This is a genomic window from Micromonospora sp. M61, assembly GCF_018070245.1.
GTDB classification, from domain to species: domain Bacteria; phylum Actinomycetota; class Actinomycetes; order Mycobacteriales; family Micromonosporaceae; genus Micromonospora; species Micromonospora zamorensis.
Genome location: NZ_JAGPYA010000020.1, coordinates 1 through 57,671, shown reverse-complemented (window position 1 = coordinate 57,671; position 57,671 = coordinate 1). Strand labels below are relative to the sequence as shown.

At 71.1% G+C, this 57,671-nt stretch carries 49 protein-coding genes (1 of these 49 running past the window's edge); 36 read left to right on the top strand and 13 right to left on the bottom strand.

Annotated elements, in window-relative coordinates:
* The 6 genes from KBX34_RS14015 to KBX34_RS13990 all read left to right on the top strand — a co-directional run.
* Positions 1 to 2,090: the 3' portion of an efflux RND transporter permease subunit gene (locus KBX34_RS14015; RefSeq protein WP_210925300.1), read on the top strand. 1,186 nt of this gene lie to the left of the window's left edge; the window shows 2,090 of its 3,276 coding nt (coding positions 1,187-3,276); the start codon falls outside the window, past its left edge; its stop codon occupies positions 2,088 to 2,090.
* Between the two features lie 157 nt (positions 2,091 to 2,247).
* Complete coding sequence (locus KBX34_RS14010) at positions 2,248 to 3,066, top strand: polysaccharide deacetylase family protein (RefSeq protein WP_210925298.1); 819 nt, start codon at positions 2,248 to 2,250, stop codon at positions 3,064 to 3,066.
* A gap of 11 nt (positions 3,067 to 3,077) precedes the next feature.
* Entirely contained in the window at positions 3,078 to 4,310 is a 1,233-nt protein-coding gene (locus tag KBX34_RS14005) for an MFS transporter (RefSeq protein ID WP_088949931.1), read from the top strand.
* A 230-nt stretch (positions 4,311 to 4,540) separates the two neighbouring features.
* A complete protein-coding gene (gene thrB / locus KBX34_RS14000; RefSeq protein WP_210925296.1) occupies positions 4,541 to 5,485 on the top strand; it encodes a homoserine kinase in 945 nt (314 codons plus the stop codon).
* Between the two features lie 295 nt (positions 5,486 to 5,780).
* On the top strand, positions 5,781 to 7,991 hold the full coding sequence (gene rho, locus KBX34_RS13995; RefSeq protein ID WP_210925294.1) for a transcription termination factor Rho: 2,211 nt from the start codon (positions 5,781 to 5,783) through the stop codon (positions 7,989 to 7,991).
* 142 nt (positions 7,992 to 8,133) lie between these two features.
* On the top strand, positions 8,134 to 11,628 hold the full coding sequence (locus KBX34_RS13990) for a phosphodiester glycosidase family protein (protein WP_210925292.1): 3,495 nt from the start codon (positions 8,134 to 8,136) through the stop codon (positions 11,626 to 11,628).
* A 43-nt stretch (positions 11,629 to 11,671) separates the two neighbouring features.
* Here the strand turns inward: KBX34_RS13990 and KBX34_RS13985 are convergent, their stop codons facing one another.
* Complete coding sequence (locus tag KBX34_RS13985; RefSeq protein WP_210925290.1) at positions 11,672 to 12,568, bottom strand: AAA family ATPase; 897 nt, start codon at positions 12,566 to 12,568, stop codon at positions 11,672 to 11,674.
* Positions 12,569 to 12,844: 276 nt separating this feature from the next.
* On the opposite strand from KBX34_RS13985, the gene rpmE reads away from it, so the two are divergent.
* Complete coding sequence (gene rpmE / locus KBX34_RS13980; protein ID WP_030333150.1) at positions 12,845 to 13,069, top strand: 50S ribosomal protein L31; 225 nt, start codon at positions 12,845 to 12,847, stop codon at positions 13,067 to 13,069.
* 127 nt (positions 13,070 to 13,196) lie between these two features.
* Positions 13,197 to 14,285, top strand: a complete 1,089-nt coding sequence (prfA, locus tag KBX34_RS13975; RefSeq protein WP_088949926.1) for a peptide chain release factor 1 — start codon at positions 13,197 to 13,199, stop codon at positions 14,283 to 14,285.
* A gap of 117 nt (positions 14,286 to 14,402) precedes the next feature.
* Here prfA and KBX34_RS13970 read toward each other — a convergent pair whose 3' ends face one another.
* Complete coding sequence (locus KBX34_RS13970) at positions 14,403 to 15,950, bottom strand: diguanylate cyclase (protein ID WP_088949925.1); 1,548 nt, start codon at positions 15,948 to 15,950, stop codon at positions 14,403 to 14,405.
* Positions 15,951 to 16,022: 72 nt separating this feature from the next.
* Here KBX34_RS13970 and prmC point away from each other — a divergent pair, with 72 nt between their 5' ends.
* The 4 genes from prmC (at position 16,023) to KBX34_RS13950 (ending at position 20,451) form a co-directional block, all read left to right on the top strand.
* Positions 16,023 to 16,970: a peptide chain release factor N(5)-glutamine methyltransferase gene (gene prmC / locus KBX34_RS13965; RefSeq protein WP_210925287.1), complete on the top strand. Its 948-nt coding sequence runs from the start codon at positions 16,023 to 16,025 to the stop codon at positions 16,968 to 16,970.
* A complete protein-coding gene (locus KBX34_RS13960) occupies positions 16,970 to 17,617 on the top strand; it encodes an L-threonylcarbamoyladenylate synthase (protein WP_088949923.1) in 648 nt (215 codons plus the stop codon). The genes prmC and KBX34_RS13960 overlap by 1 nt, the downstream gene beginning before the upstream one ends.
* The gene (locus KBX34_RS13955; RefSeq protein WP_088949922.1) at positions 17,618 to 18,229 is read left to right on the top strand and encodes a phosphotyrosine protein phosphatase; all 612 of its coding nucleotides are present in this window, start codon (positions 17,618 to 17,620) and stop codon (positions 18,227 to 18,229) included. It abuts the gene before it with no gap.
* Between the two features lie 107 nt (positions 18,230 to 18,336).
* Complete coding sequence (locus tag KBX34_RS13950; RefSeq protein ID WP_210925286.1) at positions 18,337 to 20,451, top strand: transglycosylase domain-containing protein; 2,115 nt, start codon at positions 18,337 to 18,339, stop codon at positions 20,449 to 20,451.
* Positions 20,452 to 20,463: 12 nt separating this feature from the next.
* On the opposite strand, the gene KBX34_RS13945 is transcribed toward KBX34_RS13950, so the two are convergent.
* Positions 20,464 to 21,927, bottom strand: a complete 1,464-nt coding sequence (locus KBX34_RS13945) for an SDR family oxidoreductase (protein WP_088949920.1) — start codon at positions 21,925 to 21,927, stop codon at positions 20,464 to 20,466.
* A gap of 35 nt (positions 21,928 to 21,962) precedes the next feature.
* Here KBX34_RS13945 and glyA point away from each other — a divergent pair, with 35 nt between their 5' ends.
* From glyA to KBX34_RS13880, 13 genes are all read left to right on the top strand, one after another.
* Positions 21,963 to 23,252 (top strand): serine hydroxymethyltransferase, encoded by a 1,290-nt coding sequence (gene glyA, locus KBX34_RS13940; protein ID WP_210925283.1) that lies wholly within the window; start codon positions 21,963 to 21,965, stop codon positions 23,250 to 23,252.
* Positions 23,245 to 23,670 (top strand): hypothetical protein, encoded by a 426-nt coding sequence (locus KBX34_RS13935; RefSeq protein ID WP_088949918.1) that lies wholly within the window; start codon positions 23,245 to 23,247, stop codon positions 23,668 to 23,670. The genes glyA and KBX34_RS13935 overlap by 8 nt, the downstream gene beginning before the upstream one ends.
* Before the next feature lie 189 nt (positions 23,671 to 23,859).
* The gene (locus KBX34_RS13930; RefSeq protein WP_088951984.1) at positions 23,860 to 24,096 is read left to right on the top strand and encodes an AtpZ/AtpI family protein; all 237 of its coding nucleotides are present in this window, start codon (positions 23,860 to 23,862) and stop codon (positions 24,094 to 24,096) included.
* A gap of 11 nt (positions 24,097 to 24,107) precedes the next feature.
* Positions 24,108 to 24,905, top strand: a complete 798-nt coding sequence (gene atpB, locus KBX34_RS13925) for a F0F1 ATP synthase subunit A (RefSeq protein WP_088949917.1) — start codon at positions 24,108 to 24,110, stop codon at positions 24,903 to 24,905.
* Positions 24,906 to 24,969: 64 nt separating this feature from the next.
* Positions 24,970 to 25,212, top strand: a complete 243-nt coding sequence (locus KBX34_RS13920; RefSeq protein ID WP_088949916.1) for a hypothetical protein — start codon at positions 24,970 to 24,972, stop codon at positions 25,210 to 25,212.
* Positions 25,213 to 25,239: 27 nt separating this feature from the next.
* The gene (locus KBX34_RS13915; protein ID WP_088949915.1) at positions 25,240 to 25,779 is read left to right on the top strand and encodes a F0F1 ATP synthase subunit B; all 540 of its coding nucleotides are present in this window, start codon (positions 25,240 to 25,242) and stop codon (positions 25,777 to 25,779) included.
* Positions 25,779 to 26,600 carry a F0F1 ATP synthase subunit delta gene (locus KBX34_RS13910; protein WP_210925282.1) on the top strand — a complete coding sequence of 274 codons (822 nt, stop codon included), beginning with the start codon at positions 25,779 to 25,781 and terminating at the stop codon, positions 26,598 to 26,600. The genes KBX34_RS13915 and KBX34_RS13910 overlap by 1 nt, the downstream gene beginning before the upstream one ends.
* A gap of 143 nt (positions 26,601 to 26,743) precedes the next feature.
* Positions 26,744 to 28,396 carry a F0F1 ATP synthase subunit alpha gene (gene atpA, locus KBX34_RS13905; RefSeq protein WP_088949913.1) on the top strand — a complete coding sequence of 551 codons (1,653 nt, stop codon included), beginning with the start codon at positions 26,744 to 26,746 and terminating at the stop codon, positions 28,394 to 28,396.
* 4 nt (positions 28,397 to 28,400) lie between these two features.
* A complete protein-coding gene (locus KBX34_RS13900) occupies positions 28,401 to 29,330 on the top strand; it encodes a F0F1 ATP synthase subunit gamma (protein WP_141910935.1) in 930 nt (309 codons plus the stop codon).
* Positions 29,330 to 30,766: a F0F1 ATP synthase subunit beta gene (gene atpD / locus KBX34_RS13895; RefSeq protein WP_099848184.1), complete on the top strand. Its 1,437-nt coding sequence runs from the start codon at positions 29,330 to 29,332 to the stop codon at positions 30,764 to 30,766. The genes KBX34_RS13900 and atpD overlap by 1 nt, the downstream gene beginning before the upstream one ends.
* Before the next feature lie 228 nt (positions 30,767 to 30,994).
* Positions 30,995 to 32,131, top strand: a complete 1,137-nt coding sequence (locus tag KBX34_RS13890) for an LCP family protein (RefSeq protein WP_210795258.1) — start codon at positions 30,995 to 30,997, stop codon at positions 32,129 to 32,131.
* Positions 32,132 to 32,219: 88 nt separating this feature from the next.
* Positions 32,220 to 32,501 (top strand): F0F1 ATP synthase subunit epsilon, encoded by a 282-nt coding sequence (locus KBX34_RS13885; RefSeq protein ID WP_088949909.1) that lies wholly within the window; start codon positions 32,220 to 32,222, stop codon positions 32,499 to 32,501.
* A 12-nt stretch (positions 32,502 to 32,513) separates the two neighbouring features.
* Positions 32,514 to 32,969 (top strand): DUF2550 domain-containing protein, encoded by a 456-nt coding sequence (locus KBX34_RS13880; protein ID WP_088949908.1) that lies wholly within the window; start codon positions 32,514 to 32,516, stop codon positions 32,967 to 32,969.
* Positions 32,970 to 33,286: 317 nt separating this feature from the next.
* On the opposite strand, the gene KBX34_RS13875 is transcribed toward KBX34_RS13880, so the two are convergent.
* Entirely contained in the window at positions 33,287 to 33,859 is a 573-nt protein-coding gene (locus KBX34_RS13875; protein WP_088949907.1) for a cob(I)yrinic acid a,c-diamide adenosyltransferase, read from the bottom strand.
* On the opposite strand from KBX34_RS13875, the gene murA reads away from it, so the two are divergent.
* Together murA and KBX34_RS13865 are read left to right on the top strand one after the other, a co-directional pair.
* Positions 33,858 to 35,300, top strand: a complete 1,443-nt coding sequence (murA, locus tag KBX34_RS13870) for a UDP-N-acetylglucosamine 1-carboxyvinyltransferase (protein WP_210795260.1) — start codon at positions 33,858 to 33,860, stop codon at positions 35,298 to 35,300. The two genes, KBX34_RS13875 and murA, sit on opposite strands and share 2 nt — an antisense overlap.
* Positions 35,301 to 35,475: 175 nt before the next feature.
* Complete coding sequence (locus KBX34_RS13865; protein ID WP_088949905.1) at positions 35,476 to 36,324, top strand: 3-hydroxyacyl-CoA dehydrogenase family protein; 849 nt, start codon at positions 35,476 to 35,478, stop codon at positions 36,322 to 36,324.
* 51 nt (positions 36,325 to 36,375) lie between these two features.
* On the opposite strand, the gene KBX34_RS13860 is transcribed toward KBX34_RS13865, so the two are convergent.
* On the bottom strand, positions 36,376 to 37,221 hold the full coding sequence (locus KBX34_RS13860) for an ABC transporter permease (protein ID WP_210925280.1): 846 nt from the start codon (positions 37,219 to 37,221) through the stop codon (positions 36,376 to 36,378).
* Positions 37,218 to 38,069 (bottom strand): ABC transporter ATP-binding protein, encoded by an 852-nt coding sequence (locus tag KBX34_RS13855; protein WP_210795264.1) that lies wholly within the window; start codon positions 38,067 to 38,069, stop codon positions 37,218 to 37,220. The genes KBX34_RS13860 and KBX34_RS13855 overlap by 4 nt, the downstream gene beginning before the upstream one ends.
* A 151-nt stretch (positions 38,070 to 38,220) precedes the next feature.
* Between KBX34_RS13855 and KBX34_RS13850 the strand changes: the two genes are divergently transcribed.
* Positions 38,221 to 40,227, top strand: coding sequence for a protein meaA (locus tag KBX34_RS13850; protein ID WP_210925278.1), 2,007 nt, complete (start codon positions 38,221 to 38,223; stop codon positions 40,225 to 40,227).
* Between the two features lie 15 nt (positions 40,228 to 40,242).
* On the opposite strand, the gene KBX34_RS13845 is transcribed toward KBX34_RS13850, so the two are convergent.
* Entirely contained in the window at positions 40,243 to 40,860 is a 618-nt protein-coding gene (locus tag KBX34_RS13845) for a DUF4126 domain-containing protein (protein ID WP_088949898.1), read from the bottom strand.
* Between the two features lie 71 nt (positions 40,861 to 40,931).
* Between KBX34_RS13845 and nucS the strand changes: the two genes are divergently transcribed.
* Positions 40,932 to 41,591 carry an endonuclease NucS gene (nucS, locus tag KBX34_RS13840; RefSeq protein ID WP_088951983.1) on the top strand — a complete coding sequence of 220 codons (660 nt, stop codon included), beginning with the start codon at positions 40,932 to 40,934 and terminating at the stop codon, positions 41,589 to 41,591.
* Positions 41,592 to 41,621: 30 nt separating this feature from the next.
* Here the strand turns inward: nucS and KBX34_RS13835 are convergent, their stop codons facing one another.
* Positions 41,622 to 42,281: a class I SAM-dependent methyltransferase gene (locus KBX34_RS13835; protein WP_210925274.1), complete on the bottom strand. Its 660-nt coding sequence runs from the start codon at positions 42,279 to 42,281 to the stop codon at positions 41,622 to 41,624.
* A 79-nt stretch (positions 42,282 to 42,360) separates the two neighbouring features.
* Complete coding sequence (locus KBX34_RS13830) at positions 42,361 to 43,857, bottom strand: aldehyde dehydrogenase family protein (protein WP_210925272.1); 1,497 nt, start codon at positions 43,855 to 43,857, stop codon at positions 42,361 to 42,363.
* Between the two features lie 255 nt (positions 43,858 to 44,112).
* Here KBX34_RS13830 and KBX34_RS13825 point away from each other — a divergent pair, with 255 nt between their 5' ends.
* The 7 genes from KBX34_RS13825 (at position 44,113) to KBX34_RS13795 (ending at position 50,564) form a co-directional block, all read left to right on the top strand.
* Positions 44,113 to 44,529 (top strand): FHA domain-containing protein, encoded by a 417-nt coding sequence (locus KBX34_RS13825; protein WP_210925270.1) that lies wholly within the window; start codon positions 44,113 to 44,115, stop codon positions 44,527 to 44,529.
* A 116-nt stretch (positions 44,530 to 44,645) separates the two neighbouring features.
* Positions 44,646 to 45,716, top strand: a complete 1,071-nt coding sequence (locus KBX34_RS13820) for an alpha/beta fold hydrolase (protein WP_374223685.1) — start codon at positions 44,646 to 44,648, stop codon at positions 45,714 to 45,716.
* Between the two features lie 159 nt (positions 45,717 to 45,875).
* On the top strand, positions 45,876 to 47,666 hold the full coding sequence (locus tag KBX34_RS13815) for a 3-hydroxyacyl-CoA dehydrogenase family protein (RefSeq protein WP_210795273.1): 1,791 nt from the start codon (positions 45,876 to 45,878) through the stop codon (positions 47,664 to 47,666).
* A gap of 39 nt (positions 47,667 to 47,705) precedes the next feature.
* On the top strand, positions 47,706 to 48,200 hold the full coding sequence (locus KBX34_RS13810; RefSeq protein WP_210925267.1) for a SigE family RNA polymerase sigma factor: 495 nt from the start codon (positions 47,706 to 47,708) through the stop codon (positions 48,198 to 48,200).
* Positions 48,197 to 49,264 carry a hypothetical protein gene (locus tag KBX34_RS13805; RefSeq protein WP_210795277.1) on the top strand — a complete coding sequence of 356 codons (1,068 nt, stop codon included), beginning with the start codon at positions 48,197 to 48,199 and terminating at the stop codon, positions 49,262 to 49,264. The genes KBX34_RS13810 and KBX34_RS13805 overlap by 4 nt, the downstream gene beginning before the upstream one ends.
* 44 nt (positions 49,265 to 49,308) lie before the next feature.
* The gene (locus KBX34_RS13800) at positions 49,309 to 49,632 is read left to right on the top strand and encodes a hypothetical protein (protein ID WP_307847214.1); all 324 of its coding nucleotides are present in this window, start codon (positions 49,309 to 49,311) and stop codon (positions 49,630 to 49,632) included.
* Between the two features lie 134 nt (positions 49,633 to 49,766).
* A complete protein-coding gene (locus KBX34_RS13795; RefSeq protein WP_099848156.1) occupies positions 49,767 to 50,564 on the top strand; it encodes an alpha/beta hydrolase in 798 nt (265 codons plus the stop codon).
* A gap of 4 nt (positions 50,565 to 50,568) precedes the next feature.
* Here KBX34_RS13795 and KBX34_RS13790 read toward each other — a convergent pair whose 3' ends face one another.
* The 4 genes from KBX34_RS13790 to ccrA form a co-directional block, all read right to left on the bottom strand.
* Positions 50,569 to 51,663: an AI-2E family transporter gene (locus KBX34_RS13790; protein WP_210925345.1), complete on the bottom strand. Its 1,095-nt coding sequence runs from the start codon at positions 51,661 to 51,663 to the stop codon at positions 50,569 to 50,571.
* Positions 51,664 to 52,058: 395 nt separating this feature from the next.
* Positions 52,059 to 54,203 carry a hypothetical protein gene (locus tag KBX34_RS13785; RefSeq protein WP_210795855.1) on the bottom strand — a complete coding sequence of 715 codons (2,145 nt, stop codon included), beginning with the start codon at positions 54,201 to 54,203 and terminating at the stop codon, positions 52,059 to 52,061.
* A gap of 179 nt (positions 54,204 to 54,382) precedes the next feature.
* Positions 54,383 to 55,645: a DivIVA domain-containing protein gene (locus KBX34_RS13780; protein WP_210795853.1), complete on the bottom strand. Its 1,263-nt coding sequence runs from the start codon at positions 55,643 to 55,645 to the stop codon at positions 54,383 to 54,385.
* Positions 55,646 to 56,048: 403 nt separating this feature from the next.
* A complete protein-coding gene (gene ccrA, locus KBX34_RS13775; RefSeq protein WP_088951981.1) occupies positions 56,049 to 57,404 on the bottom strand; it encodes a crotonyl-CoA carboxylase/reductase in 1,356 nt (451 codons plus the stop codon).
* Positions 57,405 to 57,671: the final 267 nt, after the last annotated feature.

Here is a 57,671-nt window from a genome sequence, read left to right as displayed (position 1 = left end):
ACGACTCGATTGTCGTGTTGGAGAACATCAAACGACACCTGGAGTACGGCGAGGAGAAGCGGCACGCCATCATCACCGGCGTCCGCGAGGTGGCCGGCGCGGTGACCGCGTCCACCCTCACCACCGTGGCGGTGTTCGCGCCGATCGCGTTGGTCGGCGGGTTCGTGGGCCAGCTCTTCGCGCCGTTCGCGATCACCGTGACGGTGGCCCTGCTCGCCTCGCTGCTGGTGTCGCTGACCGTGATCCCGGTCCTCGCGTACTGGTTCCTCAAGCCGCGCGGCGGCACCGCGGACGACGAGGCGGTGCGGCGCGGCGCGGAGGAGAAGGAGCTGCGCAGCCCGTTGCAGCGGGCCTACCTGCCGGTGATCGGGTTCGCCACCCGCAAGCGGTCGACCCGCTGGATCACCGTCGGGCTCGGTCTGCTGGTGCTCTTCGGCACCTTCGGCCTCGCCCAGAAGCTGGAGACCAACTTCCTGGACGACTCCGGCCAGGACACCCTCAACATGAGCCAGGAACTGCCGGCCGGCAGTGGCCTGGCGGCCACCGACGCGGCGGCCAAGCAGGTCGAGTCGGTGCTGTCCCGTACCGAGGGCGTAACGACGTACCAGGTGACCGCCGGCGGCGGGGACAACCCGTTCGGGGGCGGCGGCAACAACATCGCGACCTGGTCGCTGGCGCTCGACGGCGACACCGACGCGAAGCAGATGCGTGAGGTGCTGCGCGAGGAGTTCGACAAGCTCGGCAGCGGACTGGGCGAGATCAGCTTCGGCGGCGGGCAGGAGGCGTCGACCAGCCAGCTGGAGGTCATCGTCCAGGCCAGTGACCCGGAGGTGCTGACCCGGGCCGCCGAGGAGGCCCGTACGGCGATGGCCGGCGTGCCGGACGTCGAGGATGTCACCACCAGCCTTGCCGCGCAGGTGCCGCGTGTCGACGTGACCGTCGACCGGGTCGCGGCCGGTCGGGCCGGGCTCACCGAGGCCGCCGTGGGGCAGCTCGTGTCGCAGGCGTTCCGGGGAGCGCCGCTGGGTCAGGTCACGCTCGACGGCCAGCAGCAGAACGTGGTGCTGCGGTTGGGTACGCAGCCGCCGATGTCGGTGGAGCAGTTGCGGGCACTGCCGGTCGGGCCAGTCAAGCTGGGCGACATCGCGCAGGTCACGCAGGGCGAGGGGCCGCAACAGGTCAGCCGAATCGACGGTGAGCGCAGTGTGTCGGTGGCCGGCGCCGCGACCGGCTCGAACCTGGGTGCGACCAGCCAGGAGCTGCAGAAGCGGCTGGACGGCATCAACGTACCCGGAGCGACCTTCACCATCGGTGGGGTCAGCGCCGACCAGGCAGACGCGTTCGGTGATCTGGGTCTGGCGGTGCTGGCCGCGATCGCGATCGTGTTCCTGATCATGGTGGCCACGTTCCGCAGCCTCACCCAGGCGCTGATTCTGCTGATCTCCATCCCGTTCGCGGCGACCGGCGCGATCGGCCTGCTGCTGGTCACCGGGACGCCGCTCGGCGTGCCGGCGCTGATCGGCGTGCTGATGCTGGTCGGCATCGTGGTGACCAACGCCATCGTGCTGCTCGATCTCATCAACCAGTACCGTGCGCAGGGCATGGGGGTCCAGGAGGCGGTGGTCGAGGGTGGCCGGCGCCGGTTGCGTCCGATCCTGATGACCGCGGTGGCGACCATCTTCGCGCTGCTGCCGATGGCGCTCGGGTTGACCGGTGAGGGCGGCTTCATCTCTCAGCCGCTGGCGGTCGTGGTGATCGGTGGCCTGCTCAGCTCGACGCTGCTCACGCTGATCCTGGTGCCGACGCTGTACACGATGGTGGAGAACACCAAGGAGTCGCTGCGGGCTCGGCGTAGTCGGCGGCGCTCCGGTGACCCGGCGGTGCCCACGGCGGACACCGACGAGGCGGCTGCCCCGAATCAGGTAGCGGTGCCGAGCGCCGCGCCTGTCCCGGCGGCGGCCGGGGGTGCGCAGCCGGCCGGGCGTCCCGCCCCGTCGGGTGCGTTGGTGGAGGGCACGGACCAGTTCGAGGTGCTGCGGCTGCCCCGTAGCCGCACCTCGCCGCTGCCTCCGTCCGAGCCGACCGAGTAGGTCGGACCGCATCGCGGAACGCCCCCGGCAGGGTTCTGCCGGGGGCGTTTCCACGTTGATCGGCCGAGACACTCCGATCCGCCGCGCTCGGCACTGCGCGTCACGTCTTGCATACTCCAGGTAAGCAACTGGGGGTGGGGTGACGCAGGACGGGCGGATGGCCGAGGGTGCGCGCGGGTGGGCGCGGCGCGAACTCCTGCGCCGCGGCGTCCTGATCGTCGGCGGTGTGGCCATCGGTACGGCGACGTCCGAGCTGTGGTGGGGCACCCATCGCCGGACACCGCTCGCCGGCGGCCCCGCCGGCGCCACCTTTGACGACGGGAACCAGGGCGTCGGCGGCGGGGCGTTGGAGGTCGTCTGGTCGGTGCCGACCGGGCAGCGACTGGTGGCCCTCACCTTCGACGACGGCCCCGCGCCACAGTGGACTCCGATGGTGCTCGAGGCCCTGGCCGAGCATCGGGTCCCGGCCACCTTCTTCCTGGTCGGGACGCAGGTCCGGCGGCACGCCGAGGTCATCCGTGACCGGCTCTCCGGGCACGAGGTGGGCAACCACAGCTGGGCACACCGGGACCTTGCCGAACTGGACGCCACCGAGGCGTACGACGATCTTCGTCGCAGCCACGACGCGATCGCCGACGTGACGGGGGTGCCGCCCCGGCTGCTTCGCCCGCCGTACGGCCACCTGGGCGGGGCGGTGCTGCACGCGGCGGCCCGGCTGGACTACCGACTCGTGCTCTGGTCGTTGCAGATGGTGGAGCGTGAGTTCCCCGGCGACCCGGCCGGCCACGCCCGACGGATCGTGGCCAACGTCCGACCGGGAACGATCGTGCTCGGCCACGACGTGGGAGCGCGTCGGCGGCTGGTCGCGTTGCGCGGACTGACCGATATGATCAACGGACTTCGGTCGCGCGGCTACACATTCGTCACTGTCTCCGCGCTGCTGGCAGCAGGTGTAGCGCCTGTTCCGAACAGGTAGGGTCGCGCTCCGTGGCGTCCACCCTCTCGGTTCTGACCGGCAATCGGAGCTTCCGTAACCTCTTCCTCGCTGAGTTGGTGGTCTTCGGCGCCGACTGGTTCGTCATGGTGCCCCTGCTGGTGCTGCTGCCCCACCTGACCGGCAGCGGAGTCTGGGGCGCACTGGTGTTGGCCGTGGACACCGGCATCGTGGCGCTGCTGCTGCCGTACACGGGCACGATCGCCGACCGTTTCGACCGGCGAAAGATCATGATCGCCGCGAACGTGGCAGCGCTCGCGGGCGTGTTGCTGCTGCTCGGGGTTCGGGGCGCGGGTACGGCATGGTTGGCGCTGGTCGCGATCGGCGTGGTGGCGGTCGCCAAGGCGTTCTACTCACCGGCCGCCCAGGCTGCGCTGCCCAACGTGCTGGAGCCCCACGAGCTGGCCGCCGGCAACGCCGTGGCCGGCTCCGCCTGGGGCACCATGACCGTGGTCGGCGCCTCGCTCGGCGGCGTCCTCAGCACCGTCGCCGGACCGTACGTCTGCTTCTGGGTGGCGGCGGTGGGCCTGGCGCTGGCTGCGGGCCTGGCGACCCGGATCCGCCGGCCCCTGCAGGCGCCCCGGGACACCACCCGACCGGCCCAGCGGACCTGGGCGGCGGTCCGTGAGGCGCTCGGCTACATCGGGCACCGGCCTCGGGTGCTCGCGCTGGTCACTGTCAAGTCGGCGGTCGGCCTGGGCAACGGCGTGCTGACCGTGTTCCCCTTGCTGGCCGGCGTGTACGGCGTCGGCCCGCTCGGTGCCGGCCTGCTCTTCGCGGTGCGGGGCGCCGGGGCGCTGGTGGGGCCGATCCTGATGCGTCGGGTGCTGACCAACCGAGCCTGGCTGCTGCCCGCGCTCGCGCTGTCCATGTCGCTCTACGGCCTGTCCTACCTGGGCGCATCGGTGGTCCGTTGGTTTCCGCTGGTGCTGCTGCTGGTCTTCCTGGCGCACTTCGCGGGCGGTAGCAACTGGGTGATATCGAACTTCGCCCTCCAGGGTGAGGTCCCGGACCACCTGCGGGGGCGCGTCTTCGCCACCGACATGATGCTCGCCACGCTGGCCATCTCGGTGAGCCAACTGGCGGTGGCCATGGTGGTGGACGTGGTGGACGAACGGGTCGTGCTCGCCGGCTGCGGGCTGATCACCCTCGTGTACGCGGTGGGCTGGCGGATCGCCACCCGTCGGCTCTCGCTCACCGACGCGACCCCCGAGCCGGTCGGCTGAACCGGGCGGTCCCAGGCTGCGGACGGGGGACCGGATCCGTCGGTCCCTGGCCCTGGGGCCTGTTTCACAAGGACTGGCCGGCCTGCGGCGGGCCCGGACGACGACCGGCGGCGTTGCGGTTTCGTTCCGATACAACACCGGTATCCGGACGAAACCGCGCCTTGCCGGCTCGTCGCCCGGACTCCGCCTCGGCTCGACCGCCCTTATGAAACAGGCCCTACCATGAGCGCGTGCCGACGAACTTCACCGCCGGGCCGGTTCGCGTCCGGGTCCCCGCCACCAGCGCCAACCTGGGCCCTGGCTTCGACGCGTTGGGTCTCGCCCTGGGGCTCCACGACGACCTGGCCGCCGAGGTCACGTCGGCCGGGGTCCGCGTGACGGTGACCGGGCAGGGTGCCGGCGAGCTGCCCGACGATGACCGGCACCTCGTGGTGCGGGCCATGCGCGCTGCCTTCGACGTGCTCGGCGCCCACCCCGGGGGGTTGAGCGTGGAGTGTGTCAACCGGATCCCCCAGGCGCGGGGGCTCGGGTCCTCGTCCGCCGCGATCGTCGCGGGGGTGTTGCTGGCCCGCGCCCTGGTCACCGATGGGGAGCACCGGCTGGACGAGGCGGGCGTGCTCCGTTTGGCGGCCGAGATCGAGGGTCATCCCGACAACGTTGCGCCCTGCCTGCTCGGCGGCTTCACGGTGGCCTGGTCCGAGCCGACCGGTGCCCGGGCGGTGTCCCTGCCGGTCGCCGACGGGGTGCGGCCCATTGTTTTCGTGCCGGCCGAACGCGGATTGACCGCCGCCGCCCGGGCCGCGTTGCCGGCCACCGTGCCGCACGGCGACGCTGCGTTGACCGCCGGGCGGGCTGCGCTGCTGGTGCACGCGCTCACCGCCGACCCGAGCCTGCTGCTGCCGGCCACGGTCGACCGGCTCCACCAGGATTACCGTTCAGCCGGGATGCCAGCGACATCTTCCCTGGTCAAGGCGTTGCGAGCGGCCGGTGTGGCGGCTGTGGTCAGTGGTGCGGGGCCGACTGTGCTGGCGCTCAGCGAGCCTCCGGCGAGCTTCCCAGCGGGAACAGACTGGCAGATCTGGCAGTTACCGATAGACGTCAGCGGCGCACGGGTTGCCCGGGGTAGACTTGGACACGCCGAGCGGGACCCTGTTGCCGCAGGTCGGAAGAGTTGATTACGCTCTAGACCTAGCACAGCCGCGAAGCACGCGATCTCCTGCGGGGCGGCGCACCCCCGAAGCTCTCGGCGGTCAGCCCGTCTACCCCTGCCAAGGCCCACGCCGCACCGCAGTTTCCACAGGTCGCCGCAGACGGCGAGACCTGCTCACCGACGTTGGTGAGTCGGGATACCGACCGGCTGCTGTGTCACAGACTCCCGCGACGCGTCCTTGCGAGGCGGGTGCACCGAGGCCGCCCGGCCACCTGAGTTTCGACTCCGGGCAGCCACGGCCTTACGAGGGAAGGAATCCATTGAGCGACACCACCGACGTGACGTCGGATGTTTCCAACGTCGCTGGCGATGCCACCGCAGCCGCTCCCGCCCGTCGTCGGCGTAGCGGCACCGGTCTGTCGGCGATGCTGCTGCCAGAGCTGCAGAGCCTGGCTGCGTCGCTCGGCATCTCCGGCACGGCTCGCATGCGCAAGGGCGAGCTGATCGCCGCGATTTCCGAGCGGCAGGGCGGCAACGCCGCCGGGACCCCTCGACCACGGGCCGAGGTCGCGGCCGCGGCCGCTCCGACCCGTGAGGGGGTGCGCGCCGAGGTGCGGGAAACCGCCGACCGGCCGGCAGCCGAGGGGCGCAGTGCCGATCAGGCGCCCGCCGAGCCGGCCGCCGAGACCGAAGGTCGCACTCGCACCCGGCGGAGCCGGACCGCAGCAGCGGAGACCCGTCCGACCGAGACCCGTCCGACCGAGGCGCGTCCCGCTGAGGCGCGTCCGACCGAGGTCCGCGCCGAGGAGGCGCGTACCGAAGAGGCTGGCGCTGGCGAGCGGACCGACCGCGGCGAGAATCGCCGGGACCGGGCCGAGCGTCCGGAGCGCGCCGAGCGCTCCGACCGGGGCGAGCGCTCCGACCGGGGCGAGCGTGCCGAGCGGGGCGACCGCGCGGAGCGTGCCGACCGGGGCGAGCGTGCCGAGCGGGGCGACCGTGCTGACCGGGGCGAGCGTGCCGAGCGGGGCGACCGTGCTGACCGGGGCGACCGTGCCGAGCGGGGCGAGCGTGCCGAGCGGGGCGAGCGCAACGACCGGGGCGACCGTGCCGACCGGGGCGAGCGCAACGACCGCGCGGAGCGTTCCGACCGGGGCGAGCGTGCCGAGCGCAACGACCGTCCGGAGCGGGCCGACCGCAACGACCGCGGTGACCGCAACGACCGTGGTCAGCGTGTCGAGCGTGTCGAGCGGGACAGCGACGACGACGACGGCGAGGGTGGCGGCCGGCGCGGCCGGCGCAGCCGTTTCCGGGACCGTCGTCGCGGGCGGGGCGAGCGCACCGAGACCGGTGCCGACACCGGTGGGCGTGAGCCGCAGGTCAGCGAGGACGACGTTCTCGTCCCCGTGGCCGGCATCATCGACGTGCTCGACAACTACGCGTTCGTGCGGACCACCGGCTACCTGGCCGGCCCGAACGACGTCTACGTCTCGATGTCCCAGATCAAGAAGTACGGCCTGCGCCGCGGTGACGCGATCACCGGTGCGGTGCGGGCGGCCCGCGAGGGCGGCAACAGCGGTGACCAGCGGCGCGACAAGTACAACCCGCTGATGCGGCTGGACACGATCAACGGGATGGAGCCGGAGGAGGCCCGGCGTCGACCGGAGTTCTACAAGCTCACTCCGCTCTACCCGCAGGAGCGCCTGCGCCTGGAGACCGAGCCGCACATCCTGACCACCCGGGTCATCGACCTGGTCATGCCGATCGGCAAGGGCCAGCGGGCACTCATCCAGTCGCCGCCGAAGGCGGGTAAGACGATGGTGCTGCAGGCGATCGCGAACGCGATCACGCACAACAACCCGGAGTGCCACCTGATGGTGGTGCTGGTGGACGAGCGGCCCGAAGAGGTCACCGACATGCAGCGGTCGATCAAGGGCGAGGTCGTCGCGGCCACGTTCGACCGTCCGCCGCAGGACCACACGACGGTGGCCGAGCTGGCCATCGAGCGGGCCAAGCGCCTGGTTGAGCTGGGGCACGACGTGGTCGTGCTGCTCGACTCGGTGACCCGGCTCGGTCGGTCGTACAACCTGGCGGCGCCGGCCAGCGGCCGGATCATGTCGGGTGGTATCGACTCCACCGCTCTCTACCCGCCGAAGCGCTTCCTCGGCGCGGCCCGCAACATCGAGAACGGTGGCTCGCTGACCATCATCGCCACGGCGCTGGTGGAGACCGGATCCATGGCGGACACGGTCATCTTCGAGGAGTTCAAGGGCACCGGCAACGCGGAGCTGAAGCTGGACCGGAAGATCGCCGACAAGCGCACCTTCCCGGCCATCGACGTCAACCCGTCCGGTACCCGTAAGGAAGAGGTTCTGCTCGCGCCGGAGGAGCTGGCCATCCTCCACAAGCTGCGCAAGGTCCTGCACTCGCTGGACTCGCAGGCGGCGATGGACCTGCTGCTCGACAAGCTCAAGAAGACACGTACCAACATCGAGTTCCTGATGCAGATCGCGAAGTCGACGCCGGGGGAGTAACCATCCCCGGGTGAGACGAAGGGGCACGGCCACACCGGTCGTGCCCCTTCGTCATGTCTCCGGGCGGCACCTGATGGAATTTTCCTTCGGTTCAGTCGATAGGTATTGAAACTTCTATTCATTGCCGGGTTGACTGTCGTCCATGCGTACCCGCAGACGAACCGCCCGCCGCACCGGCGTCCTGCTGCTGACGCCGCTGCTCGCCCTGGCCCTGTCACCGCCGGCCACCGCCGCGCCCACCGTCACCCCATCCACCGTCGCCTCGCCGTACCTGGCCTCACCCACGATCGCGGAGGACGCGCCGCCCGCGTCCTCCCGAGCGGCCGGCTCGGTCAGCCTGACCGCCGCCCCGACAGCCGCGACCGCCCCGACCGCCGTCGCTGGTGGTCTGGAGCCGGCCGGCGGGCTGGAGACCACGAAGGCCACCCGGCCGGTCGCCCCGGGCGTGCAGCTGACGTCCTTCGACAGGTACGACGCCGAGGGCTGGCTGCGCGCCGACGCGCTCACCACCGATCTGGCTGGTGGCTCCACGATCGACTACGTCAACTCCGGCGCGGTCAGCCGGGCCGAGCCGCTGCGACAGGCGGTGGACCAGTCGCGCGCGGTCGCCGCGGTCAACGGCGACTTCTTCGACATCAACAACTCGGGTGCCGCCCAGGGCGTGGGGGTCCGGGACGGGGAGCTGATCCAGTCCGGGGTCAGCGGTCACCGCAACGCGGTGGCGGTCACCACGAACGGCCTCGGCCGGGTGATCGAGGTGAACTTCGACGGCAGCGCCACCCTGCCCACCGGGCCGGTCCCGCTGACCCAGTTCAACAACATGGTCCAGGCCGACGGCATCGGCGCGTTCACCGAGCTGTGGGGGACGTACACCCGGCAGCGTGCCGTGGAGGGCGCGGCCCGGGTGGTCGAGGTCACCGTGACCAACGGTCGGGTGGCAGCGGTGGGAAGCGTGGCCGGCAGCGGCCCGATCGCCGCAGGCAGCACCGTGCTGCTCGGCCGCGACCTCGGCGCGGACGCGCTGGCCGGCCTGCGCCCCGGTGACCCGGTGACGGTGGCCTGGCGGCCGAAGCCCTCCGACGGCAGCACCCTGCACGCGGCGGTCGGGGGCGGCAACGTCCTGGTCCGCGACGGCGTCGTGCAGAGCATCGCCGATCCGACCCTCGCCCCCCGCACCGCTGTCGGGTTCAGCGCCGACGGTCGAAAGATGATCATGCTGACGGTGGACGGTCGTCAGGTCGACAGCCGCGGCGTGACGCAGACCGAGATGGGCCGGATGATGGCCGAGCTGGGCGCCCACCACGCGCTCAACCTGGATGGCGGCGGATCGTCCACGCTGCTGGCCCGGGAGCCGGGCGCGCCCGCCGTGCAGGTGGAGAACGGCCCCTCCGACGGCAGCGAGCGGGCCGTGCCCAACGGCCTGGCCATCTACGCGCCGAAGGGCAGCGGGCGACTCACCGGCTACTGGGTCGAGACGGCCAGCGACCCCACCGCCGCCCCGGGTGTCTCACCGGTGCGAGGTGGACGGCCCGACCGGGTCTTCCCGGGGCTGACCCGCACCCTCACCGCATCCGGCTACGACGAGACGTACGGCCCGGCGGCCGGTGCCCCCACCTGGCGGGCGACCCCGGCGGTACGCGGCCGGGTCGACCGTGACGGCGTGTTCCACGCCGGCGTACCGGGGGCCAGCACGGTCACCGCCGCACGGGGACGGGTCACCGGCTCCCTGAACCTCACAGTGCTCGGCCCGCTGGCCCGGATCGGCACCACCCTGCCGCGGGTCGGGCTGACCGGACGGGACGGTAACGCCCTGGTCGGCGTGGTCGGGTACGACGCCGAAGGCAACACCGCGCCGATCGAGCCGGCCGACCTCACCCTCGACTACGACCGGGACCTGCTGCGGATCACCCCCACCGGGGACGGCAACCTGTCCGTCGCCGCGTTGGGGGACACCGGCTCCGGCCTGGTGACCGTTCGCGTCGGCCGCACGAGCGTGGTCCTGCCGGTCACCGTCGGCCTGACCGACGTGCCGGTCGCCGGATTCGACGACGCCGCTTCCTGGCGGTTCAGCCAGGCCCGCGCCAGCGGGTCGGTCGCGCCCGCGCCGGGGCACACCGGCGCCGGCCTGCGCATGTCGTACGACTTCGGCCAGTCCACCGGCACGCGGGCCGCGTACGCCGACCCGCCCGCCTGGATCGAGGTGCCCGGTCAGCCGCAGGCCTTCGGGATGTGGATCCACGGCAACGGCACCGGGGAGTGGCCCAGCCTGCACCTGCACGACGCCCAGGACACCCAGCACGTGCTGCGTGGCCCACTGATCACCTGGACCGGCTGGCGGTACGTGGAGTTCGCGGTGCCGGCCGGGGTGCAGTACCCGGTGCGGGTACGCCGCTTCTACGTGGCCGAGACGAACGCCGCCGCTCAGTACACCAGCGAGGTGATCATCGACGACCTGGTGGCGAAGGTGCCCCCGACTGTCGACGTGCCGGAGGTGGCCCCGCGTACCGATCGGGTGGTGGTCCGCGACGGCACTGTGGACGGCGCGCCGTGGCGGTTCGCGGTGCTCTCCGACGCCCAGTTCGTCGCCGCCGACCCGGACAGCGACCTGGTCGCCCAGGCCCGGCGGACGTTGCGCGAGGTGCGGGCTGCCCGGCCGGACTTCCTCCTGATCAACGGCGACTTCGTGGACACCGCCTACCCGGCCGACTTCGCGCTGGCCCGGCGGATCCTCGACGAGGAGCTGGGCGACGCGCTGCCCTGGTACTACGTGCCCGGCAACCACGAGATCATGGGCGCCCCGATCAGCAACTTCGCTGCCGCGTTCGGTGCCACCTCCCGGGTGTTCGACCACAACGGCACCCGGTTCGTCACGCTGAACTCGTCCACCGGGACGCTGCGCGGCGGCGGCTTCGACCAGGTACGGATGCTCCGCGAGACGCTGGACGCGGCGGCCACCGACCGACGTGTGGGTTCGGTCGTCGTCCTGCACCACCACCCGCCCCGCGACCCCAGCCCGGCGCAGGCCAGCCAGCTCGGCGACCGCAAGGAGGCGGCGCTGCTGGAGCAGTGGCTGGCCGACTTCCAGCACCGCACCGGCAAGGGAGCGCTGTTCGTGGGCGGGCACGTCGGCACCTTCCACGCCGACCGGGTCGACGGTGTGCCGTACGTGATCAACGGCAATGCGGGCAAGACGCCGTCCACCCCTGCCGACCAGGGAGGCTTCACCGGCTGGACGGAGTTCGGCGTGGACCCGGTGTCCCCGACCGAGGCGGACCGGGCCCGCCGTGACCCGCTCGCCGAGGGCCCACGCTGGGTGGACGCGGAGTTCCATGCGCACGTCGACCGGCTCACGGTGGCCGCCCCGGCCAGCGTCGCAGTCGGCACCCCCGCGACGGTCACCGCCACGCTGGCCCAGCCCGGCGGGCGTACGGTCCCGGTGGCCGCACCGGTCAGCGCCGACTGGTCGGCCTCACCGGGAGTGCACATCGGCTCGGCGGCCGGGGTGCGCCCATGGCACACAGCCCGATTCGACCCGGCCACCGGCACCCTGACGGCACTGCGGCCCGCCGCGCCGGTACGCCTGACGGTCGAGGTCAACGGCGCCCGTGCCGAGGCCACCATCACCGTCACCAGGTGAACTGTCCGGACGGGCCCCCACGCGCGGGGCCCGTCCGGACACCTCAGAAGTCGCCGTCGGCCACCTGGAAGACCGTCAGGCCGAGGGCCCGCCACATCTGGACCACCTGGACACGGTCGTCGAAGACGCCGGCCACCCGGTAACGGTCCCTGATCTCCCGGTCGTAGATCTCCCGCTTCACGATCGAGTCCTTCCGGGAGTCGCCGACGGCACGCAGGTGCAGGCCGAGGTAGGGGACCCGGACGTGCCGGGCCAGCCACGCCTCGGTCGCCGCGCGCGCGGAGGCGTCCCTCCCGGAGCAGAAGACCACCCCGTACCCGGCCGCGTGCATCGCCCGGACCGCCGCGATCACCGCCGTGTTCGGCTCGTCCTGGCCCACCCGGGTCATGTCGTACGGGCTGCGGGACACGGCCAGCGCCACGGTGCCGTCGATGTCCACCAGCACGATCTCGGGTGGCTCGGTCGACGGCGGGTGCACGACGGCGGGGCGCCCGGTGCGGGCCTGCGGCACCGGCAGCGGCAGGCTCCGCCCCTCCAGGTACCGCTCGTGCAGCCGACGGATCGCCTCGGCACCGACCTGTTCGGCGACCGGGCGCGCGGCGTCGCGGCGCAGACACTCGGCCAGCGGCACGTCGGTGAAGTCGTGCACCTCGAAGTCCGCGCCGTGGCGGGCGGCCAGCTCAGCCCAGTCCCGCAACGTTCGTGAGCGCAGGTTGGTGTCGTCCACGCAGACGTCCGCGCGGGCCCTCAGCAACGCCTCGACCTGGGCCCGCTGGACGACTGTCACCTGGGCCTCGGCCCACTGGGTGAACAACCGCTCGCCGTGCAGCATCCGGCGCAGGTCGTCCCGGTTGACCCGGACCACGGAGGGTTGGAGCGTGCGGGCGAACGTCGTCTTGCCCGAGGCGGGCAGTCCCCGGGTGGCGATCAGGCGGGTCATCGACGTCGCACCTCCGGCTCGGCGTGCGTACCCCCTGCGGGGTACCTGGCGGCGGTCCGCCGGGTGGGCGAATGCCCCGCCGGGCGGTGGGAATGCGGACGGGGAGGCACGTGTTGACGATGCCGGACGAGGTGTGCGGCCCGATTACCGGGTCGGCTCAGGCCCATGGCACACTGGTCAATCGGCCACCGGTTCCGGTTCACGCCCGAGCCCGTCGCGTACGGCGCGACGAGCGATGACGGCGACCCGGCGACCACCAACGAGAGGACCGAGGCGATGAAGGCAAACATCCACCCGGAGTACGTGACCACCGAGGTCAGCTGCTCCTGTGGCAACACGTTCACGACCCGCAGCACCGCCAAGGGCGGGGCGATCCACGCCGAGACCTGCAGCGCCTGCCACCCGTTCTACACCGGTAAGCAGCGCGTTCTCGACACCGCCGGCCGGGTCGCGAAGTTCCAGCAGAAGTACGCCAAGGTTCAGGCCAAGAAGGCCAAGTAGTTCCACGTTCGGCGCCCGCGTCCGGTTTTTCGCCGGACGCGGGCGCCGTCCGCATTTCCCCCAGTTTCCGCCCGGCCGCCGGCCTTCCGGCTCTCCCGGCTCGCACCGTCGAAGGAGCATCCGCAGCATGAGCAGCGAGCGTCTGGCCGGCCTCCTCGACGAGTACGCGGAGCTGGAGAAGCGGCTGGCCGATCCGGCCATCCACGCCGACCAGGCGACCGCGCGCAGGGTCGGCCGCCGCTACGCCGAGCTGGTGCCGCTGCACAAGGCCGCCGACGAGCTGGAACAGGCCCGCGCCGACCTGGTGGCGGCCCGCGAGCTTGCCGCGGAGGACCCGTCCTTCGCGAGCGAGGCGGAGTCGCTCGCCGCGACCCTGCCCGTGCTGGAGGAACGCCTCGCCGAGCTGCTCATCCCGCGCGACCCGCACGACGCCAAGGACGTGATCGTCGAGATCAAGGCGGGCGAGGGTGGCGAGGAGTCGGCGCTGTTCGCCGGCGACCTGCTGCGGATGTACACCCGCTATGCCGAGCGCCACGGCTGGGTCACCGAGGTGATCGACGCGCAGGATTCCGACCTCGGCGGGGTCAAGGACGTCTCGCTCGCCATCAAGACCAAGGGTGTGCCGGAGGGCGGCAGCGGCGTCTGGTCCCGACTCAAGTGGGAGGGCGGCGTGCACCGCGTGCAGCGTGTCCCGGTCACCGAGTCGCAGGGCCGGATCCACACCTCCGCCGCCGGGGTGCTGGTGCTGCCGGAGGCCGAGGACGTCGACGTCACCATCGACGCGAACGACCTGCGCATCGACGTGTTCCGCTCGTCCGGCCCGGGCGGCCAGTCGGTCAACACCACCGACTCGGCGGTGCGGATCACCCACCTGCCGACCGGCATCGTCGTCTCCTGCCAGAACGAGAAGTCCCAGTTGCAGAACCGGGAGCAGGCGATGCGGATCATGCGGGCCCGGCTGCTGGCCGCCGCCCAGGAGCAGGCCGACGCCGCCGCCTCGGACGCCCGGAAGGCCCAGGTGCGCACGGTGGACCGCTCGGAGCGGATCCGCACCTACAACTACCCGCAGAACCGGATCACCGACCACCGGATCGGCTACACGGCGTACAACCTCGACCTGGCGCTCGCCGGCGAGCTGGACGGGGTGCTGGACGCCCTCACGGAGGCGGACCGCGCCGCCCGGCTGGCCGGCGACACCGAGCTGACCCGCCGCTGAGCAGCCCGGCCGCGCGCGACCCGTCGCCGTCGATCATGGGATTGTGGTGGGTGGTTTGTCGCGTCGTGGGCCTTTGGTGAGGCACCACAAGTGCTTGATCGACGCGAGCCCTGGCGGTCAGCTCGCGCGGGGACGGGACTTGGCGCGCAGCATTTCCCGGTCGGCCAGCTCGAAGGCGACGCTGAGCGCGTCGCGCAGCCCACTGCCGCCGGAGACCTCCGCGAAGCCGATGCTCACCCCGACCGGCGTGCCCGGCACCAGCGACTCCCAGTCCTCGAGTCGGACGGCGGCCTCGATCCGGCGGGCCACCTCGGCGGCCTCGGTCATGCCGGTGTCCGGCAGCACCACGACGAACTCGTCACCGCCGTAGCGGGCCACGAAGTCGCCCCGGCGCATCACCCGGTTGATCACCCCGGCGATGCGTTGGAGCACCAGGTCGCCGGAGTGGTGGCCGTGCCGGGTGTTGACCGCCTTGAAGCCGTCCAGGTCGCAGACGCCGATCACCACCCGCTCGCCCCGGGTGACCACTGCCGTGATGTACCGCTCCAGCCGGCGTCGGTTGGGCAGCCCGGTGAGCGGGTCGGTCAACGCCTCGCCCTCGAACCGCGCCGCCTCGCGGCGCATCTCCTCGTGGTCGATGCGGGCGGCGATGCCGTCGATGTAGACGTCCCGCAGCCGGTCGTTGCGTTGGGCGGCGAGCCGGAACGCCAGACGGTCGGCCCGGTGCGCCGCCGGGTGGTCTCCGGCGCGGGTCAGCGCGATGCTGCGCAGCCGGGCCGGCTCGGCTGCTCCGAGCGTCTCGGTGGACACGTGGACGGTGTCCAACCGGGTGACCGCCTCGATCGGCCGCCCGGCGGCCACGGCGAGGCACACCTGCCCGAGCTGCCGCATGTCGCGGGCGCGGGCGCTGTCTCCGCCGTGGCTGATCAACCGGGCCGGCTCGGCCTCCCCGGTGGTCGCCACCTGGTCGCCGAGCGCGGCCTGCCGCGCCGCCGCGTAGCCGTACGCGGCGAGGCTGCTCGGGCGGAGCTGGCCGGCCCGCCCGGTGCGGACGAAGCGGGCCAGGTCCGCGGCCACGTCCCGAAGCACCCGCAGACACCCGTCGCTGTCGCCGTTGTGGTCCAGTGCCACCGCGTTGCGCAGCCGGATGCCCGGCGCGGCGAACGTCTCCTCGGGGATGCCGGCGGTCAGCCCGAGCTGCCGGGCCCGCTCGATGGCGCCGAGGGCGTAACCGTGGAAGCTGAGGTAGCTGTAGGCCATCGCCAGGTCGTGCCAGCCCCAGGCGGTGTCCCGGTCCGGGTCCTCCACCGCGCCCAGGGCGCGGGCGGCTCGGACGAGGTGCATGACGCAGCGGTCCAGTGCGCCCTGGTGGTGGGCGGCGAGCGCGGCCAGCGCGTTGAGGTGCCCGTGCAGGTACGGCTCGGCGAGGTCGCGAACCGCCGCCGACGCCTCCTCGATGGCCCGGGTGAACTCTGCGGTCCGACCGAGATTGATCAGTGCGGAGAGGCGCTGCACCAGCGCGTCCGCTCGCGCGGCCGGGTCGGCCGTGGTGCGGATCACACGCTCCAGCAGGACGTACGACTCAGCGGAACGGCTGGCCTCCTGCAGTGCGCGGGCGTGCGTGAGGACATCAACCTGGTCATCGACCCGGTCGAGCCAGCCCACCCGCCAACCTCCTGCCGTGCGCGCTGGGCGCACCTGTTCGTCGCGCCGCCCGCGACGCTTCATGATTATGTCGTGAGTACTCTGCCGCAACACCCCCCCGGAGGGACAGGCCCCATCCGTCCGTCCGTCGCAGTGGCCCGATCGGCCCGGGTGCTTGCCGCTGCCGGGGTCGGCTCGGCCCGGGTGGAGGCCGAGTTGCTGGCCGCGTACGTGCTCGGGGTGCCCCGGGGTCGGCTGGCGCTCGCCGACGACCTCAGCGACGACCAGCTGGCGCGGCTCGACGACCTGACGCGTCGTCGCGCCGGGCGGGAGCCGTTGCAGCATCTGACCGGTCGCGCCGGGTTCCGGCACCTTGAGTTGCTGGTCGGTCCGGGTGTCTTCGTGCCCCGGCCGGAGACCGAGTTGCTGGCCGGGTGGGGCGTCGAGCAGGCACAGGGCCGGCCCGACCCGGTGGTGGTCGACCTGTGCAGCGGCTCGGGCGCCATCGCGCTGGCGGTCGCCCAGGAGCTGCCGGGGGCGCGGGTGATCGCGGTGGAGCGGTCCCCGGCGGCGTTGGCCTGGCTGCGGCGCAACGCGGCGGAGCGGGCCGCGGCGGGGGACCGGCCGATCGAGGTGGTCGAGGCCGACGTGACCGCGCCGGATCTGCTGGCGGACCTGGTGGGCCGGGTGGACGTGCTGCTCTGCAACCCGCCGTACGTGCCGGACGACGTGGTGGTCCCCCCGGAGGTGGCCGGGCACGACCCGGCGGAGGCGGTCTTCGGCGGCGCGGACGGTCTGGCGGTGATCCGGCCGGTCGTCACCCGGGCGGCGGCGCTGCTGCGCCCCGGTGGCGCGTTCGGGGTCGAGCACGACGACACACACGGCGCGGCGGTGCCCGGGCTGCTCGCCGGGCACGGCGGGTTCACCGCTGTCACGGAGCATCGGGACCTCACCGGACGGCCCCGCTTCGCCACCGCGTCCCGACGGGCGGACGGCCAGCACGCCCCGATCGGGGCGGCGTGGCAGACTGACTCCCCGTGATGCTCTACGACTGCCGGTCGCCCGCCGATCGGGACCGCGGCATCGCTGCGGCGATCGAGGCGGTCAAGAACGGCGAGCTGGTCGTCCTTCCGACGGACACCGTGTACGGGATCGGCGCGGACGCGTTCACCCCGTACGCGGTCAAGGCGCTGCTTGATGCCAAGGGCCGGGGTCGGCAGATGCCGCCGCCGGTGCTGATCGGCTCGCGGCACACCCTGGACGGGTTGGTCTTCTCGCTGCCCACCGCCGCACGGGATCTCGTGGAGGCGTTCTGGCCGGGTGCCCTGACGATCGTCGTCGAGCACTCGCCGAGCCTCCAGTGGGATCTGGGCGACAAGACGGGCACGGTGGCGGTGCGGATGCCGCTGCACCCGGTGGCGCTGGAGGTGCTGCGCGAGACCGGCCCGATGGCGGTCTCGTCGGCCAACAAGACCGGCCAGCCCGCCGCGGTGACCGCCGAGGAGGCGCGTGACCAGCTCAGTTACTCGGTGCGGGCCTACCTGGAGGCCGGGCCCTGCCCGGACCCGGTGCCCAGCACGATCGTGGATCTGACCGGTGAGGTGCCGCAACTGCTGCGGGCGGGGGCGATCCCATTGGAGAAGCTGCGCGACGTCGTACCGGACCTCATCGACGGTCGGGCGGTCTGAGTGCCCCCGTTCACGGTGCTGCACGTGTGCATGGGCAACATCTGCCGCTCGCCGATGGCGGAGCGGCTGCTCGCCCTGGCGGTGCGGGAGCGGTTGACGCGGCGTGCGGAAGACCCGGCCCGCGCCGAGGAGCTGGTGCACAGCCACAGCGCCGGGACGGGTGGTTGGCACGCGGGCGAGGAGATGAACCCGCCGGCGGCGCGGCAGGTGACCGGCCGGGGTGGGGACGTCGAGGGGTTCGCCGCCCGCAAGTTGCGCTCGGACCACATCGACGCCGCCGACCTGGTCCTGACCGCCACGGCGGACCAGCAGGAGTACGTGGTGGCGCTGCGGCCGGACGCGGCGGCCCGCACGTTCGTGCTGGGGGAGTTCGGCCGGCTGCTGGCCGCGGTGGACGCCACCGCGTTGCCGCCGGGTGACGCGACCCCGGAGGCCGTGTACGCCCGGGGTGTGGCTCTGGTGGCGGCGGCCCACGACGTCCGGTTGGGCGCCTCGGCGTTGCCGACCGATGATCTGGACGACCCGTGGGGTCGCGGTGACCAGTGTTTCAGCCGGGTCGCCGACGAGATCGAGGAGACGGTGCACCCGCTGGCCGGCGCACTGCTGCCCTGAGCCTTGGTGCGAGTTTCCTCCGGGTTTGGGGAAAACCAGGGGCGAAAGGGGCGTTTCGGGTCATCCTGAACGGGTCCTAGCGTGACCGGCTCCTGCGGGGAGAGCTGATGATCCGGGCCCATCTCGACAAACTGCTGACCGTGGTGATCGCCGGAGTGCTGGCCGGGTTGGTGCTGGCCGCAGCCGCCCTGCCGGCGGCCCTGGCCTTCGGGATCGGGTTCAGCAACCTGTCCACGCCGTACTCGGAGCTGCCGAACACACTCCGTACGCCGCCGACCGCCCAGCGCTCCAACCTCTACGCCAACGACGGCACCACCCTGATCACCTCCTTCTACCAGGAGGACCGGGTGGACGTGCCGCTGCACGAGGTGGCCCCGGTGATGCGCCAGGCGATAGTGGCCGCCGAGGACGTCCGGTTCTACCAGCACAGCGGAGTGGACCTGCGCGGCGTGGTGCGCGCGTTCACCGTCAACAAGCGGGACGGGCGGACGCGGCAGGGCGCCTCCACGCTGACCATGCAGTACGTCCGCAACGTGCTCAGCAGCGACCCCCGGCTGACCGAGGCGCAGCGGGTGGCCGCCACCGAGGTCACCACAGTGCGCAAGCTCCAGGAGATGCGCTACGCGCTCGCGCTGGAACGGGAGCTCGACAAGGAGCAGATCCTCACCCGCTACCTCAACATCGCCTACTTCGGCGCTGGGGCGTACGGCATCGCGGCGGCCAGCAAGCGCTACTTCTCCCGGTCTCCGGCCGACCTGACCCTGTCCCAGGCGGCGCTGCTGGCCGGTCTGGTCCGGTCACCGGACAGCGACGACCCGATCAACGGCGACGCCGACGCCGCGCTGGCCCGACGGTCGTACGTGTTGGAGCGGCTTGTGGAGTCGGGGCAGGTGCCGGCGGACGCGGCGGCGGCGGCCCGGGCCGAACCGTTGCAGCTTCAGCCGAATGAGACCCCGAACGACTGCACCGGGGTGCCCGAGGCGCACAACGACTGGGGCTTCTTCTGCGACTGGTTCACCCGCTGGTGGAGCAGCCAGTCCGCGTTCGGCGCGACGGCCGACGAGCGGCAGCGCGCGCTGCGCCGGGGCGGGTTCTCGATCGTGTCGTCGCTGGACCCGGGGGTGCAGCGGGCCACCACCGAGCAGGTGCTGAAGATCTACCGGCCGACGGACGCCGAGGCGGTGCCGACCGCCGTGGTGCAGCCGGGCACCGGGCGGGTGCTGGCGATGTCGGTGAACCGTGCCTACAGCGTGCAGGACAACCCGGTCGGGCAGAAGAACCGCCCCAACACCGTCAACCAGCTGGTCGCCGGCGGTGGGGCGATCGAGGGGTACCAGGGTGGCTCGACGTTCAAGCTCTTCACCATGCTGGCCGCGCTGGAGTCCGGCCTGCCGCTGTCGACCGACTTCGTGGCGCCGACCCAGTTGCTCACCCGCTTCCCGGTCACCGGGGCGGCGAGCTGTGACGGTCACTGGTGCCCGACGAACGCCAGCCCCTCGTCGATGGACGGCCCGCGCACCATGTGGAGCGCGTTCGGCCGTTCGGTGAACACGTACTTCGCCTGGCTCACCGAGAAGGTGGGCGCCGACCGGGTGGTGGAGATGGCCGAGCGGCTCGGCATCGTGCTGCGGGCCGACTCCGACGCCAAGCTGGCCCGCTACGGCGCGAAGAACTGGGGCCCGTTCACCCTGGGCGTGGCCGCGACGACGCCGCTGGACCTGGCCACCGCGTACGCCACCGTGGCTGCCGAGGGGACCTGGTGCGCACCGCTGCCGGTGGTCTCGATCACCGACTCGGGTGGCCGGCCGGTCGACGCCGCCAAGCCGGACTGCCGGCAGGTGCTCGACCCCGACGTGGCCCGGGCGGCCACCGACGCGGCACGCTGCCCGGTCGGCGACCAGTCGATGTACGGGCGCTGCGACGGCGCCACCGCACCCGGGCTGCGCGCGCGGCTCGGCCGTCCCGTGGCGGGCAAGACCGGCAGCTCGGAGCGGTACGAGACGGAGACCGTGGTGGCGTTCACGCCGCAGTTGGCGGTCGCCTCGATGGCGGCGAACCCGGACGATCCCCGGGACGCGGTCGGTCAGGCGGTACAGGCCCGGATGGTGGACGCGGTCGGCGAGGTGCTCGCCGTCGCCCTGCGCGACCAACCGGTACGCGACTTCGTCCCGCCGAGCGAACGAACCGCCCTCCAGGTCACCGGAGCCCGCACCGGCAACTGAGACCTGCGGGGATCAGGGGGCCTGTTCGGCGTTGCGCGCAATGTTGCGAGCCATCCCGCCGAAGACCACCGCGTGGAAGGGCGCCACCGACCCCCAGTAGGCGTGGCCGCTCAGCCCGCGTGGCAGGAAGACCGCGCGTTGCTGGTAGCGGCTGCGGCCGTCGTCAGTTGGCAGCACCCGCATCTCCAGCCAGGCCCGGCCGGGCAGCCGCATCTCGGCGCGCAGCCGGAGCAACTCGCCCGGGACGATCTCCTCGACCCGCCAGAAGTCCAGCGCCTCACCGACCTGGAGGCGGTGCGGGTCGCGTCGGCCCCGACGCAGCCCGACCCCGCCGACCAGCCGGTCCAGCCAGCCGCGGATCGACCAGGCGAGCGGGAACGAGTACCAGCCGTGCTCCCCGCCGACACCCTCGACGACCCGCCAGAGCGCCGCCGGTGGGGCGTCCACCACCCTCTCGCGGACGTCGGTGTAGGCGGTGCCGCCGGACCACTTCGGGTCGGTGGGCAACGGCTCGGCGGGCGCGTCCGGGCCGCTCGCGTTCGACCAACGGGTCTCCACCTGGGCGTCACGCACCTTGGCGAGCGCCAGCGCCACCGCGTCGTCGAAGCCGGTCAGCCCACCGGGTGGGTCCGGCACGTACCGGGCGATGTCGTGCTCGTGCGCGACCGCCTCGTGGATCAGGCTCTCCACCAGGGGACGGGCGATGGCATTCGGCACGGGGGTGACCAGGCCGACCCAGTGCGACGAGAGCGACGGGGTGAGCGCGCGGACCGGCACGATGATCCGTCGGCGCAGCCCGGCCACCCGGGCGTAGCGCTGCATCATGTCGAGGAAGGTCAGCACGTCCGGCCCGCCGATGTCGAAGCCCCGGTTGACGTCCGGCGGAAGCGCGATGGAGCCGGCCAGGTAGCGCAGCACGTCGCGGACCGCGATCGGTTGGATCCGGTTGTGGACCCAGCGCGGGGTGATCATGGCGGGTAGCCGCTCGGTCAGGTACCGCAGCATCTCGAACGACGCCGAGCCGGAGCCGATGATCACCGCGGCCCGCAACACGGCCGTCGGCACCCCGCTGGCCAGCAGGATCCGGCCCACCTCGGCCCGGGACCGCAGGTGGGGGGACGGGACCTCCGCGTCGGACGCCGGCTCCGGCCCGCCCAGGTAGACGATCCGGCGTACGCCGGCAGCGCGGGCCGCCGCCGCGAAGTTGGTCGCCGCCGTGCGGTCGGCCTCCTCGAAGTCGGGCCGGCCCAGGGAGTGCACCAGGAAGTACGCGACGTCCACGTCGGCGAACGCGGCGGGCAGCGTCTCCGGCCGGCTCAGGTCCCCCTCGACAATCTCGGCCGCCGAGGCCCAGGGCACGTCCCGCAGCCGGACGGCCTTGCGGGCGAGGCAGCGGACGGTGTGCCCGTCGGCCAGCAGCAGCGGTGTCAGCCGCCCGCCGATGTATCCGGTGGCTCCCGTGACGAGGCATCTCACAGGTCCCAGTGTGCGGCCCCCTAGACTCGTTCGCTGTGGAGACCGAGACGAGCACCTTCTGGGGGCCGGATTTCGCGCAGCTCAGGGCCACCGACCCGGAGATCGCCGGGGTGGTCCTCGGCGAGCTGGACCGGTTGCGGGGTGGCCTGCAGCTCATCGCCAGCGAAAACCTGACCTCGCCGGCGGTGCTGGCCGCGCTCGGCTCGACCCTGACCAACAAGTACGCCGAGGGTTACCCGGGCCGGCGCTACTACGGCGGCTGTGCCGAGGTGGACCGGGCCGAGGAGATCGGCATCGCCCGGGCCAAGGAGCTCTTCGGGGCCGAGCACGCCAACCTCCAGCCGCACTCCGGTGCGAGCGCCAACCTGGCCGCGTACGCCGCGCTGGTGCAGCCGGGTGACACGGTGCTGGCGATGGACCTGCCGCATGGCGGGCACCTCACCCACGGCAGCCGGGTGAACTTCTCCGGCAAGTGGTTCCGCCCGGTCGGCTACCCGGTGCGGCCGGACACCGAGCAGATCGACTACGACGAGGTACGGGACCTGGCGCGGGGGCACCGACCCAAGCTGATCATCTGTGGTGCCACCGCGTACCCCCGGCTGATCGACTTCGCCCGGTTCCGGGAGATCGCCGACGAGGTGGGCGCGTACCTGATGGTGGACGCCGCGCACTTCATCGGCCTGGTCGCCGGCCGGGCCATCCCGTCCCCGGTGCCGTACGCCGACGTCGTCTGCGCCACCACCCACAAGGTGCTGCGCGGTCCGCGCGGCGGCATGATCCTGTGCCGCGAGTCGCTGGCCCAGCGCATCGACAAGGCGGTCTTCCCGTTCACCCAGGGTGGCCCGCTGATGCACGCCGTCGCGGCCAAGGCGGTCGCGCTGCGCGAGGCCGCCCAGCCGGAGTTCCAGACGTACGCCAGGCAGGTCGTCACCAACGCCCAGGCGCTCGCCGCCGGGCTGACCGACGAGGGCATGCGCCCGGTGTCCGGTGGCACCGACACCCACCTGGCCCTGATCGACCTGCGGGAGCTGGGGGTGACCGGCGCCGAGGCCGAGCGACGCTGCGACGCCGCGTCGATCACCCTGAACAAGAACGCCATCCCGTACGACCCGCAGCCGCCGATGGTGGCCTCCGGCATCCGGGTGGGCACGCCGAGCGTCACCACCCAGGGCATGCGGGAGGGGGAGATGCGGCAGGTGGCCACCCTGATCGCCCGTGCGGTGCGCACCGATCCCGGGGCGCCGGGCGGCACCGACGAGCTGACTCGGCTCACGGCCGAGGTGGCCGAGCTGGTCGCGGCGTTTCCGGCGTACCCCCGTGGCTGAGCCCGGGGTGGTCGAGCCCGACGCCGACCGGCGGTGGCGGCTGCGGCACCTGCCGGTGCTGCTGGCCGCGTCGGCGGCGTTGGCGGTGGTCGCCGCGGTGGTGGGTGCGGTGACCGGCGGCGCGACGGCGGCGCTCGGCGCGGCGGCCGGCGTGGGCGTCACGGTGCTCAGCTACACCCTGACCACGGTGGTGCTGGCCCGGGCCGACCAGGTCAACCCGCAGTTGTTGCTGCCGCTCGGGCTGGGCCTGTACGTGCTGAAGTTCACCCTGCTGGGCGTGGTGATGGTGGCGGTGGCGTCGACCGGCTGGGCCGGGTTGGTCCCGCTCTGCCTCGGCATCGTCTCCGGGGTGGCAGTGTGGACGGCGGTGCACATCTGGTGGCTGACCACGGTGCACGCCCGCCGGCCGCAGGGCTGACCTGGCCGTTGGCAGGTCGTCCCAACCAGCGGACGCGCCGCAATGTGTCGGCCTCCGGTCATTTTCCGACGGGCGGAAGGGGAGTAGCGTGCCCACAGACGACGGCGCCCACGAGAAGCCCACACAACGATGGTTGTGCGGGGGGTGAGGCACAGCCTCGTCTTCCCGGCTGATATCGTTCGCCCCGTCATGGCTGGTGACCAAACCCCCCGTCCCGCCGGTGAACCGGACGATATTCCGTCCGGCGCCGGTCAGGGTTGGACCGCGCTCAGCTACCTCATCGGAGGCATGCTCGTGTGGGGTTTCATCGGCTGGCTGATTGACCAGTGGCTCGACACCGGCGGCGTTGCCACCGGGATCGGCGTCGTGCTCGGTATGGCCGGGGGCATCATCCTGGTCGTCCGCCGACTCGGCACGCCTACTTAGGAAGGGACGCGGTGTTCGGACAGGCGAACGTTCTGGCAGCGGGCCAGGCGGCATTCCCACCCAGTGTGGAGGACTTTTACCTGCCCAGCATCCTGCCCTGGGGTGCGCACGACTCGTACTGGTTCACCAAGATCACGGCAATGGTCTGGGTCGCGGTCGGCGTCCTGATCATCTTCTTCCTGGCGACCTACCGGAAGCCGCAGCTGGTGCCGACCAAGAAGCAGTGGCTCGCCGAGTCGATCTACGGCTTCGTGCGCAACAACATCGCGGTCGACATGATCGGTCACGCGGGGGTGCGGTTCGCTCCGTACTTCACGACGCTCTTCTGCTTCGTGCTGCTGACGAACTTCTTCGCGATCGTGCCGTTCTTCCAGATCTCGCCGAACTCGCACATCGCCTTCCCGGCGTTCCTCGCGATCATCAGCTACGTGCTGTTCAACTACGTCGGCATCAAGAAGCACGGGTTCGTCAAATACTTCAAGAACTCTCTGGTTCCGCCGGCGCCGTGGTTCATCCTGCCGCTGCTGATCCCGATCGAGCTCTTCTCGACGTTCATCGTCCGGCCGTTCTCCCTTGCGGTTCGTCTCTTCGCGAACATGTTCGCCGGCCACATGCTCCTGCTGGTCTTCACGCTCGGCGGCTTCGCCATGCTGAGCGCCAACGCCTGGCTGGCTCCGGTCTCGGTGCTCTCCTGGGTGATGACCATCGCGCTCACCTTCCTCGAGTTCCTGGTGATCTGCCTGCAGGCATACGTCTTCACCGTCCTCACCGCCAGTTACGTGCAGGGCGCGCTCGCCGAAGAGCACTGATCCACCGCACCAACCGTTGTCGTCCCGCGTGAGAGACACGCGTGATAACCAGGAGGAACCACTAATGGATTACGTCGCCGCCGCAGAAGGTGTCGTTGGCAGCACCGCCGCCATCGGCTACGGCCTCGCGGCCATCGGTCCGGGTATCGGCGTCGGCCTGGTCTTCGCCGCCTACATCCAGTCGACCGCCCGTCAGCCGGAGTCGTCGCGGATGACCCTGCCGTACGTCTGGATCGGCTTCGCCGTCATCGAGGCGCTCGCGCTGCTGGGTATCGCCTTCGGCTTCATCTGGCAGGGCCAGCTCTAATCCCGCTCGTCGACCGGGAGGTCACCTATGTACTTCCTCGCCGCTGAGGGTGGTGAGTCGACCCACAACCCGATCATTCCGATCTGGCAAGAGATCGTGGTCGGTGGGATCGCCTTCATCGTTCTCTGCTTCGTGCTGATGAAGTTCGTCTTCCCCCGCATGGAGCAGACGTTCCAGGCTCGGGTCGACGCGATCGAGGGCGGCATCAAGCGCGCCGAGGCCGCCCAGGCCGAGGCGAACCAGCTGCTCGAGCAGTACCGTGCCCAGCTCGCTGAGGCTCGGACCGACGCCGCCAAGATCCGTGACGACGCGCGGGCCGACGCCGAGGGCATCCGGCAGGACATCCTCGCCAAGGCGCGGGAGGAGTCCGACCGGGTCATCCAGGCCGGCAAGGACGCGCTCGCCGCTGAGCGGGCCACCATCGTGCGCGAGCTGCGCACGGAGGTCGGCACGATCGCGGTGGACCTCGCCAGCAAGATCGTTGGCGAGTCGCTGGCCGACGAGGCGCGACGCAAGGGCACCGTCGACCGGTTCCTGAGCGGCCTCGAGAGCACTGGGGCCCGCTGATGCAGGCCGCCAGCCGGGAGTCGTACAAGGTCGGGGCCGAGCGCCTCGACGCGTACGTCCGCGGCGCGGAGCCGTCGGCGGTGGCCTCCACCGCCGACGCCATCCTCTCCGTGGCGACCCTGCTGCGGCGTGAGCCGCGGCTGCGCCGGGCGCTCTCCGAGCCGTCCCGGTCCGGCGAGGACCGTGGCGCCCTGCTCGGCGACATGCTGGGTGGGCGGATCGGCGCGGACGCGCTCGACCTGCTCGTGGTCCTGGTGTCCGGCCGTTGGTCGGCACCGTCGGAGCTGCTCAGCGGCGCCGAGCGACTGGGCGTGGAGGCGCTGCTCGCCAGCGCCGACAAGGCCGGCGAGCTGGGCGAGGTCGAGGACGAGCTGTTCCGCTTCGGTCAGGTCGTGGCCGGTCAGTCGGCGCTGAGCAACGCGCTCGCCGACCCGGTCGCCCCGGTCGAGCAGCGGGCCACCCTGGCCCGTGAGCTGCTCACCGACAAGGCCCGCCCGGTCACCGTCCGCCTCGTCGAGGCGGCGCTCGGCGGGTTCGGGGGACGTTCCTTCAACGGAGCGCTCACCCGACTGGTCGAGCTCGCCGCCGACCGGCGTGACCGGCAGGTGGCGTACGTGACCGTCGCGGCCCCGTTGAGTGACGAGGACGAGCGTCGGCTGGGCGCGAGCCTCACCGCGATATACGGTCGAGAGGTCTCCGTCAAGCAGACGGTCGACCCAGCCGTCCTCGGTGGCGTGAGCGTCCGGGTCGGCTCCGACCTGTACGACGGCACCATCCTGCGCCGCCTCAACGAGACCCGCAACGCGCTCGCGAAGCGCTGAACGGCTCGCCGTCCAGCGGCTGAGCGGCCTCGCCGCCCAGCATCGGGGCGGCGGCTCCGCCGCCCAGCGCCCGGATTGACAGACGCCATTCGGACCGGTTGGTACTAGGTATCCCGGGCCCCTGAATTTTAAGGAAGCAGAGGATGGCCGAGCTGACCATCTCGACGGAGGAGATCCGCGGCGCCCTGGAGCGCTACGTCTCCTCCTACTCGTCCGACGTCTCCCGCGAGGAGGTCGGCACCGTCGCCGACACCGGCGACGGCATCGCCCACGTCGAGGGCCTGCCCTCGACCATGACCAACGAGCTCCTCGAGTTCGAGGACGGCACGCTCGGCGTGGCGTTGAACCTCGACGTCCGGGAGATCGGTGTCGTCGTCCTCGGCGACTCCGCCAAGCTGGAGGAGGGGCAGCGCGTCAAGCGCACCGAGCGGGTTCTCTCCGTTCCGGTCGGCGACGCCTTCCTCGGCCGCGTGGTCAACGCGCTCGGCGATCCGATCGACGCGCTCGGCGACATCGCCAACGAGGGCTTCCGCGAGCTGGAGCTTCAGGCTCCGAACGTGATGTCCCGGCAGTCCGTCGACGAGCCGCTGCAGACCGGCATCAAGGCCATCGACGCGATGACCCCGATCGGTCGGGGTCAGCGGCAGCTGATCATCGGTGACCGCAAGACCGGCAAGACCACTGTCGCCCTGGACGCCATCCTCAACCAGCGGGACAACTGGCGCACCGGCGACCCGAAGAAGCAGGTCCGCTGCATCTACGTCGCCATCGGTCAGAAGGCCTCCACCATCGCCTCGATCAAGGGGCAGCTGGAAGAGGCCGGCGCGATGGAGTACACGACGATCGTGGCCTCCCCGGCGTCCGACCCGGCCGGCTTCAAGTACCTCGCCCCGTACACCGGCTCGTCCATCGGGCAGCACTGGATGTACGGCGGCAAGCACGTTCTGATCGTCTTCGACGACCTGAGCAAGCAGGCCGAGGCGTACCGGGCCGTGTCGCTGCTGCTGCGTCGCCCGCCGGGCCGTGAGGCGTACCCGGGTGACGTCTTCTACCTGCACTCCCGCCTGCTGGAGCGCTGCGCGAAGCTCTCCGACGAGCTGGGTGGCGGCTCGATGACCGGTCTGCCGATCATCGAGACGAAGGCCAACGACATCTCGGCCTTCATCCCGACCAACGTCATCTCGATCACCGACGGCCAGATCTTCCTGGAGACCGACCTGTTCAACCAGGGCGTTCGTCCGGCGATCAACGTCGGCACCTCGGTCTCCCGGGTCGGTGGCGCCGCGCAGGTGAAGCCGATGAAGAAGGTCGCCGGTTCGCTGCGGCTCAACCTGGCGCAGTACCGCGAGCTGGAGGCGTTCGCCGCCTTCGCCTCCGACCTGGACCGGGCCTCCCGCGCCCAGCTGGACCGCGGTTCGCGCCTGGTCGAGCTGCTCAAGCAGCCGAACTACTCGCCGTTCCCGGTGCAGGAGCAGGTCGTCTCGGTCTGGGCCGGCACCGAGGGCAAGCTGGACGACATCCCGGTGGGTGAGGTCCGGCGCTTCGAGTCGGAGTTCCTCCAGTACCTGCGGCACAAGCACGAGGGTGTGCTGGCCGGCATCGCCGACAACCAGTGGAACGATGACATCATCGGCTCCCTGGACAGCGCGATCGCCGAGTTCAAGCAGGTCTTCCTCAACAAGGAGGACGAGCGTCGGGTCAACGACGCGCCGGCCGCGCCGCTTGAGGGCGACGAGAACCGCGAGACGGTGACCCGCTTCCGCGACAGCGCGACCGACCGCCCGGCCGAGAGCTGATCCCGTGGCGGCCCAGGTACGCGTTCTTCGTCAACGGATCCGCTCGGCGAAGTCGATGAAGAAGATCACCAAGGCGATGGAGCTCGTGGCGACGAGCCGGATCGCCAAGGCTCAGGCCCGGGTGCAGGCGTCCCTGCCGTACGCCCAGGCCATCACCGGTGTGCTCACGGCGCTGGCGTCCAACGCACGGATCGACCACCCGCTGCTCACCCCGCGCGAGCGGGTGCGGCGGGCCGGCGTCCTGTTGGTCACCAGCGACCGTGGCCTGGCCGGCGGTTACAGCTCCAACGCGATCAGGATGGCGGAGTCGCTGATCGCGCGCCTCAAGGCGGACGGCAAGGAGCCGGTGCTCTACGTCATCGGGCGTAAGGGCGTCGGGTTCTACCGGTTCCGCGAACGGCCGATGGAGGCCAACTGGACCGGGTTCAGCGAGCAGCCGTCGTTCGAGGACGCCCGCACCGTCGGTGAGACGCTGATCAAGGCGTTCACGGCTGGTGCGGACGACGTCGACGGCGGTGCCGGAGCGGACGGTGTGCTCGGCGTCGACGAGTTGCACATCGTCTACACCGAGTTCCACTCGCTGATGACGCAGAACCCGGTCACCAAGGTGATCGGTCCGATGCAGGTGGAGGACCGGCCGCGCTCCGAGGGGCTGCTGCCGGCGTACGAGTTCGAGCCGGAGGCGGAGGCGCTGCTCGACGCGCTCCTGCCGAGGTACATCAACACGCGGATCTACGCGGCGTTGATCGAGTCGGCGGCGAGTGAGTCGGCGGCACGGCGGCGGGCGATGAAGAGCGCCACCGACAACGCCGAAGAGATGATCGAGAAGTACACGCGCGAGATGAACTCGGCTCGCCAGGCCGGGATCACCCAGGAGATCAGCGAGATCGTCGGCGGCGCCAACGCGCTGGCCGCGTCGGGAAGTGAAGTGTGATGACTGCACCAGTAGAGACCAAGACGGCCACGGGTCGCGTGGTCCGGGTCATCGGCCCGGTCGTCGACGCCGAGTTCCCGCGCGACGCCATGCCGGCCCTGTTCAACGCGCTCAACGTTGACGTGAAGCTGTCCGGCGGTGAGAAGACGCTGACCCTGGAGGTCGCCCAGCACCTGGGTGACAACCTGATCCGTGCCATCTCGATGCAGCCGACGGACGGCCTGGTTCGCGGCGCTGAGGTGCGTGACCGCGGCGAGCCGATCACCGTGCCGGTGGGCGACGCGGTCAAGGGCAAGGTGTTCAACGCGATCGGCGAGGTGCTGAACCTCAAAGAGGGCGAGACGTTCGAGGCCGACGACCGGTGGGGCATCCACCGCAAGGCCCCGGCCTTCGCGGACCTGGAGCCGAAGACCGAGATGCTGGAGACCGGCATCAAGGTGATCGACCTGCTCGCCCCGTACGTCAAGGGCGGCAAGATCGGTCTGTTCGGCGGCGCGGGCGTGGGCAAGACGGTGCTCATCCAGGAGATGATCACCCGTGTTGCCCGCAACTTCGGTGGTACCTCGGTGTTCGCCGGCGTGGGTGAGCGCACCCGTGAGGGCAACGACCTCATCGCCGAGATGACCGAGTCCGGCGTCATCGACAAGACCGCGCTGGTCTACGGCCAGATGGACGAGCCGCCGGGCACCCGGCTGCGGGTGGCCCTCTCCGCGCTGACCATGGCGGAGTACTTCCGGGACGTGAAGAAGCAGGAGGTGCTGCTCTTCATCGACAACATCTTCCGCTTCACCCAGGCCGGTTCGGAGGTGTCCACCCTGCTCGGCCGTATGCCGAGCGCCGTGGGTTACCAGCCGACCCTGGCCGACGAGATGGGCGAGCTCCAGGAGCGGATCACCTCCGTCCGGGGCCAGGCCATCACGTCGATGCAGGCGATCTACGTGCCGGCGGACGACTACACCGACCCCGCTCCGGCCACCACGTTCGCCCACCTGGACGCGACCACCAACCTGGAGCGGTCGATCTCCGACAAGGGCATCTACCCGGCCGTGGACCCGCTGGCGTCCTCGTCCCGGATCCTCGCCCCGGAGTTCGTCGGCCAGGAGCACTTCCAGGTCGCCACCGAGGTGAAGCGGATCCTGCAGCGCTACCGCGACCTGCAGGACATCATCGCCATCCTCGGTATCGAGGAGCTCTCCGAGGAAGACAAGATCACCGTGGCTCGGGCCCGGCGGATCGAGCGCTTCCTCTCGCAGAACACGTACGCCGCGGAGCAGTTCACCGGCGTGGCGGGCTCGACGGTCCCGATCAAGGAGACCATCGAGGCGTTCCGCAAGATCAGCGAGGGTGAGTACGATCACTTCCCCGAGCAGGCGTTCTTCATGTGCGGCGGTCTCGAGGACCTCGAGGCCAAGGCTGCGGAGCTGATGAAGGACTGACCAGCTCGATCGGATCTGCAACAAAGAGACTGCCCCGGCAATGCCGGGGCAGTCTTTTGTTCATGTTCGCGTCCTATCGTCGTCGCGGTCCGTTACTCGTGGTCGGCGCAGACGAGCCACCCGAGATACGGTCGTTCCGCGCTCGTATGTGAAAGAGCTTTGATCTTTGCAACCTTTCGGCGACGTGCGCCCGTCTTCCTCCCGTGGGGCGTAACGAACGGAGAACTCGTGGGTAAGGCCGGCAAGAGTGGCCGCAAGTCGTCGGTCTGGCGGGGTGTGCCGCGCTGGGCCAGGATCTGCACGGTGTTCGGCACCGTGTTGACCGTGCTCAGCGGTGCCGTGCTGGTCGGCACTGAGGTGCTCATGGCCCGCTACGAGGGTGCGGTGGGCAAGGCGGACCTGTTCGGCGACCAGGCGGCCGGTGCCCAGGCGAAGAAGAGCGAGATCAAGGGCCCGCTCAACATCCTGCTGGTCGGCATCGACCCGCGTACGGCGACGGCGGCGCCGCTGGCCGACTCGATCATGGTGCTGCACGTGCCGGCGACGATGGACCGGGCCTACCTCTTCTCACTGCCGCGCGACCTCTACGTGCACATCCCGGCGTTCAAGAAGGCCAACTTCGCGGGCGAGTCCACGAAGATCAACGCCGCCATGTCGTTCGGCAGCCAGGTGCCGGGGGCGAAGCCCGACGCCGCCCGGGGCTTCGAGCTGCTGGCCACGACCGTGCAGAACGTGACGGGCATCAAGCGGTTCGACGCCGGCGCGATCATCAACTTCACCGGCTTCCAGAAGATCGTCGATGCCATGGGTGGCGTCAACATGTACGTCGAGCGGGAAGTGAAGTCCGAGCACAAGCAGCCGGACGGCAAGGCCCGGCCGGGCAACACTCGCGGCGAGGGCTACGTCGGGCCGCAGGCGGTCTACAAGAAGGGCAACCAGCACCTGAGTGGGTGGCAGGCGCTGGACTACGTTCGGCAGCGTTACCCGAAGAACGGCGTTCCGGACTCCGACTACGGCCGGCAGCGCCACCAGCAGCAGTTCGTCAAGGCCATGGTCGGCCAGGCGTTCAGCGCCGACGTGGTGTCCAATCCGATCAAGCTGGACAAGGTGCTCCGCGCCGCCGGGCAGTCGCTGATCTTCAACGGGCGGGGCAACAGCGTCGTCGACTTCGGGCTCGCCCTGAAGGACATCCGCCCCAACACGATCCAGATGATCAAACTGCCCGGTGGCGGCGTGTACGACGGCAAGAGATACCTGGGTGAGCAGTTCCAGCCGGGGGTTCCGGACTTCTTCGCCGCGCTGAAGAGCGAGCAACTCGACCCGTTCCTGCTGGAGCACCCCGATTTCGTCAACAAGACCAAGTAGCCGGGGCGTGGTTCTCCCCACCCGCGTGGGGCGCGCGCCGGCGTCAGGCTAGACTTTCGGCAATCCGTAGCCGCAGCAAGGAGACAGCGTGGCACAGCAGCTTCACGTCGAGCTCGTCGCCGTCGAGGAGAAGGTCTGGTCGGGTGACGCCGAGATGGTCGTCGCTCGCACGACCGAGGGCGAGCTGGGTGTTCTGCCGGGGCACGCGCCGCTGCTCGGCCAGCTCGCCGAGCCCGGCCAGGTGCGCATCAAGCTCGCCGGTGGTGAGCAGGTCACCTACGAGGTGGCCGGCGGCTTCCTCTCGGTGAGCGCCAACGGTGTCACCGTGCTGGCCGAGAGCGCAACCCCGGTTTCCGCGCCGAGCCGCTGAGTCACACCGGGGATGGAGATCGTCGAAGGGTTCGGGATCGGCGTAGTCGTCATCCTCGGCGCGCTTTTCATTCTCTTCGTCCGGCGAGCTCTGGTCACCCGCAGCGGTGGCATCATCCGGCTCAGCGTCCGGGTCTCCACCATGCTCGACGGCCGCGGCTGGTCGCCCGGCTTCGGTCGGTTCGCCGATGACGAGCTTCGGTGGTACCGGATGTTCAGCTTCGCGATCCGCCCCAAGCGGGTGCTGTCGCGCAAAGGGTTGGCGGTGGAGCGCCGCCGATTGCCCGAAGGTCAGGAACGGCTCTCCATGCCGGCCGACTGGGTGATCCTCCGCTGTACCAGTCACCACGCACCGGTGGAGATCGCCATGGCGCGATCGACAGTGACCGGTTTCCTGTCCTGGCTCGAGGCCGCCCCTCCGGGGGCGGTCTCGCCACGTCTGGCCTCCCAGGACTGGCCGGCTGCCTGAGCCGTCTCTGGTCGCCCTTGGGGTTTCCGGGGAGCCCGCCCGGCTCCGGGCGGTCAGGATTGATCCCTGCGCCGGGCGGGCTCCCCGGAAACCCTTCTTGGGCACCCTGCGTCGTTCTGGCGCGGTTTTTGTCACCTGCCGTTACCGGTGAGGCTGGGTTCCGCCTTCTGCGTCGCTGGTGATCGACTCGATGTCCTGCTGGTCTGGATGCCCCTTTTTCTTGAACCCGAGTCGATCACGTCGCCCACTCGGTTCAGGTAGGCGTGGGGGCGGTCAGATCGGGAAGTCACTGCTCGACGTGGTGCAGAGCCCTCAGGTCAGCGCTTGCCGCCTGGCACCCATAGCACGTCTCCCGCCGGATTTGCCGTTCTTGACAGGATAAAGAGCAGATCGGAGAGCCGGTTGAGATACTTTGCCGGGAGCGTGCTGGTTCGGTCCGGATCGTGGGCCACCAGCGCCCACGCCGCCCGTTCGGCACGCCGGGCGATGGTTCGCGCCACATGCAGCAGCGCCGCGCCTGCGGTGCCGCCGGGGAGGATGAAGGAGTCGAGCTTGCTCAGGCGTGCGTTGTATTCGTCGCACCAGCCTTCCAGGCGCTCGACGTACTCCTCGGTCACCCGCAGCGGCGGGTACTTCGGCTCCGGCTCGACCGGGGTGGACAGGTCGGCGCCGACGTCGAACAGGTCGTTCTGCACCGACCCCAGCACTCCCCGCAGCACCTCGTCGAGCTCGCCCATGGCGATCGCGACGCCGATCGCCGCGTTGCACTCGTCGACATCCGCGTACGCGGCGATGCGTGGATCGGTCTTCGGCACCTGCTCGTTGTTGCTCAGCCTGGTCATGCCGGCATCGCCGGCCTTGGTGTAGATGCGCGTGAGGTGGACGGCCATGACGCACAGCCTACGGATTCCCGACCTGACGATCCCGGCGCGGCCGGACAGCTCCGCCAGTTGGCCTGTGGTGGTGGGCCCCGGCGACGCGGGCGACACGGCGGTCAACGACGTCGACGTCATCCGGGTCCACGGTGACGCCCGCCTGGCCGGCACCGTGCACGTGGTCGGTGCCAAGAACTCGGCGCTGAAGCTGATGGCCGCCGCGCTGCTCGCGCCGGGCCGCAGCGTGATCACGAACGTCCCGCGGATCACCGACATCGCGATCATGGGGGAGGTGCTGCGCCGGCTGGGTTGCGACGTCCGGTTCGACGCGGACGACCCGGTCGACCCGATGGTCGCCCGCGGTGGGGTGGCCCGGTCCCGCTCGGTGACCATCGACGTGCCCGAGCAGCCTGGTGCCGAGGCCGACTACGACCTGGTCCGGCGGTTGCGCGCGTCGATCTGTGTGCTCGGCCCGCTGCTGGCCCGCCGGGGGTACGTGCGGGTGGCCCACCCCGGCGGCGACGCCATCGGGTCGCGGGGGCTGGACATGCACATCTCCGGGCTGACCCGGATGGGCGCGGAGATCTCCGGTGAGCACGGGTTCGTCATCGCCTCCGCCCCGCAAGGGCTGCGCGGCGCGGACATCGTGTTGGACTTCCCCAGCGTCGGCGCGACCGAGAACCTGGTGATGGCGGCGGTGCTCGCCCAGGGCACCACGATGATCGACAACGCGGCCCGCGAGCCGGAGATCGTCGACATCTGCACGATGCTCAACGAGATGGGCGCGCGGATCGTCGGCGCGGGCACGTCCACGTTGCGGATCACCGGGGTCCCCGGTCTGCGCCCGGTGCGCCACGCCACGGTGGGGGACCGGATCGTCGCCGGCACCTGGGCGTTCGGCGCGGCGATGACCCGGGGAGACGTGACGGTGACGGGGCTGGACCCCGCGTACCTGGAGGTCGCGCTGGACAAGGTGGTGGCGGCCGGTGGCCTGGTGGAGACCAGGGGGGACGGCTTCCGCGTACGGATGGACGAGCGGCCCCGGGCGGTGGACGTGGTGACGCTGCCGTACCCCGGCTTCGCCACCGACCTGCTGCCGATGGCGATCGGGCTGGCCGCGGTCAGCGACGGCGCCTCTCTGATCACCGAGAACATCTTCGACGGCCGGTTCATGTTCGCGAACGAGATGATGCGGCTCGGTGCGGACATCAAGACCGATGGGCATCACGCGGTCGTCCGTGGGCGGGGTCGGCTGTCCGGTGCGCCGGTGCGGGCCACCGACATCCGCGCCGGAGCGGGGCTGATCATCGCCGGGCTCTGCGCGCAGGGTGTCACCGAGGTCTCTCACGTGCACCACGTCGACCGGGGGTACCCGGACTTCGTGGCCGACCTGCGCGCACTCGGGGTGGCGATCGAGCGGGGCACCGCACCGGAGGAACCGTCGCTGGAGATCTGACCCGCCGGGAGGCCGTACGTCAGGCCCGGGCAGTGCCGCCGGACCGCTTCCATGCCGGGAGCCGGTGCGGGACCGCCTCCTTGCCGGGAGGCACCTCCCGGACGCCCCTTAGCCATCGTTCAGGCTCGCCGACTAGGGTGTTTGCAGGCACTCAATCGCAGCGAGGGAGAAGTAGATGGCGGGTCGACTCGCGGTCGTCGGGGCCGGGCTGATGGGCTCCGGCATCGCTCAGGTGGCGGCGCAGGCCGGCTGGCAGGTGACGTTGCGCGACCTGGACGACGCGGCCACCACCCGAGGGCTGGGCGGCATCCGGAAGTCGCTGGAAAAGTTCGCCGAGAAGGGCAAGATCGAGGCGTCCGAGGTCGAGGCGACGTTGGCCCGGATCACCCCGACCACCGACCTGGAGGCGGCGGCGGACGCGGACATCGTGGTCGAGGCGGTCTTCGAGCGGCTGGAGATCAAGCACGAGGTGTTCCGTGCCCTGGACAAGATCTGCAAGGCCGACGCTGTGCTCGCCACCAACACCTCGGCCATCCCGGTCACCCAGATCGCCGCGGTGACCGAGCGACCCGAGTCGGTCGTCGGCACCCACTTCTTCTCCCCGGTGCCGATGATGCAGCTCTGCGAGCTGGTACGCGGTTACAAGACCAGCGACGCCGCGCTGGACACCGCACGGGCCTTCGCCGAGGAGATCGGCAAGACGGTGGTGGTGGTCAACCGGGACATCGCCGGCTTCGTCACGACCCGGCTGATCTCCGCCCTGGTCATGGAGGCGGTCAAGCTGGTGGAGTCCGGCGTGGTGTCCGCCGAGGACCTGGACACGGCCTGCCGCCTCGGCTTCGGGCACGCGATGGGTCCGCTGGCCACCACCGACCTGACCGGTGTGGACGTGCTGCTGCACGCCTCGAAGAACATCTACACCGACACGGCCGACGAGAAGTTCTTCCCGCCGGAGCTGCTCCAGCGCATGGTCACCGCGGGCGACCTGGGCCGCAAGACCGGCAAGGGCTTCTACACGTACTGAGCGGGACATGGAAAGGGGGCGGACGCACAGCGTCCGCCCCCTTTCTCCGCGTCAGCCGTCGCGCTTGGTGGTCCAGCGGAAGGTGGTCATGCAGAGCACCACGCCGATGACGCACCACAGTGCCAGCACCAGCGCGACCCGGCCCAGCTCGAACGAGCCGCCCGGTTCCTGGGCGCCGAAGCCGTCGGGCAGGAAGACCGACCGCAGCCCCTGGCACATCCACTTGAGCGGGAACAGCGCCGCCACCTGCTGCATCCAGGTGGGCAGGTCGGTGAAGACGAAGAACACACCGGAGATGAACTGGAGCACCAGGGCGACCGGGGTGACCACCGCCGAGCCGCTGCGTGCGGTGCGGGCCAGCGACGAGATGGCGATGCCGCACAGGGTGCAGGCGGTCACCCCGAGCCCGGCGACCCAGCCGAAGGTCAACCACTTGCCGGCGGTGCCCGGCAGATCGAGATCGAACAGCGCCACCGCCACGGCCAGCAGCAGCGCGGTCTCGGCGATGCCGATCGCCACCACCATGATCACCTTGCCGGCGAACCAGACCCACTTCGGCATCGGCGTGCCCCGGTAGCGCTTGAGCACCCCCCGGTCCCGCTCGATCGGGATCCAGATGCCCAGGTTCTGGAAGCTCACCGTCATCAGGCCGGTCGCGATCATGCCGGTGATGAAGTACTGGGTGTACTTGACCCCGCCACCGATCTCCCCGCTGAAGATCGACGCGAAGATCAGGATCATGATGATCGGGAAGCCCATGGTGAAGACCACTGACTCCCGGCTGCGCAGGAACTGGGTGATCTCCAGCCGGCCCTGGCGCAGCGCGAGCGCGCCGCCACCGGGCCGACGGCTGCGGGTCGCGGTGACCGGCGTCGCCGGCCTTGTCGTGGTGGTCATCGCGCGTGTCCGATCATCGTGAGGTAGACGTCCTCCAGGGTCGGCCGGGTCACCGTGAGGCCGGGGACCTCGCCGCCGAACCACGCAGCCAGGTCCGCCACCAGCGTCGTCGGTGTGGCGCTCTGTGCGCTTCCCGGTGACCCGTCGGGGTTACGCCAGGAGACCGTGGCCAGGGCCTCCTGCCGGTTGCCCAGCCGGTTCGGGGCGGCCACCTCGACCAGCCGGCCGCCGGCGATCACACCGACCCGGTCGGCGAGCGCCTCCGCCTCGTCCAGGTAGTGCGTGGTCAGCACGATGGTGGTGCCGGCCGCGGCGAGGTCGCGGATCAGCTCCCAGAACTCGCGGCGGGCCTCCGGGTCGAAGCCGGTGGTCGGCTCGTCGAGGAAGAGCAACTCGGGGCGACCGATGATGCCCAGCGCCACGTCCAGGCGGCGCTTCTGCCCGCCGGAGAGGGTGTGCGTACGGGCCTTCGCCTTGGCGCCCAATCCGACCCGCTCGATCACCTTGTCCGGGTCGTCGGCGGCGGGGTAGAAGCCGGAGAAGTGCCGGATAACCTCGGCCACGGTCAGCTCGTCGAACTCGCCGGTGCCCTGGAGCACGATGCCGACACGGGAGCGCCAGTCGGCGTCCGGGTGGGCCGGGTCCGCGCCGAGCACGAAGACCTCGCCGGCATCCCGGTGCCGGTAGCCCTCCAGGATCTCCACCGTGGTGGTCTTGCCGGCACCGTTCGGGCCGAGCAACGCGAACACCTCACCGCGGCGCACGTCGAGGTCCACGCCCGCCACCGCCACGTTGTCGCCGTACGCCTTGCGCAGCCCTCGGACGGAGATGGCCAGCTCGTCATCCATGCCGTCCAGTGTGCGTCCTGACCCTGCTGACCCGGTGCCCGGGGTGTGGCGGTGCGCGCCACTGCGGGTGCTTCGCACCCGGATGTCCCCGACATGGACCTGTGTGGTTTTCCACAGCCCCTTTTACTGGGCGGTAACTTAAACTCCGGCCATGGACGAGACGGCATTTCCGGGACGGCTGCCCGAGCGGGACCGCCCGTGGGTGATGCGTACCTACGCCGGCCACTCGTCGGCGACCGCGAGCAACGCCCTCTTCCGCCGCAATCTGGCGAAGGGACAGACCGGCCTGTCGGTCGCCTTCGACCTGCCCACCCAGACCGGGTACGACCCGGACCACGAGCTCGCCTCCGGCGAGGTCGGCCGGGTGGGCGTGCCAGTGGCGCACCTCGGCGACATGCGGGCGCTCTTCGACGGCATCCCGCTCGCCGACACGAACACCTCGATGACCATCAATGCCCCGGCGATGTGGCTGCTCGCCCTCTACGGCACCGTGGCGACGGAGCAGGGCGCCGAGCTGGCCCGCTGCTCGGGCACCACGCAGAACGACATCATCAAGGAGTACCTGTCCCGAGGCACGTACATCTTCCCGCCAGCGGCGTCCCTGCGGCTCACCGCCGACGTGGTGGCGTACACGCTGCGGGAGATGCCCCGGTGGAACCCGGTCAACATCTGCTCGTACCACCTCCAGGAGGCCGGGGCCACGCCCGTGCAGGAGGTCGGCTTCGCGCTGGCCACCGCGGTCGCCGTCCTCGACGCGGTCCGTGACTCCGGCCAGGTGCCGGCCGAGCGGATGGGCGACGTGGTCCAGCGGATCTCGTTCTTCGTCAACGCCGGGGTGCGTTTCGTCGAGGAGATCGCCAAGATGCGCGCGTTCGGAGTGCTCTGGGACGAGATCACCCGGGACCGGTACGGGGTCACCGAGGCCAGACAACGCCGGTTCCGCTACGGGGTGCAGGTCAACTCGCTGGGCCTCACCGAGGCGCAGCCGGAGAACAACATCCAGCGCATCGTGCTGGAGATGCTCGGCGTGACGATGTCCCGCGACGCCCGGGCCCGCGCGGTGCAGCTGCCCGCCTGGAACGAGGCGCTCGGCCTGCCCCGCCCCTGGGACCAGCAGTGGTCGTTGCGGATGCAGCAGGTCCTGGCGTACGAGTCGGATCTGCTCGAATATCCCGACCTCTTCGCCGGCTCGCACGTGATGACTGCGCTGGTCGACGAGATTGTCACCGGGGCGCGGGTCGAGCTGGACAAGGTGCTGGAGCTGGGCGGCGTGGTCGCCGCCGTGGAGACCGGCTACCTCAAGAGCGCGCTGGTCGGGTCGCTGGCCGAACGCCGCAGGCGGATGGAGTCCGGTGCCGACGTGGTGGTCGGGGTCAACCGGTACACCGAAACCGAATCCTCCCCGCTGACCGCCGCCGGCGCGGAAGCCGTCGAGCAGGTCGACCCCGCGGTCGAGGCGGCCGCCACCGAGGGCGTACGCCGGTGGCGGGCCGACCGGGACGCGGCCGCCGTCGACGCGGCCCTCGCCCGGCTCCGCGCGGACGCCGCGACCACCACCAACCTGATGCCGGCCACCCTGGAGTGCGTGCGGGCCGGGGTGACCACCGGCGAGTGGTCCGGCGCGCTGCGCCAGGTCTTCGGCGAGTATCGCGCACCGACCGGCCTGGCCGGCGCCACCGGCAGCGGCGGCGACCCCGGCCTGGCCGCCGTCCGCGAGCGGGTCGCCGCCACCGCCCGCGAGCTGGGCAGCGGCCGGCTGCGGCTGCTGGTCGGCAAACCCGGCCTGGACGGGCACTCCAACGGCGCCGAGCAGATCGCTGTACGCGCCCGCGACGCCGGCTTCGAGGTCGTGTACCAGGGCATCCGGCTGACGGCGGGGCAGATCGTCGCCGCCGCCGTCGAGGAGGACGTCGACCTGGTCGGGCTGTCCGTGCTCTCCGGGTCACACCTGGCCGCCGTGCCGGCGGTGCTCGACGGGCTGCGCGCCGCCGGCCGGGCGGACCTGCCGGTGGTGGTGGGCGGCATCATCCCCGCCGGCGACGCGGACACGCTCCGGGCCGCCGGCGTCGCCCGGGTCTTCACCCCGAAGGACTTCGCCCTCACCGGCATCATCGACGACCTGGTCACCGTCATCCGCCGCGCCAACGACCTGCCCTGACCCGTCGATCAGTCGTCAGACGCGGAAGCCGGCGGCGCGGGCCGCGTCGCGTTCCCGGCGGCGCTCGGAGCGTCGCCGGAAGAACCAGAAGATGAAGACCACCAGGCCCAGCAGGAAAGCCAGCACCAACACCGGCAGGATGATCGCCACCAGGGAGACCACCACGCTGGTGGCGTCCTCGGCGGTGCTCGCGACCGGGGCGCCGAACCCGGCGGTGGTCGCGTTGATGACGGGTCGTGCCGCGGACTTGAGTAGGTGCACACCCAACGCCAGCAGCACGCCGGTGACGACCGGCACCCACTGGTGGGACGAGAAGAAGCTCCCCGGGTCGCTGACCGTCACGGTCTCCGACGAGGAACCGGCGCCGAAGGCCAGGCCGCCGGCGGTGGGCCGGACCACGGTCTGCACCATGTCGTTGATGTGGTCGACCACGGGCACCTTGTCCGCCACCATCTCGACGGCGAGCAGCACCGCCATGATGAGGATGACCCAGCCGTTGCCGAGCCAGGTCCAGCCGCTGGGCAGGTCGATCAGGTCGGTGTAACGGCCGAGGAGACCGAGGATGAGCAGGGGTATGTAGGCGTTCAGGCCCGCCGATGCGGCGAGGCCAGTGCCGGTGAGAACTTCGAACACGTCTTCAGCATCGCATCGACGCGCCAGTGCCGCTCGCTGGCGACCGGTGGGTGCTCGGCTACCCTCGTCGGGTGCGGTTGGTCATTGCGAAGTGCTCGGTGGACTACGTCGGACGGCTCTCGGCTCACCTGCCGCTGGCCACCCGGTTGCTGATGGTGAAGGCGGACGGGTCGGTGTCGATTCATGCCGACGACCGGGCGTACAAGCCGTTGAACTGGATGAGCCCGCCATGTCGGCTGGAGGAGGCCCCCGGTGTGTGGCGGGTGGTCAACAAGGCTGGCGAGGAGTTGCGGATCACCCTTGAGGAGATCTTCCAGGACACCTCGTACGAGCTGGGTGTCGACCCCGGCCTGCGCAAGGACGGGGTGGAGGCGCACCTCCAGGAGTTGCTGGCCGCCAACCCCAGCGCGTTGGGTGAGGGGTTCACGCTGGTCCGCCGCGAGTACATGACCGCGATCGGCCCCGTCGACCTGCTGTGCCGGGACGCCAACTCCGGTTCGGTCGCCGTCGAGGTCAAGCGTCGTGGCGACATCGACGGGGTGGAGCAGTTGACCCGGTACCTCGAGTTGATGAACCGTGACCCGCTGCTCAGCCCGGTTGTCGGGGTCTTCGCGGCGCAGGAGATCAAGCCGCAGGCCCGGGTGCTCGCCACCGACCGGGGCATCCGGTGTGTGGTCGTGAACTACGACAAGCTGCGGGGCATCGAGAAGGACGAGCTGACGCTGTTCTGAGCGGCTCAGCTCCCGGTAGGTCTGAGCGGCTCAGCTCCCGGTACGCACCGCGATCAGCGACTTGGGCAGGCCGAACACCCGCTCGACCAGCATGGTCGAGTCCGGGAAGTAGTGGCGCATCTGCGAGCGGTCCAGCAGTTCGGTCCAGAGCACCTGGTGGATGGCGGCGTCGTGGCTCCGGGTCGGCTTGTGCCCCAACGGCCACCGCCTGGCGAACGCGGTGCGCAGCCGCACCGGTAGGAACTGCATGCCCGGCGCGATCCAGTGTGGCTCGATGGGGAAGTAGCGGTAGGGCGTCTGCACCCAGTGCCGGTCGGCCAGCGAGCGGACGGCGGCGGCGAAGCGCAACCGGCGTTCGTGCCCACCCACGTGCTCCAGCACCGAGTTCGAGAAGACCATGTCGAAGCTGCCCCCGGCGAGGCGCGCAGGGAGGTCGCAGGCATCGGCCTGCTCGACGTGGGCCCACTCCGGCACGACGGCCGGGGGTTTCTCCAGGTTGACGACTGTCACCCGGGCCGGCCGGACGGTGGCACGGTGCCAGGTGCCGAGCCGGCCGCCGAGATCGACCACGTGCATGTCGCCGATGTCGGGGAACGTGCGCGCCAGCCAGTCCGAACGGTGCTGACGTCGCCGGGCGCTCCACGACTGGTCACTGTCGACAAGGCGGTAGCGCAATCGATTGGGGCCCATTTAACGCAATGTACCGCCGTAACCACCCGTACACACATGTCGATTCGCCGATCTTCTTTGAAGATCGGCTATCTGACACTCACCTTCCGTACATCACCTTGATCGCCTTGACGAGCCGGGCCACGTCGGTCGGCGTCCGTTCGAAGGTCATCGACGGCAGCAGTGACCGGGCACGACGCCGGGTGATCGCCTTGGCCCGGCCGAACTCGCGCAGCCCGTCCTCCCCGTGGATCCGCCCGAAGCCGGAGTCGCCCACCCCGCCGAACGGCAGGGTGGACATGCCGGCGAAGGTCAGGGTGGAGTTGACCGAGGCCATTCCGGAGCGCAGCCGCCGGGCGATGGCCACCGCGCGCCGTCGGCCGAAGACCGAGCCGCCCAGGCCGTACGGCAGGGCGTTGGCGCGGGTGACGGCCTCGTCGGCGTCGCGGACCCGGCTGATGGTCAACGTGGGGCCGAAGGTCTCCTCCTGGACGGCGGCCGACTCCTCCGGCACGTCCACGAGCACGGTCGGGTGGACGTACGGCGGTTGCACGGCGCTCGGGCCACCGAGCACGGCGCGCCCACCGGAGTCGATCGCGGCGTCGATGTGCCGGCGGATCACGTCGATCTGCCGGGGCATGGTGATCGGGCCGATGTCGGTGCCCTCCGGCCCGACGGTCAGCTGACCGGCGCGGGCCACCACCTTGTCGACGAAGGCGTCGAAGACCGAGTCGACGGCGTAGACCCGCTCGATGCCGATGCAGGTCTGGCCCGCGTTGGTCATGCCACCCCAGACGCAGGCCTCCGCGGCGGCGTCCAGGTCGGCGTCGCTGTCGACGATCATGGCGTCCTTGCCGCCGCCCTCGATCAGCACCGGGGTCAGCGTCTCTGCGCACGCGGCCATCACCTTGCGGGCGGTCGCGGTGGAGCCGGTGAAGGCCACCTTGTTGACCCCGGAGCGGCAGAGAGCGGCACCCACGTCGCCCAGCCCGTGCACGGCGGTGAACACCGGGTGCTCGGGCACCACCTCGGCGAAGCTGTCCACCAGCCACTGGCCGACGGCGGGCGTGTATTCGCTGGGCTTGAGCACCACGGCGTTGCCGGCGGCCAGCGCGTACGCGGCGGAGCCGATCGGCGTGAAGACGGGATAGTTCCACGGCCCGATCACGCCGACCACGCCGTGCGGCTGGTATTCGAGGTGACCGGAGAACTCGGCGAGGATGAGCCGGGACCGCACCCGGCGTGGGCCGAGCACGCGGCCGGCGTTGCGGGCGGCCCAGTCGATGTGCTCGATCGCGGTGACGATCTCGACGATCGCGTCGGCGACCGGCTTGCCGCCCTCGACGTGCACCAGCTCGGCCAACTGCTCGATCCGCTTGGCGAGCAGCGCGCGCCACCGCAGCAGCCGGTCGCGGCGGCCGGTGAAGCCGAGCCCGGCCCACCATTCGCCGGCGGCCCGGGCGCGGTCGACGGCCTGGCGCACCTCGTCTTCGGTGGCGATCGGGAGGCGACCGGCCTCGATGCCGGTGGCCGGGCTGGTCGAAACCAGCTGGCCCTCCTCGATGACCGGGGTCCCCGGGACATGCACAGCCGTCATGACGGAAGTCTAGACCCGAAAACTACTCGCTGGTAGGTCCCCGATCCGGGCGGCGGGACGGGAGTCGCTCCACCCCGACCGATCGTTGATCAGTGCAGGTCAGGGTAGCGGTGGCCGGTGCGGTCCGCCCGAATCGTCGAACGGCAGGTGGCCGGGAGGTGACGAGAGGCTGACCGGCCGGTCGGTATTGACGATTACCGTCTGATGGCAGGCTGACGCGCGGAGTGACGGTGTGGGGTGGAGGGCTGACTTTCCATGGAGGAACATCCGGAACTGATGCCGCTGTTGACGGTCGCGGGTGGGCCGATGCGCGGTGCGAGCTTTCGACTGCGGGGCGAGCCGCAGGTGATCGGTCGGGCACCGACCTGCCACGTGGTCATCGCCGACCCGCATCTGAGTCGTCGGCACGCCGAGGTGTGGCTGACCCCGGAGGGGCCGTCCCTGCGGGACCTGGGCTCCACCAACGGCACCTGGCTCAACGACCGACGGATCAGCGAGGTCGAGCTGCTCTCCGACGGCGACGTGATCCGGCTCGGCCGGACCGAGCTGCGCCTGTTCGATCCCGGTGTGGCGCTCACCGACCCGGTGGGGCTCAGCTTCGGGCCGTCGCGGCGGGACGTCCGACCGACGCTGCCGCTGCCGTTGGCCGCGCCGCCGAGCGGGCGTCGCTGAGACGGGAGGGCCCCTTCCTCCCACTCGGCACACGCCGGGGCTGAGTGCGGACCACACCCGGTGCGCGCCCCGGGTGTCTGCCGGACACCTGGACCGGCGGGGGCCCGCATGGCAGCATGCCGCGGATGGAGACCGAGCAGCGGACCGTGACGGCTAACGGCATCACCCAGGCGGTACGGGTGGCCGGCCCGCCGGACGGCACGCCGGTGCTGCTGATCCACGGCAACTGCTCGTCAGCGCTGTTCTGGGAGCCGCTGGTGCGGCGGCTGCCGCCGACGCTGCGGGTGGTCGCCCCCGACCTGCGGGGGTACGGCGACTCCGAGACGGCACCGGTGGACGCCACCCGGGGCCTGCGCGACTTCGCCGACGACGTGGCGGCCCTGCTGGACGACCCGACGCTCTTCGGTGCCGACGCCCGCCCGGTGGTGGTCGGGCACTCCCTCGGTGGCGGGGTGGCGATGCGACTGCTGGTCGACCATCCGCACCGGGTGGGAGCGGTGCTGCTCGCGGCACCGGTCTCTCCGTACGGCTTCGGCGGCACCCGTGACCTGACCGGCACGCCGACCACCCCCGACTTCGCCGGCACCGGCGCCGGCACGGCCAACCCGGACTTCGTCGCCCGGCTCGCGGCCGGTGACCGCAGCGCGGACGCCCCGGCCAGCCCGCGTGCCGTGCTGCGAGCCACCTACGTGGCCGATCCCGCCTCGCTGGTCGAGGACGAGGATCTGCTGCTGGACACCGTGCTCTCCACCGCCACCGGGGACGACAACTACCCGGGCACGGCGGTGCCCTCGGAGAACTGGCCGGGCACCGCACCGGGGGAACGCGGCGTGCTCAACGCGCTCGCGCCGACCTTCTTCCGGCTCGCCGACGAGCTGGTGGCCGTCGCCGAGAAGCCCCCGGTCACCTGGGTACGCGGCGACGCCGACGTCATCGTCTCGGACACCTCTCTGTTCGACCTGGCGTACCTGGGCTCGCTGGGTCTCGTGCCCGGCTGGCCGGGCGAGGACGCCTGCCCACCGCAGCCAATGGTCGGCCAGACCCGGGCGGTGCTGGAGCGGTACGCGGCGGCCGGCGGCGCGTACCACGAGGTGGTGCTGCCCGGCTGTGGTCACAGCCCGCACCTGGAGCGCCCGGCGGAGTTCGTCGCGGAGCTGCTGGCCCTGACCACCGTGCCCACCGCCTGACGGCAGTCTGAGCACCAGGCCCGCCGCGTCCCTGCACCCTGCGGCGGTGTGGGTGAAATATCCCACGGCGTCTCGACAACCCAGCGTCACGTGGCAGACTCGCGCGCATAACCTTAGCGGCCGTTCAGTGGCCGTGCGGAGTCTCTGGGGAGGCCGGTCGTGGCGCGCGATTTCAGCACCGTTGGCGTGGTGGGGCTGGGCACCATGGGTGCCGGCATCGTCGAGGTCTTCGCCCGTAACGGCATCGACGTGGTGGCCGTCGAGATCTCCGAGCCGGCGCTGGAGCGCGGCCGGGCCACCCTCGCCGGCTCCACCGACCGTGCCGTCGCCAAGGGCAAGCTCGCCGCCGCCGACCGCGACGCCCTGCACGAGCGGGTGCACTTCGCGGTCGGGCTGGACGCGCTGCACTCCGTCGACCTGGTCATCGAGGCGGTGCCCGAGCACCTGGACCTCAAGCAGCGGATCTTCGCGGAGCTGGACCGGGTCTGCCGGCCGGAGACGATCCTCGCCACCAACACCTCCTCGTTGAGCGTCACCGAGATCTCGGTGGCCACCAGCCGGCCCAACCAGGTGATCGGCATCCACTTCTTCAACCCCGCGCCGGTGATGAAGCTGGTCGAGGTGGTCCGCACTGTCGTCACCTCGCCCGAGGTGGTCGCCGACGTCGAGGCGCTGTGCGCCCGGCTCGGCAAGGTCGACGTCACCATCAACGACCGGGCCGGTTTCATCGCCAACGCGCTGCTGTTCGGCTACCTCAACCACGCCGTCGGCATGTTCGAGGCGCACTACGCGACCCGGGAGGACATCGACGCCGCGATGAAGCTCGGCTGCGGCCTGCCGATGGGCCCGCTGGCGCTGATGGACCTGATCGGCCTGGACACCGCGTACGAGATCCTGGACACCATGTACCGGCGCGGCGGGCGGGACCGCCGGCACGCCCCGGTGCCGCTGCTCAAGCAGATGGTCACGGCGGGGCTGCTCGGCCGGAAGTCGGGTCGGGGCTTCTACACCTACGAGCGGCCCGGTTCGCCGGTGGTCGTACCGGACGAGGCGACGCCGCTGGCCACGGAGGCCGCGGTCGCCGACGGCGCGCGGGCCATCACGAAGGTCGGCGTGGTGGGCTCCGGGACGATGGCCACCGGGATCATCGAGGTCTTCGCCAAGGCCGGCTACGAGGTCGTCTCGGTGACCCGCGGCATGGAGAAGTCCGCGAAGGTCTGCGAGGCCGTGAAGACCTCGCTGAACAAGGGCGTGGTGCGGGGCAAGCTCGCCGAGGCCGACCGGGACGCCGCGCTCGGCCGGATCAGCTGGTCGGCCACGCTCGACCACCTCGCCGACGTCGACCTGGTGGTCGAGGCGGTGGTCGAGGAGCTGAGCGTCAAGAAGGCCCTCTTCGCAAGCCTCGACGAGATCTGCAAGCCGGGCGTCGTGCTGGCCACCACCACCTCCTCGCTGCCGGTGATCGACGTGGCGATGGCCACCCATCGGCCGGCCGACGTGGTGGGGTTGCACTTCTTCAACCCGGCACCGGTCATGCCGCTGGTCGAGGTGGTCCGCACCATCCGCACCTCCCCGGAGGCCACCGCCACCGCCCGCGCGGTCTGCGCCACCCTCGGCAAGACCGGCGTGGTCTGCGGCGACCGGTCCGGGTTCATCGTCAACGCGCTGCTCTTCCCCTACCTGAACGACGCGGTGAAGATGCTGGAGGCCAGCTACTCGACGGCCGACGACATCGACCACGCCATGAAGCTGGGCTGCGGCTACCCGATGGGCCCGTTCGAGCTGCTCGACGTGGTCGGGCTGGACGTGTCGCTGGCGATCCAGCGCGAGCTGTACCTGGAGCTGCGCGAGCCGGGCTTCGCGCCCGCGCCGCTGCTGGAGCACCTGGTCACCGCCGGCTACCTGGGCCGCAAGACCCGCCGCGGCTTCCGCGACCACTCGCACCGCTGACGGGTCAACGCCGGAGGGGCCCGGCCGCGTCTGAGGGATGTGACCTTCGAGGAGTACGTCGGCAGCCGCGGCCCGGCCCTGATCCGGCTGGCGCGGCTGCTGACCGGTGACGAGCACCGGGCCGAGGACCTCACCCAGGAGGTGCTGTCCCGGGCGTACGTGCACTGGCGCAAGATCTCGCGGGCCGACCGGCCCGACGTGTACGTACGTCGGATGCTGGTCAACGCCAACAACTCCTGGTGGCGACGCCGGTCCAACCGCGAACTGGTCGTCGACACCTTCGCCGACCGGGCGCAGCGTGGCGACCTCGGCCGCGAGGCGGCCGACCGGGACGAGATGTGGCGGCTGATCCTCGGCCTGCCCGAACGCCAGCGGGCGGTGCTGGTGCTGCGCTTCTACGAGGACCTCGACGACGCGACGATCGCCCAGATCCTGGACTGCTCGCCGGTCACCGTCCGCACCCACGCGATGCGGGCGCTCGCCAACCTCCGGGAGCGCTGCGGTGCCCCGGCCACGAACGGGAGCCGACAGTGACCGACCTCGACGAGCGGATCGTCCAAACCCTGCGGGACCGTGCCGAGGGCACCGTGGACACCGACCGGCTGCTGGTCGGCGCGGTGCGCCGGGGGCGTACCCGGGTACGTCGGCGGCGTGTCTCCGCTGGTGCCACCCTGGGCGTGATCGCGCTGCTCGGTGCCGGCGTGGTCGCCGGGCCGTTGGGTGGCCTGCCCGGCCTCGGTCCCACTGTCACTCCCGGCTCGGCCGAGACCACTGTTGCCTTCCTGCCGCCGCTGGTGGCCGGCGCTCCGGGTGCGGCGGCCCGGCCTGACCAGATCGGCAAGGATCCCGCGCTGCTGCACATCGGCCTCGCCCCGGGTGGCTCCCGGTTCCTGGAGTGGAACGTCGGCGGCGGCAGGGAGACCGCGAAGATCGACGTGGGTGGCCGGACGGTCACCGTAGAGCTGACCTCGGCCGAGTTGTTGCGAACCATCGGTGCTTGGACCCCACCGCCGGTGGAGGGACTCCCTGGCAACCCTTACGACGGAACGGTGGCACACGCAGACGGGCCGGACGGTGTGCCGATCTGGCGACGCTACTGGCAGCCGACTCCCGGCGTGTACGCCGCAGCCAGCGTGTCCGGCCCGGACGAGAGCCCCCTGTACGAAGCCGCCGCCGCGTTGCGGCTCGATCGGGCGTACGGGTGCGCCGGTCCGGTTCGGTTGACCGACCTGCCGGCCGGTGTCCAGTTCGCCACCTGCTCGATGGTCGTGGGCACCTTCCCGGCGGCGTACGCGGTGATGCTGCGCGTGAGCGACGACCAGGGCAGAGGGGTGACTGTCGAGTTCCAGTACGCGGGCACCACCCTGATGGCCAAGGCGCCGGCTAACCGGATGATCGACGGTAGACCCGCCTATTACGACCCCGCTCACGACACCGCATACGACCCCGCCGTCGCCCGGCTGGAACTCCTGGACATCCCTCGGGCCCAGCTGTTCACCGCCTTGAACCACGAGCTGAGTCTCAGCGAGGCGGACGCGACGACAGTGCTGCTCGGGGTGCGGGTCGCCGAGCACCTGGACCGACCCGCGACCTGGTGACCGCCCCGGGCCGTCCGCTCCGACGGACCGTACGCTTGGTGACCGTGAGCCCCCGTCGCAATCGCCCTCGCCGGGACGAGAACGCCAACCTGGACGCCGACCGCGTCCGGCAGGGTGTCGCCTCGGTGCAGCAGTGGACCGACGGCGCCTGGCAGGTGCGCGGCATCGGGGCGGGCGCGTCGGTCAAGACGTACCGTTGCCCCGGCTGTAACCAGGAGATCCCACCCGGGGTGGCGCACCTGGTGGCCTGGCCGGCAGACGGTCTGGGTGATCTGACCGACCGGCGGCACTGGCACAGCGGTTGCTGGCGTGCCAGGGAGCGACGCGGCCCGGCGGTGCAGCGCGGCCGGGGCGCCCCGCGCTACTGAGCGACTGCCCGGGGCCGCCTCGCGCCACGGCTGAGCGACCTGTCCGGGGCGCCTCGCGCCACGGCTGAGCGACCTGGATCACCCTGTTACCGCCTGGGCGGGCGGTGGCGGCGACTTCGCGCCAGACTTGGGCGGTGAGCACAGCGATCCGCGCGTCGTCGATCCTGCCCGGCCGCCGGGAGGACATCGAGCTGCACACCGCCGATGGTCTGCGGCTGGTCGGCGAGTTGGCACTACCGGCCGACCGGCCGCCGGTGGCCACCCTGGTCTGCCTGCACCCGCTGCCCACGCACGGCGGGATGATGGACAGCCACGTGTTCCGCAAGGCGGCCTGGCGGCTGCCCGCGCTGGCCGACCTGGCCGTGCTGCGGTTCAACACCCGGGGCACCAGCAGCATGCGCGGCACCAGCGAGGGTGCGTTCGACGGCGCGGTGGGGGAGCGGTACGACGTTGCCGCCGCCATCGAGTACGCGGAGTTCGCCGAGCTGCCCAACATCTGGCTCGTCGGCTGGTCGTTCGGCACCGACCTGGCGTTGAAGTACGGCTGCGACCCGGCGATCGCCGGTGCGATCCTGCTCTCCCCGCCGCTGCGCTTCTCGGCCCCGGAGGATCTGGCCACCTGGGCCGCCTCGGGTCGCCCGTTGACGGCGCTGGTGCCGGAGTTCGACGACTACCTGCGCCCGGCCGAGGCGCGGGAGCGGTTCGCTGCGGTGCCGCAGGCCGAGGTGGTCGGCGTCCCGGGTGCCAAGCACCTCTGGGTGGGCGACGCGGAGACGGTGCTCGACGAGATCGTCCGGCGGGTCAACCCGGCCGTCGAGGTGCCGCTCCCGACGACCTGGGACGGCCCGATGGAGGCCGGCGACGTCAGCGCGTACGCCGACCGGACGGTGGCCTCGTTCGCGGACACGCCCGTGCCGCAGCCGGGCGACTGACGGCTCAGCGCCGCTCCTGGCGGGGCAGCACCACCTCGCGCAGGATCAGTTGCAGCGCGGCCACCGTGGGGATGGCGATCAACGCGCCCACCACGCCCAGCAGCGCCACCCCGAGCAGTGCGGCGAGCAGGGCGGCCACCTCGTTGACCTCCACCGAGCGCCGCATCACCTTCGGGTAGATCAGGTAGTTCTCCACCTGCTGGTAGATGAGGAAGAAGACCGCACAGGCGATGCCGGTGGGCAGGTCGGACGCGAAGCCGACCAGGCTCACGATCACCGCGCCCAGGGTCGCGCCGATCTGCGGGATGAGGTCGGTCACCGCGACCACCACGGCCAGCGCGAACGGGTACGGCAGGCCGACGATCAACGCGAACACGAAGGTGGTCGCGCCGGCCAGCACCGCGATGCTCAGCGCCCCGACCATGTAGGCGCCGACCTTGGCCAGGATCTCGTCGCCGATCAGCTGCACCCGCTCCCGCCGAGAGCGGGGCACCAGCGAGTAGCCCAGCGAGCGCAACTTGTTGAAGTAGGCCAGGAAGTAGATCGTCAACACCAGCACGGTCAGCGTCCGGAACACCGTGCCGAAGATCAGTTGAGCACCGCCGAGCACCCCGCCGAGGGCCCGCCCGATGGTCTGCGCGTTGGCAGCGCCCTGCACCCGCTCCACCACGTCGTACCGCTCCACCAGGTCGTTGACCGTCGGATTGCGGCGCAACTCGTCGAGCAGGCTCGGGATCTGGTCGATGAACTGCCCCGACTGGGTGACGATCGGCGGGACCAGCGCGACCACGCCGCCGCAGAGCAGCAGCACCACGGTCAACGCGACCCCCGCCACCGCCAGGCCGTGCGGCACGCCCCAGCGGCGTAGTCGGACCACCGCCGGGTTGAGACCGACCGCCAGGAAGAGCGCGATCACCACCAGCACCAGGATGCCGCCGGCATTGCGAATCCCCAGATAAAGGGTGTACGCCAGCAGCACGCCCAACGCGCCAGTGAAGCCGATCAGGAAGCTGCTGCGGCGCAGCGGGCGCCCCGGAGTGCCGAACTTTCCGGACGGGACCGCCGGCGGTTCGTCCGGGTCGATTCCCGGAGCGGGCACCGGCACCGGCGGTGGTGTGTCGACCGGTGCGGTCTCGGTCGACGGGGGATCGGGCGTCGCGTCCGGATCATCAGCCGACGGGTCGTGCTGTGGCACCAGGGACCTCCCGGCTCGAGCCGTCGGACGACCGGCGGCATCGACGGCTGTTTCTGATCATCTCTCAGCGCGTCAGCAGCGTAGCGACTTCATGGTCGCTATCGACCACAAGGTCGTCAACCTGGTGTTCCGTGTGCCCGCCCAGCCGGCGTCCGTGCCTCGACCCACCACCCGACATCATCTAGCTCCCGCCGACGCGTAGATCTTGGACAGTTTCCGTTAGCGCGGCAGGCCCGGGTAACGGAAACTGTCCAAGATCTCGATGCTCGCGTGGGTCATGCGGCTGGCGACGCCGGCCGTCAGTCCTTCTCGATGGTGACCTTGCTGGGCTTGGCGCTGCGCTCGTCGGTGGTCGGCTTGCTGGGCCGCTTGCCGTTCTCACCGGTGCTGGTGATCTTGGTCGGCTTGGCGCCACGGCCACCCTCGCCCGGAACGGCGGCCACGGTGGGCTCCCCGTCCACCCCGGCGCTGGCCGCGCCTCCGTCGACGGTGGTCACCGGCTCGGCCACCGGTCGGGTCGTGGACTGCCCGGCACCCTCGGCCCCGGCGTTCACCGGCTGCCGGGTGTCGGCAGGCTCGGTCTTGAGGCCGGTAGCCGCACCCGACCCGGCCGGCGTGCCCGCATCGACGGTCGCCGCATCTGAGACGGTCGCCGCGTCAGGGACGGTCGCCGCGCGGGACACGGTCGCGCCGTCGTCCCCGTCGTCAGCCGCGCTCCGGCTCGCACCGTCACCGGCGGCCGGCGCGGTCGGGCCGTCGATCGGCCCCGCGACGCTCTGCAACCGCAGCTCAGCCATCTGCCGCTGGAGCTCGTCGGACTCCTGCCGGGACTTCCACGTCTCCTGCCGAAGGTCAGCGAGCTGCTGCTGGGCCTGGGCGATCTCCAACATCACCTGGGCGAGCTGCTGCCGGCCCGCCGCCGACTCCTGCTGGGTGGCCGCCAGGTGCTGCTGAGTGGTGGCCAGGTGCTGCTGGGTGGTGGCCGCGTACTCCTCGAACTGCCGGCGGGAGGCGGCGACATGCTCGTCGGCCTTGCGGCGCTTGTCGCCGGCCTCGGTCTCGGCCCGGCGCAGCAGCTCGGCGGCCTCCGCCTCGGACCGCTGGCGCAGCGCCGCCGCGGCCTGCTCGGCAGCCTGCCGGATCCCGGCCGCGCCCTGCTCGATCTCGTTCTTGCGGGCCGTGTATTCGGTCTCCAGCTCGTTCTTGCGGCCGGAGTATTCGGCTTCCAGCTCGTCGCGGCGAGCGGTGAAAGCCGTCTCCATCTCCTGCTGACGGCTGGTGAACCCGGTCTCCAGCTCCTGCTGGCGGGACTTGTGCTGCTTTTCCAGCTCGTCGCGACGCTTGGCGTACTCCTGCTCGGCCGTGGCCCGCCGCTGCGCCAGCTCCCGGTCGGCCGCCTCCCGCCGGGAGTTGACCTCCTGCTCCACCCCGGCCCGCCACGCGCCCAGCTCCTGCTGGGTCTGCGCCCTGGCGTGCTTGACGTACCCCTCGGTCTCGGCGCGCATCCGCTGCACGTACGCCTCGGTCTCGGCGCGGTTGCGCTTGGCCGACTCGGAGGCCTGCGTGGTCAGCCGCTCCGCCTCCTGCTGGGCCTTGGCGCGGGTGGCACGGCCAGCCATCGACGCGTCGTCGATGATCTGCTTGGCCTCCTGCTGCGCCTTGGCGTGGGTGGCACGGCCGGCCTCGGTCGCGGCGTCGGCGAGCCGCTTGGCCTCCTGGAGGGCCTTGGCGTGCACCTCCTTGGCCGCCTCGCGCAGGTCGCTGGCCTCCTGCCGGGCATTGACCAGTGCCTCACGAGCCGACTCGCGCAGCTTGGTCGACTCCTGCTGGGCCCGGGTGTGGATCTCCTTGGCGGAGTCGCGTAGCTGGGTGGCCTCCTGCTGGGCCTTCGCCAGCGCGTCCTGCGCCGCCTTACGCAGCTGTGCCGACTCGTCCTTGGCAGCCCGCAGGGTCGCGTCCGCCTCGGCCCGCTTGGCGGTGCTGTGCCGCTCCTCCTCCGCGCGGCGCGCGGCGAGGGCGATCTCGAAGTCCTTCAGAGCCCGCGATGCCTGCTCGCGGGCCTCTTCGATGATGTGCTCAGCGGCGTTGCGGCGGGCCTCGATCTCCCCGTTCGCATCGGCCAGGATCTGCTCGGCCTGCTCCTCCGCGAGAGTGAGGATCGACTCGACCCGCGGACCGAGGTGCCGGAACGAGGCGCGGTCCACCACGTTCATCTGCTTGCGCACCTGAGTCAGGTCGCGTTGCAGCACCTCGACCTGGCCGGCGAGCTTGTGGATCTGTGTGTACGCCTGTTCCCGTTCGGAGGCGAGGGTCGCGATCTCGTGCTCGGCACGCGCGACATACCGGTCGACCTGTTTCTTCTCGTACCCCCGCAGAGCGGACTCGAAGCTGGGCTCCGTCGTCACGTCCCCGCCGAGAGCGAACAGTTCCTCGCCGTGCGACATGCCCCCATCCTCACACGCAACGGGCCCTGCTGGGGCGATACGGACGGGCCTTGTGCGAGCTACTTCACTCCGTTGCGAGCGGGAGATTCCACGAACTGGGAAACGCATACGGCGCGAGGTGGAACCGGTCACCCGGTGTCACCTCGCGCCGTTCGATGCCCCGACCTGACGGCCTCGCGTCAGCCAGCGGACTCCGCGGGGACCCGGTCCTGACCGCCCTCGGTCTTCTTGGCCTCCGGCTTGGGCGCGGGAGCGGCAGCGGCCGGCATGCCCGGAACGATGCCGGCGAGTCCGGAGAGCATCTGGCCCAGCTGCGACGTGACCGCGTCCTTCTGCCGAGTGAGGTCATCGACCTCGCGGCGGGCGGCCTGCGTGGTCAGCTCCGCCTCGGTGCGGGCCTCGGTGAGCAGGCGCTGCGACTCGGCCTTGGCCTCGTTGAGCGTCTTCTCGGAGTGCGCCTTGGCCTTGTCGACCGTCTCGGCGGCGTTGCGCTCCGACTCGACCCGCCGGGCCTCGGCGCGCTGCTCGATCTCCTTGGCACGCTCCTGCGCGGCCCGGGCACGCTGCTCGGCCTCGCTGACCAGCTTCTGGGTCTGCGCGACCTGGGCGGCGTGGCGCTCGGACTCCTCGCGCTCGGCCTTCTCCCGCCGCTCGGCGAGCTGGAGCTCCAGGGCCTGAAGGTCCTTGTCCCGCTTGTCCCGCGCGTCGGTCAGCAGCTTGGTCGCCTCGGCGCGCTTCTCCTCAGCCTCGCGGGCGGCCTTGGCCCGCTGCTGGGTGATCTCGCGCTCGGCGGTGGCGCGGAGGGTGGCCACCTCCCGCTCGACTGTCGACTTCAGCTCGGCCACCTCGTGCGCGGTGACGGTGCGAAGCTGCTTGGTCTCGCGGTCGGCGTCCGCGCGCAGCGTGTCGGCCTCGCGGCGGGCCTGCACCCGGACCTCGGCGGCCTCGCGCTCGGCGGCCGTACGCAGGTTGCCGGCCTCGCGCTCGGCGCTGGCCTTCATGGCCGCGGCCTCGGCACGTGCCTTGTCGGTGATCTCGCGAGCCTCGAGGCGGGCGGCGGAGAGGATGCCCTCCGACTCGCGCTTGGCCTCGTTGCGGTGGTCGTTGGCCTGCTCCTCGGCGAGCCGGAGGATCTGCTCGACCCGGGTGCCGAGCCCGGAGAGCGTGGGCCGGCTGTTCTCTTCGAGCTGCTTGTTCGTGTCGGTGAGCTTCTGCTCCAGCGCGCTCATGCGCTGCTCGGCCTGGCGGAGCCGACGCTGGGCGTCGTTCATCCGCTGCTCGGCCTCGGCACGGGCCTGCTCGGACTGGGTCAGCGCGGCGGTCATCCGGCCGAGGAAGTCGTCGACCTGGTGAGTGTTGTATCCGCGTAGGCCTACGGTGAAATCTGGCTGCGAGTTCGCGTTATCGAAGAACGCGAGAGGGGAGGACTGCTGCTGGGGCATTGGGACATACTGGCAGACGCCCCAGGGTGCTTCGCAAGAGCGGTGCGGAGCTTTCGTGCCCTCTTTACATGGTCAACTTCCGCGATCGGCAGAGCCGGACCAATCGGCGATCTTGGCAGGTCCCGGGCGGGACGGGCACCATGCCGCGTGATCCGGAAAAGGGCCCCGGGGTTACCCCGAGGCCCTTTGTTCGATCCGAGCAACCGCACGCTAATCGGGTTGGAAGAACAATGGCCGATCACCGCATTGGCCATCCACCGCTCATCCGTCCGGCTGGTGTCCAGGTCAGTGCCCCGAACCGGCGTGCGCCGGTCAGTGCCCGCCAGAACCGGCCGTGCGCCGGTCAGTGCCCCCGGAACCGGCCGTGCGCCGGTCAGTGCCCGCCAGAACCGGCCTGCGCCGGTCAGTGCCCCCGGAACCGGTTGATCGCGTCCTCGTGCTGGGCCCGCAACTCCCCGTCGCGTACGCCGAGGCCGTCGGTCGGTGCCAGGCAGCGCACCCCGACCTTGCCCTGGTGGGCGTTGCGGTGCACCTCGTACGCGGCCTGACCGGTCTGTTCCAGCGGGTAGGTGCGGGACACCGTCGGGTGCACCCTGCCCAGCGCGACAAGGCGGTTGGCCTGCCACGCCTCGTGGTAGTTGGCGAAGTGGCTGCCGACGATCCGCTTGAGGTGCATCCACAGGTAGCGGTTGTCGTACTGGTGCTGGAAACCGCTGGTGGACGCGCAGGTGACGATGGTGCCACCGCGCCGGGCCACGTAGACGCTGGCGCCGAAGGTCTCCCGACCTGGGTGCTCGAAGACGATGTCCGGGTCCTCGCCGCCGGTCAGTTCGCGGATCCGCTCGCCCAGGCGCTTCCACTCGTCCGGGTCCTGGGTCTCCTCGTCCTTCCAGAACCGGAAGCCCTCCGCGGCCCGGTCGATGACCAGGTCCGCGCCCATCCGGCGGCACAGTTCGGCCTTCTCCGGCGAGGAGACGACGCAGACCGGGATCGCGCCGCCGTTGAGCGCCATCTGGGTGGCGTACCCGCCGAGGCCACCGGAGGCGCCCCAGATCAGCACCACGTCGCCCTGCTTCATGTTGGCACCGTGGTGCGAGACGAGCTGCCGGTACGCGGTGGAGTTGACCAGCCCCGGGCTGGCCGCCTCCTCCCAGCTCAGGTGTCGCGGCTTCGGCATCAGCTGGTTGGCCTTGACCACCGCCATCTCGGCCAGCCCGCCGAAGTTGGTCTCGAAGCCCCAGATCCGCTGCTGCGGGTCGAGCATGGTGTCGTCGTGCCCGGCCGCGTCCTCCAACTCGACGGAGAGGCAGTGCGCGACCACCTCGTCGCCGGGTGCCCACCGGGTCACCCCGGGGCCGGTGCGCAGCACCACGCCGGCCGCGTCCGAGCCGACCACGTGGTACGGCAGGTCGTGCCGGCGGGTCAGCTCGGAGAGCCGGCCGTAGCGCTGGAGGAACTTGAAGGTGGACACCGGCTCGAAGATGCTGGTCCACACGGTGTTGTAGTTGATCGCGCTGGCCATCACCGCGATCAGTGCCTCGCCCGGCGCCAGCTCCGGCGTCGGCACCTCCTGCACGTGCAGCGCCTTGCGCGGGTCCTTGTCCCGGGTGGCCATGCCGTCGAACATCCGGGACTCCTCGGCGCGGACCACCACACCCCGGTAGCTCTCCGGTACGGGCAGCCCGGCGACGCCGGCGAGCTCGCGGTCCGGGTCGTTCGATTCCTCCGCCGCCATGATCGCTTCGAGGATGTCCTGCACGGTGACCTCCGGTTCGTCCGCACCCGAATGGGCCGGGGTGCTGCCATCGTCGGCGCCGGTGGGGCACGACCACCATGTCGGCATTCGACACATCCGACCCCGGTCGCGCTCCTGTGTGGCGGACGTTACTGAACGGTAGCTAAAGCCGGAAGTCCTGTGTGAAAAACTGCATCCGCCGATGCGTGAAGCTGCCCGGCCGCCCCACCAACCGAGCACTGACGTGCGCCCCGACCGCAACCCGCCCCCCCAAACGGCCCCCGCCCACCC

Coding starts and splice junctions, on each gene's coding strand:
- KBX34_RS14010 (WP_210925298.1), top strand. CDS start 2,248: ATGGCCGAGGGTGCGCGCGGGTGGGCGCGGCGCGAACTCCTGCGCCGC.
- KBX34_RS13990 (WP_210925292.1), top strand. CDS start 8,134: ATGCGTACCCGCAGACGAACCGCCCGCCGCACCGGCGTCCTGCTGCTG.
- KBX34_RS13985 (WP_210925290.1), bottom strand. CDS start 12,568: ATGACCCGCCTGATCGCCACCCGGGGACTGCCCGCCTCGGGCAAGACG.
- rpmE (WP_030333150.1), top strand. CDS start 12,845: ATGAAGGCAAACATCCACCCGGAGTACGTGACCACCGAGGTCAGCTGC.
- prfA (WP_088949926.1), top strand. CDS start 13,197: ATGAGCAGCGAGCGTCTGGCCGGCCTCCTCGACGAGTACGCGGAGCTG.
- KBX34_RS13960 (WP_088949923.1), top strand. CDS start 16,970: ATGCTCTACGACTGCCGGTCGCCCGCCGATCGGGACCGCGGCATCGCT.
- KBX34_RS13950 (WP_210925286.1), top strand. CDS start 18,337: ATGATCCGGGCCCATCTCGACAAACTGCTGACCGTGGTGATCGCCGGA.
- KBX34_RS13930 (WP_088951984.1), top strand. CDS start 23,860: ATGGCTGGTGACCAAACCCCCCGTCCCGCCGGTGAACCGGACGATATT.
- KBX34_RS13920 (WP_088949916.1), top strand. CDS start 24,970: ATGGATTACGTCGCCGCCGCAGAAGGTGTCGTTGGCAGCACCGCCGCC.
- KBX34_RS13915 (WP_088949915.1), top strand. CDS start 25,240: ATGTACTTCCTCGCCGCTGAGGGTGGTGAGTCGACCCACAACCCGATC.
- KBX34_RS13910 (WP_210925282.1), top strand. CDS start 25,779: ATGCAGGCCGCCAGCCGGGAGTCGTACAAGGTCGGGGCCGAGCGCCTC.
- atpA (WP_088949913.1), top strand. CDS start 26,744: ATGGCCGAGCTGACCATCTCGACGGAGGAGATCCGCGGCGCCCTGGAG.
- atpD (WP_099848184.1), top strand. CDS start 29,330: ATGACTGCACCAGTAGAGACCAAGACGGCCACGGGTCGCGTGGTCCGG.
- KBX34_RS13880 (WP_088949908.1), top strand. CDS start 32,514: ATGGAGATCGTCGAAGGGTTCGGGATCGGCGTAGTCGTCATCCTCGGC.
- murA (WP_210795260.1), top strand. CDS start 33,858: ATGACGCACAGCCTACGGATTCCCGACCTGACGATCCCGGCGCGGCCG.
- KBX34_RS13875 (WP_088949907.1), bottom strand. CDS start 33,859: ATGGCCGTCCACCTCACGCGCATCTACACCAAGGCCGGCGATGCCGGC.
- KBX34_RS13865 (WP_088949905.1), top strand. CDS start 35,476: ATGGCGGGTCGACTCGCGGTCGTCGGGGCCGGGCTGATGGGCTCCGGC.
- KBX34_RS13860 (WP_210925280.1), bottom strand. CDS start 37,221: ATGACCACCACGACAAGGCCGGCGACGCCGGTCACCGCGACCCGCAGC.
- KBX34_RS13855 (WP_210795264.1), bottom strand. CDS start 38,069: ATGGATGACGAGCTGGCCATCTCCGTCCGAGGGCTGCGCAAGGCGTAC.
- KBX34_RS13850 (WP_210925278.1), top strand. CDS start 38,221: ATGGACGAGACGGCATTTCCGGGACGGCTGCCCGAGCGGGACCGCCCG.
- KBX34_RS13835 (WP_210925274.1), bottom strand. CDS start 42,281: ATGGGCCCCAATCGATTGCGCTACCGCCTTGTCGACAGTGACCAGTCG.
- KBX34_RS13830 (WP_210925272.1), bottom strand. CDS start 43,857: ATGACGGCTGTGCATGTCCCGGGGACCCCGGTCATCGAGGAGGGCCAG.
- KBX34_RS13825 (WP_210925270.1), top strand. CDS start 44,113: ATGGAGGAACATCCGGAACTGATGCCGCTGTTGACGGTCGCGGGTGGG.
- KBX34_RS13820 (WP_374223685.1), top strand. CDS start 44,646: ATGCCGCGGATGGAGACCGAGCAGCGGACCGTGACGGCTAACGGCATC.
- KBX34_RS13785 (WP_210795855.1), bottom strand. CDS start 54,203: ATGTCGCACGGCGAGGAACTGTTCGCTCTCGGCGGGGACGTGACGACG.
- KBX34_RS13780 (WP_210795853.1), bottom strand. CDS start 55,645: ATGCCCCAGCAGCAGTCCTCCCCTCTCGCGTTCTTCGATAACGCGAAC.